Origin of the sequence: Streptomyces sodiiphilus (assembly GCF_039529215.1) — a bacterium.
Taxonomy (GTDB): domain Bacteria; phylum Actinomycetota; class Actinomycetes; order Streptomycetales; family Streptomycetaceae; genus Streptomyces; species Streptomyces sodiiphilus.
Genome location: NZ_BAAAMJ010000032.1, coordinates 1 through 54,917 on the forward strand (window position 1 = coordinate 1; position 54,917 = coordinate 54,917).

General features: G+C 71.3%; 55 protein-coding genes, 2 pseudogenes and 1 riboswitch (1 of these 58 running past the window's edge). Of the genes and pseudogenes, 26 read left to right on the forward strand and 31 right to left on the reverse strand.

The features are described from left to right. From cydC to ABD299_RS15995, 3 genes are all read left to right on the forward strand, one after another. On the forward strand, positions 1-1,801 hold a 1,801-nt coding region (gene cydC, locus ABD299_RS15985; protein WP_344262890.1), incomplete at its 5' end, for a thiol reductant ABC exporter subunit CydC. A 51-nt stretch (positions 1,802-1,852) separates the two neighbouring features. Continuing rightward, the gene (locus tag ABD299_RS15990) at positions 1,853-3,586 is read left to right on the forward strand and encodes a GAF domain-containing sensor histidine kinase (protein WP_344262892.1); all 1,734 of its coding nucleotides are present in this window, start codon (positions 1,853-1,855) and stop codon (positions 3,584-3,586) included. A gap of 17 nt (positions 3,587-3,603) precedes the next feature. Further along, positions 3,604-4,350, forward strand: coding sequence for an SDR family NAD(P)-dependent oxidoreductase (locus ABD299_RS15995; RefSeq protein ID WP_344262894.1), 747 nt, complete (start codon positions 3,604-3,606; stop codon positions 4,348-4,350). A 60-nt stretch (positions 4,351-4,410) separates the two neighbouring features. Here ABD299_RS15995 and ABD299_RS16000 read toward each other — a convergent pair whose 3' ends face one another. The 3 genes from ABD299_RS16000 to ABD299_RS16010 form a co-directional block, all read right to left on the reverse strand. Next, positions 4,411-5,214, reverse strand: a complete 804-nt coding sequence (locus tag ABD299_RS16000) for an SAM-dependent methyltransferase (protein ID WP_344262896.1) — start codon at positions 5,212-5,214, stop codon at positions 4,411-4,413. Positions 5,215-5,291: 77 nt separating this feature from the next. Further along, positions 5,292-5,837: a GNAT family N-acetyltransferase gene (locus ABD299_RS16005; RefSeq protein WP_344262898.1), complete on the reverse strand. Its 546-nt coding sequence runs from the start codon at positions 5,835-5,837 to the stop codon at positions 5,292-5,294. A 10-nt stretch (positions 5,838-5,847) separates the two neighbouring features. After that, entirely contained in the window at positions 5,848-6,141 is a 294-nt protein-coding gene (locus ABD299_RS16010) for an MTH1187 family thiamine-binding protein (protein ID WP_344262900.1), read from the reverse strand. A gap of 205 nt (positions 6,142-6,346) precedes the next feature. Between ABD299_RS16010 and ABD299_RS16015 the strand changes: the two genes are divergently transcribed. Next, the gene (locus ABD299_RS16015; protein WP_344262902.1) at positions 6,347-8,221 is read left to right on the forward strand and encodes a glycoside hydrolase family 3 protein; all 1,875 of its coding nucleotides are present in this window, start codon (positions 6,347-6,349) and stop codon (positions 8,219-8,221) included. 123 nt (positions 8,222-8,344) lie between these two features. Here ABD299_RS16015 and ABD299_RS16020 read toward each other — a convergent pair whose 3' ends face one another. Together ABD299_RS16020 and ABD299_RS16025 are read right to left on the reverse strand one after the other, a co-directional pair. Then, complete coding sequence (locus ABD299_RS16020; RefSeq protein ID WP_344262903.1) at positions 8,345-8,926, reverse strand: hypothetical protein; 582 nt, start codon at positions 8,924-8,926, stop codon at positions 8,345-8,347. Positions 8,927-8,929: 3 nt separating this feature from the next. Beyond that, complete coding sequence (locus tag ABD299_RS16025) at positions 8,930-9,298, reverse strand: hypothetical protein (protein ID WP_344262904.1); 369 nt, start codon at positions 9,296-9,298, stop codon at positions 8,930-8,932. Positions 9,299-9,560: 262 nt separating this feature from the next. Between ABD299_RS16025 and ABD299_RS16030 the strand changes: the two genes are divergently transcribed. Further along, on the forward strand, positions 9,561-10,121 hold the full coding sequence (locus ABD299_RS16030) for a dihydrofolate reductase family protein (protein ID WP_344262905.1): 561 nt from the start codon (positions 9,561-9,563) through the stop codon (positions 10,119-10,121). Between the two features lie 306 nt (positions 10,122-10,427). Continuing rightward, positions 10,428-11,018, forward strand: a pseudogene (locus ABD299_RS25160) (DUF4276 family protein); the annotation flags it as partial. A 157-nt stretch (positions 11,019-11,175) separates the two neighbouring features. Here the strand turns inward: ABD299_RS25160 and ABD299_RS16035 are convergent. Next, positions 11,176-11,331, reverse strand: a complete 156-nt coding sequence (locus tag ABD299_RS16035; RefSeq protein WP_344263286.1) for a hypothetical protein — start codon at positions 11,329-11,331, stop codon at positions 11,176-11,178. 112 nt (positions 11,332-11,443) lie between these two features. Here ABD299_RS16035 and ABD299_RS16040 point away from each other — a divergent pair, with 112 nt between their 5' ends. Continuing rightward, positions 11,444-12,949: a recombinase family protein gene (locus ABD299_RS16040; protein ID WP_344262907.1), complete on the forward strand. Its 1,506-nt coding sequence runs from the start codon at positions 11,444-11,446 to the stop codon at positions 12,947-12,949. A gap of 135 nt (positions 12,950-13,084) precedes the next feature. Here the strand turns inward: ABD299_RS16040 and ABD299_RS16045 are convergent, their stop codons facing one another. The 5 genes from ABD299_RS16045 to ABD299_RS16065 form a co-directional block, all read right to left on the reverse strand. Further along, entirely contained in the window at positions 13,085-14,548 is a 1,464-nt protein-coding gene (locus ABD299_RS16045) for a replication initiator (RefSeq protein ID WP_344262909.1), read from the reverse strand. Positions 14,549-14,680: 132 nt separating this feature from the next. Further along, positions 14,681-15,436 (reverse strand): DUF2637 domain-containing protein, encoded by a 756-nt coding sequence (locus ABD299_RS16050; protein WP_344262911.1) that lies wholly within the window; start codon positions 15,434-15,436, stop codon positions 14,681-14,683. Positions 15,437-15,491: 55 nt separating this feature from the next. Then, a complete protein-coding gene (locus tag ABD299_RS16055) occupies positions 15,492-16,904 on the reverse strand; it encodes an ATP-binding protein (RefSeq protein WP_344262912.1) in 1,413 nt (470 codons plus the stop codon). Beyond that, on the reverse strand, positions 16,901-17,113 hold the full coding sequence (locus ABD299_RS16060) for a hypothetical protein (protein WP_344262914.1): 213 nt from the start codon (positions 17,111-17,113) through the stop codon (positions 16,901-16,903). Before ABD299_RS16060 ends, ABD299_RS16055 begins: the two co-directional genes overlap by 4 nt. Next, a complete protein-coding gene (locus tag ABD299_RS16065) occupies positions 17,110-17,487 on the reverse strand; it encodes an SCO3933 family regulatory protein (RefSeq protein ID WP_344262916.1) in 378 nt (125 codons plus the stop codon). Before ABD299_RS16065 ends, ABD299_RS16060 begins: the two co-directional genes overlap by 4 nt. 182 nt (positions 17,488-17,669) lie before the next feature. Between ABD299_RS16065 and ABD299_RS16070 the strand changes: the two genes are divergently transcribed. After that, entirely contained in the window at positions 17,670-18,080 is a 411-nt protein-coding gene (locus ABD299_RS16070) for a GntR family transcriptional regulator (RefSeq protein WP_344262917.1), read from the forward strand. A 1,862-nt stretch (positions 18,081-19,942) separates the two neighbouring features. Here ABD299_RS16070 and ABD299_RS16075 read toward each other — a convergent pair. The 6 genes from ABD299_RS16075 to ABD299_RS16100 all read right to left on the reverse strand — a co-directional run bounded on the left by ABD299_RS16075 (position 19,943) and on the right by ABD299_RS16100 (position 23,103). Next, positions 19,943-20,812, reverse strand: coding sequence for a GNAT family N-acetyltransferase (locus ABD299_RS16075; protein WP_344262919.1), 870 nt, complete (start codon positions 20,810-20,812; stop codon positions 19,943-19,945). An 88-nt stretch (positions 20,813-20,900) separates the two neighbouring features. Beyond that, a complete protein-coding gene (locus ABD299_RS16080; protein WP_344262921.1) occupies positions 20,901-21,065 on the reverse strand; it encodes a hypothetical protein in 165 nt (54 codons plus the stop codon). Further along, positions 21,062-22,186 carry a radical SAM protein gene (locus ABD299_RS16085; protein ID WP_344262923.1) on the reverse strand — a complete coding sequence of 375 codons (1,125 nt, stop codon included), beginning with the start codon at positions 22,184-22,186 and terminating at the stop codon, positions 21,062-21,064. The genes ABD299_RS16080 and ABD299_RS16085 overlap by 4 nt, the downstream gene beginning before the upstream one ends. Next, positions 22,186-22,389 carry a hypothetical protein gene (locus tag ABD299_RS16090; RefSeq protein WP_344262925.1) on the reverse strand — a complete coding sequence of 68 codons (204 nt, stop codon included), beginning with the start codon at positions 22,387-22,389 and terminating at the stop codon, positions 22,186-22,188. The genes ABD299_RS16085 and ABD299_RS16090 overlap by 1 nt, the downstream gene beginning before the upstream one ends. Positions 22,390-22,416: 27 nt before the next feature. Continuing rightward, a complete protein-coding gene (locus ABD299_RS16095; RefSeq protein ID WP_344262926.1) occupies positions 22,417-22,674 on the reverse strand; it encodes a hypothetical protein in 258 nt (85 codons plus the stop codon). 186 nt (positions 22,675-22,860) lie between these two features. Further along, positions 22,861-23,103 carry a hypothetical protein gene (locus ABD299_RS16100; RefSeq protein ID WP_344263254.1) on the reverse strand — a complete coding sequence of 81 codons (243 nt, stop codon included), beginning with the start codon at positions 23,101-23,103 and terminating at the stop codon, positions 22,861-22,863. Positions 23,104-23,208: 105 nt separating this feature from the next. On the opposite strand from ABD299_RS16100, the gene ABD299_RS16105 reads away from it, so the two are divergent. The 3 genes from ABD299_RS16105 to ABD299_RS16115 all read left to right on the forward strand — a co-directional run bounded on the left by ABD299_RS16105 (position 23,209) and on the right by ABD299_RS16115 (position 25,476). Then, positions 23,209-23,955, forward strand: a complete 747-nt coding sequence (locus ABD299_RS16105) for a helix-turn-helix domain-containing protein (RefSeq protein WP_344262927.1) — start codon at positions 23,209-23,211, stop codon at positions 23,953-23,955. Between the two features lie 2 nt (positions 23,956-23,957). Continuing rightward, positions 23,958-24,428: an NUDIX domain-containing protein gene (locus ABD299_RS16110; RefSeq protein ID WP_344262928.1), complete on the forward strand. Its 471-nt coding sequence runs from the start codon at positions 23,958-23,960 to the stop codon at positions 24,426-24,428. Between the two features lie 400 nt (positions 24,429-24,828). After that, entirely contained in the window at positions 24,829-25,476 is a 648-nt protein-coding gene (locus ABD299_RS16115) for a hypothetical protein (RefSeq protein WP_344262929.1), read from the forward strand. A gap of 167 nt (positions 25,477-25,643) precedes the next feature. Here the strand turns inward: ABD299_RS16115 and thiC are convergent, their stop codons facing one another. Then, complete coding sequence (gene thiC, locus ABD299_RS16120; RefSeq protein WP_344262930.1) at positions 25,644-27,404, reverse strand: phosphomethylpyrimidine synthase ThiC; 1,761 nt, start codon at positions 27,402-27,404, stop codon at positions 25,644-25,646. Next, positions 27,397-27,506: riboswitch (TPP riboswitch) on the reverse strand. It overlaps the preceding gene by 8 nt. 72 nt (positions 27,507-27,578) lie before the next feature. Between thiC and ABD299_RS16125 the strand changes: the two genes are divergently transcribed. Continuing rightward, positions 27,579-28,880, forward strand: a complete 1,302-nt coding sequence (locus ABD299_RS16125) for a YibE/F family protein (protein WP_425581348.1) — start codon at positions 27,579-27,581, stop codon at positions 28,878-28,880. On the opposite strand, the gene ABD299_RS16130 is transcribed toward ABD299_RS16125, so the two are convergent. Further along, the gene (locus tag ABD299_RS16130; protein ID WP_344262932.1) at positions 28,846-29,058 is read right to left on the reverse strand and encodes a DUF5326 family protein; all 213 of its coding nucleotides are present in this window, start codon (positions 29,056-29,058) and stop codon (positions 28,846-28,848) included. The genes ABD299_RS16125 and ABD299_RS16130 overlap by 35 nt on opposite strands. Before the next feature lie 146 nt (positions 29,059-29,204). Then, positions 29,205-29,522: a cupin domain-containing protein gene (locus tag ABD299_RS16135; protein WP_344262933.1), complete on the reverse strand. Its 318-nt coding sequence runs from the start codon at positions 29,520-29,522 to the stop codon at positions 29,205-29,207. Positions 29,523-29,573: 51 nt separating this feature from the next. Here ABD299_RS16135 and ABD299_RS16140 point away from each other — a divergent pair, with 51 nt between their 5' ends. The 5 genes from ABD299_RS16140 (at position 29,574) to ABD299_RS16160 (ending at position 32,553) form a co-directional block, all read left to right on the forward strand. Further along, entirely contained in the window at positions 29,574-29,945 is a 372-nt protein-coding gene (locus ABD299_RS16140; protein ID WP_344262935.1) for a phage holin family protein, read from the forward strand. An 86-nt stretch (positions 29,946-30,031) separates the two neighbouring features. Continuing rightward, positions 30,032-30,523 carry a low molecular weight protein-tyrosine-phosphatase gene (locus ABD299_RS16145; RefSeq protein WP_344262936.1) on the forward strand — a complete coding sequence of 164 codons (492 nt, stop codon included), beginning with the start codon at positions 30,032-30,034 and terminating at the stop codon, positions 30,521-30,523. Continuing rightward, a complete protein-coding gene (locus ABD299_RS16150; protein ID WP_344262937.1) occupies positions 30,520-30,843 on the forward strand; it encodes a hypothetical protein in 324 nt (107 codons plus the stop codon). The genes ABD299_RS16145 and ABD299_RS16150 overlap by 4 nt, the downstream gene beginning before the upstream one ends. Further along, complete coding sequence (locus ABD299_RS16155) at positions 30,833-31,975, forward strand: cystathionine gamma-lyase (protein ID WP_344262939.1); 1,143 nt, start codon at positions 30,833-30,835, stop codon at positions 31,973-31,975. The genes ABD299_RS16150 and ABD299_RS16155 overlap by 11 nt, the downstream gene beginning before the upstream one ends. A gap of 56 nt (positions 31,976-32,031) precedes the next feature. Continuing rightward, complete coding sequence (locus ABD299_RS16160) at positions 32,032-32,553, forward strand: NUDIX domain-containing protein (protein WP_344262941.1); 522 nt, start codon at positions 32,032-32,034, stop codon at positions 32,551-32,553. Between the two features lie 34 nt (positions 32,554-32,587). Here ABD299_RS16160 and ABD299_RS16165 read toward each other — a convergent pair whose 3' ends face one another. Then, positions 32,588-33,460 carry a pyridoxamine 5'-phosphate oxidase family protein gene (locus ABD299_RS16165; protein WP_344262943.1) on the reverse strand — a complete coding sequence of 291 codons (873 nt, stop codon included), beginning with the start codon at positions 33,458-33,460 and terminating at the stop codon, positions 32,588-32,590. A gap of 4 nt (positions 33,461-33,464) precedes the next feature. Further along, positions 33,465-34,652 (reverse strand): globin domain-containing protein, encoded by a 1,188-nt coding sequence (locus ABD299_RS16170; protein ID WP_344262945.1) that lies wholly within the window; start codon positions 34,650-34,652, stop codon positions 33,465-33,467. 286 nt (positions 34,653-34,938) lie between these two features. Here ABD299_RS16170 and ABD299_RS16175 point away from each other — a divergent pair, with 286 nt between their 5' ends. Continuing rightward, entirely contained in the window at positions 34,939-36,600 is a 1,662-nt protein-coding gene (locus tag ABD299_RS16175; protein WP_344262947.1) for a serine/threonine-protein kinase, read from the forward strand. After that, positions 36,597-37,088, forward strand: coding sequence for a GNAT family N-acetyltransferase (locus ABD299_RS16180; protein ID WP_344262949.1), 492 nt, complete (start codon positions 36,597-36,599; stop codon positions 37,086-37,088). Before ABD299_RS16175 ends, ABD299_RS16180 begins: the two co-directional genes overlap by 4 nt. Here ABD299_RS16180 and ABD299_RS16185 read toward each other — a convergent pair. Together ABD299_RS16185 and ABD299_RS16190 are read right to left on the reverse strand one after the other, a co-directional pair. Beyond that, on the reverse strand, positions 37,072-38,511 hold the full coding sequence (locus ABD299_RS16185; protein ID WP_344262950.1) for a serine hydrolase domain-containing protein: 1,440 nt from the start codon (positions 38,509-38,511) through the stop codon (positions 37,072-37,074). The two genes, ABD299_RS16180 and ABD299_RS16185, sit on opposite strands and share 17 nt — an antisense overlap. A gap of 50 nt (positions 38,512-38,561) precedes the next feature. Then, positions 38,562-39,836 carry an MFS transporter gene (locus ABD299_RS16190; RefSeq protein WP_344262951.1) on the reverse strand — a complete coding sequence of 425 codons (1,275 nt, stop codon included), beginning with the start codon at positions 39,834-39,836 and terminating at the stop codon, positions 38,562-38,564. Positions 39,837-39,944: 108 nt separating this feature from the next. Here ABD299_RS16190 and ABD299_RS25165 point away from each other — a divergent pair. Continuing rightward, positions 39,945-40,076 (forward strand): annotated as a pseudogene (locus tag ABD299_RS25165) (IS5/IS1182 family transposase); the annotation flags it as partial. Positions 40,077-40,215: 139 nt separating this feature from the next. On the opposite strand, the gene ABD299_RS16195 reads toward ABD299_RS25165, so the two are convergent. Further along, positions 40,216-40,695 (reverse strand): GNAT family N-acetyltransferase, encoded by a 480-nt coding sequence (locus ABD299_RS16195; protein ID WP_344262953.1) that lies wholly within the window; start codon positions 40,693-40,695, stop codon positions 40,216-40,218. Positions 40,696-40,864: 169 nt separating this feature from the next. Between ABD299_RS16195 and ABD299_RS16200 the strand changes: the two genes are divergently transcribed. The 3 genes from ABD299_RS16200 to ABD299_RS16210 are packed head-to-tail and all read left to right on the forward strand — an operon-like array spanning position 40,865 to position 44,078. Next, entirely contained in the window at positions 40,865-41,860 is a 996-nt protein-coding gene (locus ABD299_RS16200; protein WP_344262955.1) for an NADPH:quinone reductase, read from the forward strand. A gap of 56 nt (positions 41,861-41,916) precedes the next feature. After that, positions 41,917-42,459: an SRPBCC family protein gene (locus tag ABD299_RS16205; protein ID WP_344262957.1), complete on the forward strand. Its 543-nt coding sequence runs from the start codon at positions 41,917-41,919 to the stop codon at positions 42,457-42,459. Between the two features lie 38 nt (positions 42,460-42,497). Further along, positions 42,498-44,078 (forward strand): class I adenylate-forming enzyme family protein, encoded by a 1,581-nt coding sequence (locus ABD299_RS16210; protein ID WP_344262959.1) that lies wholly within the window; start codon positions 42,498-42,500, stop codon positions 44,076-44,078. Positions 44,079-44,233: 155 nt separating this feature from the next. On the opposite strand, the gene ABD299_RS16215 is transcribed toward ABD299_RS16210, so the two are convergent. The 5 genes from ABD299_RS16215 to ABD299_RS16235 form a co-directional block, all read right to left on the reverse strand. Beyond that, positions 44,234-44,959: a DsbA family oxidoreductase gene (locus tag ABD299_RS16215; protein WP_344262961.1), complete on the reverse strand. Its 726-nt coding sequence runs from the start codon at positions 44,957-44,959 to the stop codon at positions 44,234-44,236. Further along, positions 44,956-46,842: an anthranilate synthase family protein gene (locus ABD299_RS16220; RefSeq protein WP_344262963.1), complete on the reverse strand. Its 1,887-nt coding sequence runs from the start codon at positions 46,840-46,842 to the stop codon at positions 44,956-44,958. The genes ABD299_RS16215 and ABD299_RS16220 overlap by 4 nt, the downstream gene beginning before the upstream one ends. Next, entirely contained in the window at positions 46,842-47,465 is a 624-nt protein-coding gene (locus ABD299_RS16225) for an isochorismatase family protein (protein WP_344262965.1), read from the reverse strand. The genes ABD299_RS16220 and ABD299_RS16225 overlap by 1 nt, the downstream gene beginning before the upstream one ends. Positions 47,466-47,533: 68 nt before the next feature. After that, positions 47,534-48,304 carry a 2,3-dihydro-2,3-dihydroxybenzoate dehydrogenase gene (locus tag ABD299_RS16230; protein ID WP_344262967.1) on the reverse strand — a complete coding sequence of 257 codons (771 nt, stop codon included), beginning with the start codon at positions 48,302-48,304 and terminating at the stop codon, positions 47,534-47,536. 82 nt (positions 48,305-48,386) lie between these two features. Next, entirely contained in the window at positions 48,387-49,565 is a 1,179-nt protein-coding gene (locus ABD299_RS16235; RefSeq protein ID WP_344262969.1) for a 3-deoxy-7-phosphoheptulonate synthase, read from the reverse strand. Positions 49,566-50,134: 569 nt separating this feature from the next. Between ABD299_RS16235 and ABD299_RS16240 the strand changes: the two genes are divergently transcribed. The 3 genes from ABD299_RS16240 (at position 50,135) to ABD299_RS16250 (ending at position 54,678) form a co-directional block, all read left to right on the forward strand. Beyond that, positions 50,135-51,817, forward strand: coding sequence for a carboxylesterase/lipase family protein (locus ABD299_RS16240; protein WP_344262971.1), 1,683 nt, complete (start codon positions 50,135-50,137; stop codon positions 51,815-51,817). A 66-nt stretch (positions 51,818-51,883) separates the two neighbouring features. Beyond that, entirely contained in the window at positions 51,884-53,740 is a 1,857-nt protein-coding gene (gene asnB, locus ABD299_RS16245) for an asparagine synthase (glutamine-hydrolyzing) (RefSeq protein WP_344262973.1), read from the forward strand. A 53-nt stretch (positions 53,741-53,793) separates the two neighbouring features. Beyond that, on the forward strand, positions 53,794-54,678 hold the full coding sequence (locus ABD299_RS16250; RefSeq protein ID WP_344262975.1) for an arylamine N-acetyltransferase family protein: 885 nt from the start codon (positions 53,794-53,796) through the stop codon (positions 54,676-54,678). A gap of 76 nt (positions 54,679-54,754) precedes the next feature. Here ABD299_RS16250 and ABD299_RS16255 read toward each other — a convergent pair whose 3' ends face one another. After that, positions 54,755-54,917, reverse strand: partial view of an MFS transporter gene (locus ABD299_RS16255; protein ID WP_344262977.1) — the 3' portion only. The gene runs 1,061 nt beyond the window's last position; 163 of the gene's 1,224 nt are visible here — the last part of the coding sequence; the start codon falls outside the window, past its right edge; its stop codon occupies positions 54,755-54,757.

Consider the following 54,917-nt stretch of genomic DNA (forward strand, 5'->3'; position numbering starts at 1 on the left):
CGCCGCGGCCCGCAGCGCGGCCCGCTCCGGAGCCGCCGCCCCGGCCGTCCGCCTCCCGACGCTGGCCAGGGTGCGGGCCGCCGGAGCCACCCGCACCGGACGGCTGGCCGCCGGCACCGCGCTGGGCGCCGCCGCGCTCGCCTCGGCCGTCGGCCTGATGGCCACCTCCGGCTGGCTGATCTCCCGTGCCTCCGAACAGCCCCCCGTGCTCTACCTGATGATCGCCGTCACCGCGACCCGAGCCTTCGGCATCGGCCGCGCCGTCTTCCGCTACGCCGAGCGCCTCGTCAGCCACGACGCGGTGCTGCGGATCCTGGCCGAACTGCGGGTCACCACCTACCGGCGGCTGGAGCGGCTGGCCCCGGCCGGACTGCGGCACACCCGCCGCGGCGACCTGCTCTCCCGGGTCGTCACCGATGTCGACGCCCTGCAGGACTACTTCCTGCGCTGGCTGCTGCCCGCCGCGGTGGCCGCCACCGTGGGAACCGCCGCCGTGCTGTTCACCGGCTGGCTGCTGCCGGCCGCCGGCGCGGCGCTGGCCGCCGGGCTGCTGCTGGCCGGGGTGGCCGTGCCCGCGCTGACCGGGGCGGTCGCCCGGCGCACCGAGCGCCGGCTGGCCGCCGCCGCGGCCGGGCTGTCCACCCGCACCGTCGATCTGCTGACCGGCACCGCCGAGTTCACCGTGGCCGGCGCGCTGCCCGCCCGGCGCCGCGCGGTGCGCGCCGCCGACGCCGAGCTCACCTCGCTGGCCGCCCGCTCGGCCGCCGCCACCGCGCTCGCCGGCGGCGTGCTGGCCCTGATCACCGGGCTGACGGTGACCGCGGCGGCCTGGGCCGGCGTGCAGGCCGTCCACGACGGACGGCTGGCGGGCGTCTGGCTGGCCACCGTGGTGCTGGTGCCGCTGGCCGCCTTCGAGGCCGTCCTCGGCCTGCCGCTCGCGGTGCAGCACCGGCAGCGGGTGCGCCGCTCCGCCGAACGGGTCCATGAGGTGCTGGACGCCCCGGACCCGGTCCGCGAGCCGGAACGGCCCGCCCCCGCGCCCGGCACGCCGTTCCCGCTGCGGGTGCGCGGGCTCACCGCCCGCTACCCCGGGGCGGCCCGCCCGGCGCTGGCGGGGGTCGACCTGGACCTGACGGCCGGGCGCCGGATCGCCGTCGTCGGCCCGTCCGGCTCCGGCAAGACCACCCTCGCCCAGTGCCTGCTGCGCTTCCTGGACAGCGAATCGGGCAGCTACACCCTGGCCGGGACCGAAGCGGCCGGGCTGGACGGGGACACCGTGCGCACCATGGTGGGCCTGTGCGCACAGGACGCCCACCTCTTCGACAGCACGCTGCGGGAGAACCTGCGGCTGGCCCGGCCCGCCGCGGGTGACGACGAGCTGCGCGAGGCCCTGGCCGCCGCCCGGCTGCTGGGGTGGGCCGAGACCCTGCCCGAGGGCCTGGACACCATGGTCGGCGAGCTGGGCGGGCGGCTCTCCGGTGGCCAGCGGCAGCGGCTGGCGCTGGCCCGCGCGCTGCTCGCCGGCTTCCCCGTGCTGATCCTGGACGAGCCCGCCGAGCACCTGGACCTGCCGACCGCCGACGAGCTCACCGCCGACCTGCTGGAGGCCACCGCCGGCCGCGCCACCGTGCTGATCACCCATCGGCTGGCGGGCCTGGCCGAGGTCGACGAGGTGCTGGTGCTGGACGGCGGCGAGGTGGTGCAGCGCGGCCCGTACGCGGCGCTGGCCGCCGCGGACGGCCCGTTCCGCCGGATGCTGGAGCGCGAACGGGAGACGGAGGCGCCCGTCGCGGCACGCTGAACGCCCCCTCCAAGCCGACATTCCGGGCACAATACTCATTAGGCTCGCCCCATGACGGCGACCGCGGAACCCTCCGACACCCCGCCCTTCCCCGAGTGGAACGAGACCGGCCGGGGCGCGGCCCGGCAGGCCGCCCGCAGCCTGCGCGGGCTCACCCCGGAGATCGCCGAGCGGCTGCCGCAGCTGCTGGAGGCGATGGTCTCCATCGGCAGCGACATCGAACTGCGCTCCATGCTCAGCCGGGTCGTGGAGACCGCCGCCGAGCTCGCCGACGCCCGCTACGCCGCGCTCGGCGTCCTCAACGACGAGGGCACCGGCCTGGGCCAGTTCCTCACCTACGGCGTGGACGAGAAGACCCACCGCGCCGTCGGCCGGCTGCCCGGCCGCCACGGCCTGATCCGCGCCCTGCTGGAGGGCGAGGGCCCGCTGCTGCTGGACGACCTGACCAGCGATCCGCGGTTCTCCGGTTTCCCGCCCGGCCACCCCCCGATGCGCACCATGATCGGCGTCTCGCTGCGGGTGCACGGCGCCGGATTCGGCGCGCTCTACCTCACCGACAAGCGCGACGACCTCCCCTTCACCGAGAACGACCTGCAGATGCTGCAGATCCTCGCCACCGAGGCGGGCATCGCGGTGGGCAACGCCCGCGTCTACGAGGCCGTCCGGCAGCAGGCCCGCTGGATGGACGGCAGCGCCGAACTGACCACCTCTCTGCTCTCCGGCGACCTGGACAACGCGCTGTCCGTCGTCGCCGAACAGGCCCGGCGGCTCGCCGGCGCCGACGCGGCGGTCGTCCTGGAGCCGTCCGGGGCCGGCGGACTGGAGATCGTCGCCGCCAGTGCCGCCAGCCCCGCCGGGCTCATCGGCACCCCGCTCCCGGCCGGCAGCGAGGTCGTCCGCCGGCTGCTGGCCGCCGAACCCGTCTTCACCGAGGACATGGCCGCCGAGGGGTGGCTGACCGCCGTGGTCTCCCGCCGCTTCGGCCCCGCCATGCTGCTGCCACTGGCCAGCGGAGAACAGGTGAAGGGCGCCCTGGCCGTGCTGCGCGCGCCGCGCGCCGCGCAGTTCACCCTGCCCGAACGGGCGATGGCCACCCAGTTCGCCCAGCAGGCCGCCCTCGCCCTGGTGCTCGCCGAGGCCCAGCGCGACCGCGAGCAGCTCGCCGTCTACGAGGACCGCGACCGCATCGCCCGCGACCTCCACGACCTGGTCATCCAGCGGCTGTTCGCCACCGGCATGATGCTGGACAGCGCCCAGCGCAGCGCCGGACGCCCCGAACTCGAGGAGCGCATCGGCAAGGCGGCCGACGAACTCGACGCCACCATCCAGGAGATCCGCACCGCCATCTTCGCCCTCCAGCAGGACCCGGTGGAGGCACCGGCCGGCGTGCGCACCCGGGTGCTGCGGGAGTCCCGCACCGCCTCGCTCACCCTCGGCTTCCAGCCCTCGGTCGCCTTCCACGGCGCGGTGGACTCCAAGGTGGCCGAGCCGGTCACCGGCAACCTGCTGGCCGCGCTGCGCGAAACCCTGTCCAACGCCGCCCGGCACGCGCGGGCCACCCGCGTCGAGGTGGTGGTGGACGCGTCGGCCCGGATGCCGGACGGACGCGACGCGGTACGGCTGGCCGTCACCGACGACGGCATCGGCCTGCCCGAGGACCGCGGCGGCCGGGAGAGCGGGCTGCGCAACATCCGGCAGCGGGCCGAGGACCTCGGCGGCGGCACGGAGTTCGGGCCGGGCCCCGACGGCACCGGCACCACGGTGTCCTGGCAGGTGCCGCTGTGAGCGGGTACCGTCCGCCCATGGCTCGCACAGTGGTGATCAGTGGCGGCGGTTCCGGCATCGGCCTGGCGACCGCCCGGTGTTTCGCGGCGGACGGCGACCGTACGGTGCTGGTCGGCCGGCGCGAGGAGGTGCTGCGGGAGGCCGCCGGGCAGATCGAGGGGGCGGCGTACGTCGCGGCCGACCTGTCGGGGCCGGAGGGCGCGGCGAAGGTGGCCCGCTTCGTCGCCGAGGAGTACGGCGCGGTGGACGTGCTGGTGAACAACGCCGGCGGCAACGGCCTTCTGGAGCCTGCGGCGGACACCGAGGACCCGCTGGCCCGGGCGGCCCACGCCTGGACGGTGAACTTCCGCATCAACACCCTGACGGCGGTGCTGCTCACCGAGGCGCTCAAGGACCGGATGGCCTCGCCCGGCGGGCGGGTGCTGTTCCTCAGCTCGATCGCCGCCTACCGGGGCTCGGGCTCCGGCTCGTACGCGGGCAGCAAGGCCGCACTGCACCCCTACGCCTTCGACCTGGCCGCCCAGCTCGGCCCGCGCGGGGTGACGGTCAACGTCGTCGCGCCCGGCCTGATCGACGACACCGAGTTCTTCGGCGGCCGGATGCCGGCCGAACGGCGGCAGGCCCGCGTCGACGAGACCCTCAACGGCCGGGCCGGCACCCCCGGCGACGTCGCTCTCACTCTGCACTGGCTGGCCTCCCCGGCCGCCGGCCACATCACCGCCCAGACCGTCCAGGTCAACGGCGGCGCCGAACGAGGCCGCTGACGGTCCGCCCGGCGCACGGGCGGGCTCGCGGGCCGCATCGGCCCCCGGCGGGGCGTACGGTCAGGGCTTGACGGCGAGGGCGGCGACGATCATGCGCTCCCAGACGGTCAGTTCGCGATGCCCGTCGTGGTCCGGCATCCACTCGGTGGTGGGGACCAGGCCGGGCTCGACGATCTCCAGGCCCTCGAACAGGGCGCGGATCTCGTCGTCGTCCCGCCACCGGCCACGGCCGAAGGACTGCTGGAGAATGCCCTCGATCTCGGCCGTCTCCGGGTTGTGCTCGGTGCGGAAGTGGGAGATGTAGAAGAAGCTGCCCGAGGGGACCTGGTCGATCCAGTAGCGGACCACGGCCGCCGGGTCCTCGTCGTCGTTGAGGTGGTGCAGGATCGCGCACAGCACGACGCCGACCGGCCGGTCGAAGTCGATCAGCTTCCGCACCGCGGCGTCGTCGCGGATCCGCTGCGGTTCCCGCAGATCGGCCTGCACGACGGTGGTGCGGTCGTTCTCCTCCAGCAGCGCGCGGCCGTGTGCGAGGACCACCGGGTCGTTGTCGACGTAGACGACGCGGGTCCCGGGGGCGTGCCGCTGGGCGACCTGGTGCACGTTGTCGGCCGTCGGCAGGCCGCTGCCGATGTCGAGGAACTGCCGCATGCCCCGGCCGGCCGTCATCTCCCGGACGGCCCGCACCAGCGCCTTGCGGTTCTCCACCGCGATGGCCTGGGCGCCGGGCAGGTTCTGCTTGATCTGGTCCCCGACCTCACGGTCCACCGCGTAGTTGTCCTTGCCACCGAGCATGTAGTCGTAGGCACGGGCGATGCTGGGCCTGGTGAGGTCCATGCCCGGGATGGCGCCGCCGTCGGTCATGTCGATCGCCTTTCGCGGAAAGCTTGTTGACTGCGTGTCAATCTACGCGACAAAGGCAGTCCGGGTGGCGCGGGCCGTCAGGCGGGCGCAGCCGGGGAGGCCGGTGGGAGCAGTCGCTTGTGGAAGAACGTCGTGGAGCGCGGTTCCCCTGCCGGGTCGGCGGCGTAGCCGGGCACCACGCCGACGGGCGTCCATCCCTTCCCCCGGTAGAGGCTCTCGGCCGCGCTGCCCGTCTGCGTGTCCAGGATCAGCAGCGACATTCCCGCCCGGGCCGCCTCCCGCTCGGCGGCGGCGAGCAGCGCTCCGCCCAGCCCCCGCCCACGGGCGGAGCGGTGCACGATCAGCTTGGCGATCTCCCCGCGGTGCCGTCCGTTGGCCGCCGCGGTCCGGTGGAGCTGAACGGTCCCGGTCAGCCGTCCCGCCCGGCGCGCGGCCCACACCGTCACCCGGCCCCCGTCGACTGCCGGGGCCAGGTCCCGCCACCAGCCGGCCGCGTCGGCGGCGGGCAGCGGCGCGAGAAACCCGACCGACGCGCCGTCGTCGACGGCGTCCACCAGCAGGCCGGCGAGCTCCGGCGCGGCGTCGCGCACCCGGTCGCCGGAGAGCACCGTTATCTCGTCCATGGAGGTGAGACTACTGCTGGAGCAGCCGCTCCACGGTCTCGACCTTGCTGGTCAGGCCGTCGGTCATGCCGTCGCGGATGTCGGCCTTCAGCACCAGGCTGACCCGGCCGGCGTGGGCGTGCACGGCCTCGGTTGCCCGCTTGACGACATCCATCACCTCGTCCCACTCGCCCTCGATGCTGGTGAACATCGCGTCGGTCCGGTTGGGCAGCCCGCTCTCGCGCACCACCCGGACGGCATCCGCCACCGCCTGTCCGACGTCCTCCCCCGCACCGACGGGCGACACCGAGAACGCAACGATCATGATCAGTCTCCTTCGGGTCTTCCTGCGGTCCCACCCGGCCCGGTCACGGCCGGATCGCCTCCCAGCATGCGACACTGGGAGCGCTCCCATGCACCATGGCCCGGCCCGGCGTTTCCGCGCGACACGCCGCGGCGCGCGTTCCGGCGGACCACGGGAGCGGGAAAGCTGCACGTCGCCCTGTCCCCCCACACCCAAGGACGGCATCGTGACGAGACGAAGCAGACTGCGCGGGTTCACCGCGGCCCTGGCCGTGGCGCTCATGGCCGGGGCCACCCTCGCCGGCGCCCCGGCCGCCGCCGGGGAACCCCTCTACCGGGACACGAGCGCCACCGTGGCCGACCGCGTCGAGGACCTGCTGGAGCGGATGACGCTCGACGACAAGGTCGGCCAGATGACCCAGGCCGAACGGGCCGCGGTGCGGTCGCCCGCCGACCTGACGCGGTACCGGCTCGGTTCCGTGCTCTCCGGAGGCGGCTCCAGCCCCACCCCCAACACGCCCGGGGCATGGGCGGACATGCACGACACCTACCAGCGCGCCGCCCTGGCCACCCCGCTCGGCATCCCGATGCTCTACGGGACGGACTCCGTCCACGGCCACAACAACCTCCACGGCGCGACGATCTTCCCCCACAACATCGGGCTGGGGGCCGCCGCCGATCCCGCCCTGATGAAGGAGATCGGCGAGATCACCGCGCGGGAGACCACCGCCACCGGCCCGCGCTGGAACTTCGCGCCCTGCCTGTGCGTGGCGCGCAACGACCGCTGGGGCCGCACCTACGAGTCCTTCGGCGAGACCCCGGAACTGGCCTCCGCCATGACCACCGTGATCGACGGCCTGCAGGGCCCCTCGCTCGACGCGCCCGGCTCGATGCTCGCCACCGCAAAGCACTGGATCGGGGACGGCGGCACCACCGGCGGCGTCGACCAGGGGGACACCGAGATCAGCGAGGAGGAGCTGCGCGCCGTCCACCTGCCGCCGTTCCGTGAGGCGATCGCCCGGGACGTCGGCTCGGTGATGATCTCCTACAACAGCTGGAACGGCGTCAAGCTGCACGGCCACGACTACCTGATCAACGACGTCCTCAAGAAGGAGCTCGGCTTCGAGGGCTTCGTGGTCTCCGACTGGGCGGGCATCGACCAGATCGACGGCGAGGAGGGCTTCACCGCCGAGGAGGTCCGCATCGCCGTCAACGCGGGCATCGACATGGTGATGGTCCCCTACGACTACCCCCGGTTCGTGGAACTGCTGCGCGCCGAGGCCGAGTCCGGCCGGGTGCCCATGGAGCGGATCGACGACGCCAACCGCCGCATCCTCACCAAGAAGTTCGAACTCGGCCTGTTCGAGCGGCCCTTCACGGACCGTTCGCAGGCCGGAACCATCGGCTCGCGCGAACACCGCGACGTGGCACGGCAGGCGGTGCGCGAGTCGCAGGTGCTGCTGAAGAACGAGGGCGGCGTCCTGCCGCTGGACGCGTCCGCCCGGGTCTTCGTCGCCGGGAAGAACGCCCACGACATCGGCAACCAGAGCGGCGGCTGGACCATCACCTGGCAGGGCGCGAGCGGCGCCATCACCCCCGGCACCACCATTCTGGAGGGCATGCGCGCCGCCGCCGGCGACCCGTCCCGTGTGACGTACGACCGGCGGGGACGCGGCATCAACCGTTCCTACGACGTGGCGGTCGCCGTCATCGGCGAGACGCCCTACGCGGAGTACACCGGCGACCGGCCCGGCTCCATGGGCCTGGACGCGGAGGACCGAACCACCCTGGACCGGCTGTCCGCCGCCGGCGTGCCCGTCGTCGTGGTGCTGGTCTCCGGCCGCCCGCTGGACATCGCCGGCCGGCTCGGCGACTGGGACGCGCTGGTCGCCGCCTGGCTGCCGGGCACCGAGGGCGACGGCGTCGCCGACGTCCTCTACGGCGGCCACGCCCCCGGCGGAACACTTCCGGTGACCTGGATGCGCTCCGCCGACCAGCTGCCGGTCAACGACGGCGACGGCCAGGACCCGCTCTTCCCGCTGGGCCACGGCCTGACCTACGACAACCCCGCCGGCCCCACCGGCTCCGCCCGGCAGGACTGACGCCACCCGCGGGGTCCGGTGCCCGCGAGGCCACGGCCCGGGGAGGGGCGGCTCGCGATCCCTCCCCGGGGCCGGGCCCGTGCGTGCGCGGCGCCCGGCCCGAGGCGGGGTGGGGCGGGGCGATCAGCGCACGGCGTGCTGCTCCGGTGCGGTCCAGGAGTCGGCCCACAACAGGGCCACCCTGAGCGACCCGGTCTCCGGCTCCACAGCGGTGCGCCCGGCCGGGCCGCCGGGCCCACTCGCCCGCCGGTCGCCCCGCGCCGCGCCGGACAGCTTCTCCATGGCGCGCTCCAGGCGTCGCAACCGCACGCGGAGCCGCAGGTCGAGCGGATTGGCGCTCTCCCTGACACCGGCCACGGCGTCACGCAGGGACGTCTCCACGTGGCACAGGAGTTCCTCCAGGGACTGCTCGACCCGGTCACGTGCCTCGCGCCGCGCCTCCGGATCCCCGGCCCTTCCCAGCGCCTCGTACGCGCCCTTGAGGTAGTAGGCCTTCTCCACCACTTCGAGCACCGCGTAGCCAAGACGCTCCGTGCTCCTGCGGGCGGCCTCCTTGACCTCGGCCCGCTCCGGCGCCGACGGCAGGTCGTAACCGGGCCCGTTGTGCGTCAGGGCATCGACGAAGCGGCCTCGCCCCCGCGTGGGGTGCGGCGACTCGTACCCGGGGCCGCGGTGGGTCAACGCGTCGAGGAAGCGCCCATTCATGATTCACGCACCGCTTTCTTCGGCCACCGGCGTGCGGTCCGGCGCCCCGGGCGACACACGCCGCCAGCTGTCGATGATCGCAGGAGCACCCGCTCCGACGATGATCGCCGCGAGCGGGCCGAGTTCGTCGGTCGAGGCCAGGCCCCACGCGGCTCCGCTGCCCAGCAGGACGCGGGCCGCCTCACCGGCGAGGTAGACGCGGACGGTGGGGCCGCCCTCCGCCTTCCACGGCCAGTCGTGCCTGGTGTTGACCAAGGTGAAGAAGACGGCCAGGGAAACGAGCGCGCCTCCGAAGGCCCCGTACACCGCCAGCGCTCCATGGGCCATCCGGACTCCCCCGTACTCCGCCGACTCCTCCATCAGCTTACCCACCCGGACGACCTTCTGTCACCACCCCGTCACGGAAAGCATCGAACAGGCGCCCGGTCGTTCGCAGGCACCCAGAGGTCCGGGCCCCGGAACGCCGAGGGGGCCGCGCTTTCCGGGCCCGGTCACCCCGGCCCGCCGGGGCGGAACATCACGCGCCGTCCGCGCGCTTGCCGGTTCCTGTCGGTGCGGGCGGTTAGCGTCGTTCGAGTGCGGCGGACGTCCCTGTGCGGGCCGCGGCACCGCTGCCGGACCGGAGGAGTGCCTCATGCGCCGAGTGATCTATTCGATGATGGTGTCGCTCGACGGGTTCGTCGAGACGGTGGACCACCGGATCGACTGGTCCGTCCCGGACGCCGAACTGCACCAGTTCTTCAACGACCACGAGTCCCGGCTCGGCGCGCACCTCTACGGGCGCCGCCTGTACGAGCTGATGGCCCAGTACTGGCCGACGGCCGATCAGAACCCGTCCGCCCCTCCGTACGTCGCGCAGTACGCCCGGCTGTGGCGCGAGATGCCGAAGGTGGTCTTCTCCACCACCCTGGAGCACGTCGGGTGGAACAGCAGGCTGGTCCGGGGGGACATCGCCGGGGAGGTGGGCCGGCTGAAGGAGGAGCCGGGCAAGGACCTGAGCGTCGGCGGCGCCTCGCTGGCCGCCGGGCTGATGCGGTACGGGCTCATCGACGAGTACATGCTCGCCGTCCATCCGGTGGCCCTGGGCGGCGGCACCCCGTACTGGCCCGAGGGCTTCGGCCCCACCCGGCTGCGGCTCGTCGAGGCCCGCCCCTTCACCTCGGGTGTCGTCCTGCTCCGCTACCACCACCCCTGACCGACGCCCGCCGTCCGCACTCGTCTCAGCCGGCGCGGCGCGTAGCGAACACGGCCTGCCGCTCGTGCTGCCAGGTCCAGGAAGCGGGGCGGGAGAACGGCAGCTCGCGGACGGGTTGAGAACTGCTCGGACGGCTCACGCCGGCCCTTGTCACAGGTGGAGCATCGGCCCCGGCTGTCCTCCCACGTCGCCCGGCAGGGGCTTCGGTCGCACGTAGACTCCGGGGCCCTGCTCGGAGATCTTTGGATGGAAGGATACTTCAATCACGGAGACCCGCTTAAGCCTGAAGGGCCCCGGTGAAGACCTGTGCTGGAAATCTTCCTTGAGGAGCCAAGCACCGAAGTCCTCATCCATGAACTGGCATCGGCAATTGCACCGACTGCACAAATGGAAAGGGACTTCACCACCCGAGCATTTCAAGGAAAGGATGACCTAATGCGCAAACTTCCTCAGCGGCTCGCCGGGTACGGAAGCTGGGCCGCATCGAGCGACATCCGATTCCTTGCCGTCGCAGATCGCGATGACGATGACTGCTCGACTCTGAAGAAGCGTTTGGTAGAGGTAGTCAAGGATGCCAAAGGTCTAGAATACTTGACGGGCACAGGAGCCGCGTCAGGAGGCCACGCAAAGGTGACTGTAGCCTGCGAAGAGATCGAAGCGTGGATGCTTGGCGACCCCGGCGCGCTACGCACAGCCTATCCCAAACCCCCAAAAGCTTTCGAAAAGAGATCGACATATCGATATCCTGATGCCATCAAAGGCGGCACATGGGAAAGACTCGAGAAACTACTCCAAGATCATGGATACTTTCCTGGCGGCCTGCGGAAAATGGACCTGGCCCGCACTGCAGGTCCTCTCATGGACCCAGGAGTCAACACGTCGCCCAGTTTCGGCCATTTCTGCCAAGCCTTCAAAACGCTGCTCTGGACGGAAACACGCCTGAATCGGCAAACAACCGCATCAGCGATCCAAGCAATCTTGTGGAAGCGGGGCAGCCCGCGCCCCGCCCGGGTAAGGGCCGCGGGCGGGGCTGTGGTGACCGAGAGCGAAAGGGTCAGTCGGCGATGGGGAGGTAGACGCGGTTGCCGGACTCCGCGAACTCCCTGGACTTCTCCGCCATACCCGCCTCGATGTCGGCCAGTTCGCCACCGTGCTCGCGGCGGATGTCCTGGGAGATCTTCATCGAACAGAGCATCAGCAGAGTATCCATATGGTCTAGGGTCGTGGACAGACAGCCACATGAGACCCGAGGGGGGCCGCCGATGGAGAAGCGCGAAGAGCTCGTCAGCAGGTTGCGCGGGGTGCCCGAAGGCACGCCGACCGTGGACGAGGTTCGAGCGATGGTCGCCGCGGACCCGACGCTCAAGTGCGTCGTCTGCTACGCGCGCATCTCGTTCGACGGACGGGTCAAGGACGCCCACGGCATCGAGGACCAGCACCGCGAGATGGGCGACCACGCCCGCGCGTTCAACTGGCTGGTGGTCTACCGGTACACCGACAACGACAAGAGCGCGAGCAAGGAGAGCGTCGTTCGCGACGACTTCGAGCAGCTCATCACCGACCTGAAGGCCGGCCACACGCCCGAGGGCTACCCCATCCATGGCGTCATGGCGGTGAACGATGACCGCCTCTACCGCCGGCCGAGCGACTGGGAGCGGTACCTGAAGGCGTTCACCGCGCACGAAGGCCGCGTCTACCACGACTCGAACGGCATCCAGGACCTTTACGCCGAGGGGTTCGAGATCAAGGGCCTCGTGGGCGTGGCCATGTCGCTCAGCGAGACGAGGAAGAAGCAGCGCCGCTCGCGCAACAGCCACCGCAACCGCGCGATTCGCGGTCTGGCCGTCTCTGCGTGGCGCCCGTTCGGCTGGGAGGACGACAAGGTCACGCTCCGCCCGAAGGAGGCCGACGCGATCCGCCAGGCCGTCAAGGACGTGATCGCGGGGGCATCCATCTCCGAGATCACCCGGCAGTGGAAGGAGGCCGAGTTCATCACGAGCCGGGGCAACCCCTTCCAGTACCAGACTGTCAAGCAGGTACTGATGAACCCGCGACTCTGCGGCTACCGGGAGATCAAGGGCGAGCTCGTCCGCGACGGGGACGACAAGCCGGTGGTCGGCGAGTGGGAGGCGATCGTCACTCCCAAGGACTGGTACGCCGTGACCAACACGATCCGCGAGCGGGGACGAGGGTCCGGCGTGCCGACGGGCGGTCTGGTCCACAAGTACCTGCTGACGGGCATCCTCAGGTGCGGCAACGTCCTGGAGGACGGGACCGTCTGCAACAACAAGATGATCGGCATCAAGGCGAACGACTGGCTGAAGTACAAGCACGCCTACATGTGCAAAAAGGCCGTCGATGGGGGGTGCAACAAGACGTACAAGCGGGGCGACGAGACCGACAGGTTCGTGGTGGACGTGGTCATCGCCAAGCTGGAGAAGGACGCCGCCAGCAAGTCCCGCGACGTGCCCGACTGGGACAAGGCCGAAGCCCTCGAACGTGCCATCCGCAGCCGCAAGGAGCTGGAGCGCCGGTGGCACGACGACGAAGACACCGACATCGACGACGAGGCGTTCTTCCGGAACCTTCCCGTGATCGAGCGACGCATCAAGGAGCTGCGCGCCGACCAGGCGAAGAACGAGGCGTTGAAGGCGGAGGCCGAGTCCGCCGAGGCCGACATCGCCGCGTCGTTCAAGGGCAAGACGCTGACGCAGAAGCGCAAGGCCATAAAGGATGCGCTCGTAGCCGTTGTGGCCGTCCCCGGCGGCAAGGGGAACAAGGCGTTCGACTACGAGCTACTCAAGCCTGTGTGGCGCACTTCCGAGTGAGGCGGATGCCCAGCACCGTGCCGATGCTCTTGAGCTGGGCGTCACTCAGCGGCGGGGCCTCATCCACGCACCTCCGGATCCAACGTTCCCTGGCCTCGTCTGCCAGGGAACGAACCGGCTTCTCCGCGACCATGATCACTGCCAGGGGTTCCCTTCTGTCTTGAGGCGTTCGGTGTGGGCGAGGTCGTGGCGCACCTGTTTGGCGAGGAGTTCCTCACCGGGGCGGTAGCCGGAGGCGAGGTAGGCCCAGGAGGACTCTGTGACGAGCGTGGTGTTCTCGTCGGGGGCCGGGTGGCCGGCGCGGGCGCGGGCTGTCTCGGCCTGGGCGGTGCGCCAGGCGCGGCGTACGTCACGGAGCGCGCCGAGGGTCGTGGAGTAGGCGCGGGACTTGGTGGAGAAGTGGCCCCGGAAGCCGAGCATGTGGGCCCACTTCCAGAGCTTGAGGTCCGCGAACTCCGGCAGGTGGCCGAGCGCCCAGGCGGTGCGGATCATCTGCCGTACGTGCTGCTGCACCTGGAGATCGCGCAGAGGTTTGGCCTGTCCGGTGCCGTCGCAGTCGGCGCACAAGTCGCGGAAGCCGTCCGGGCCGCTGGTGTATCCGCGTCCTGAGCAGGCGCGGCAGACAAGGGTGCGGTCAACCGTGCCGGAGCCCTCGGCGCTCTTGGTGGCGTACTTGGCGACGTAGGCGGCCACCTTTTGATCGGTGAGTTCGCCGTCCCCCAGGGCCTTGATCTCCCGCACGTCGATGCGGTCGCCCCAGGCGATGACGCGTTCTCCCACGGCATCGGACTCGATCGTGAGCTGAGCGCGGCGGGCAGCGGCGCGTACGGCGTGATCCAGGGCGTCGAGGGTGGCCCAGGGCGGAGGCGGGGTGATGTGTCCGTTGGGGCCGTCGAGGCGGATCACGGCGTGGAAGTGGACCAGGCCGCGCTTCTGGTACTCGGCGACCTTGGCGAAGGAGACGCGCAGAGCTGCCTTCAACGCCTTCTGCGTTATGCCCAGTTGGGCAGCGATCTCGCGCCGGAGGTAGATGGTGAAGCGTGCCCAGAGCGCCCCGGCATGGGCGTTCCAGAGCACGGCGCCGGTGTAGTCGTACGACGCCGGGGCGAGCGGAGTGCCAAGGGCAGGGTCGTCCTCGGCGTGGTGCCGGCCGCAGCGGCAGTCCAGGGGCTTGCCCGACGGAGTGGTGGGGCGGTTGTGGACCGGCCCGAAGGAAGGCGCGGTGAGCGTGGCGAACACGCGGGGGTGGGTGCGGACGTCTTCCGCGACGGTCTTGCCGCCGGAGAGTCCCGCCTTGATCAGGTGGTAGGTGTCGGCAGCGTAGACGCGGGAGCAGGCCGGGCAGCGGGAGGCGCGGCGGTTGCCGCAGGTGGTGAGGAGTCGGCCGGTGGGTTCGTCGGCAGTGGAGTAGGCACGGACCACGGTGCGGGTGGTGGCGTCGAGGGTGGCGGTGTGGCCGACGAGGTTGACCGGGCGGGTGCAGCCGCGGACGTTGCGAACCTGCTCCGTCACGCGGTCGAAGTCTTCGAGGTGGGCCAGCTCGATCAGGTCCCGCAGGGCTGGGCTGACGACGTGCCGCAGGTCCAGGGGGCGCTTCATGGGGCGGGTTCTCCCTTCGTGCTGGGCTGGGGCCCCGAGCAGGCCGACGGATGCGCGGGCTGCTCGGGGCATGGCGGACCGAGCCCCTTGGAGGCCAGGTGCGGGAGGGAAGCCGGAAGGCCGGCGAGAAGGTCAGGCCGTCAGGGCCGAGTGCAGGGCGGTGGCCATGGGCAGGCCGACGCCGAGCCGCGCCTTGAGCTGAGCGGTGGTGATGGGCTCGCCGTGCTGGACGCGGTGGGCGTCCGCGATCGAGCGCGCTTCGTTCAGCAGCGGCTCGGGCACCTTGACCGCAGGCACCAGGGCCGGGGCGGGCACGGGCGGGGCCGTCACGGGTGCGGGCTCGGGCACGGGGGCCGGATCGGCAGGGGCCGGGGTGGCGGGCACCGGGATAGCGGCAGGCTCGTCTTCCTCAGCCGGGACGACCGGCGCGGGAACGGGCCGGGGTTCCGGTCTCGGCTCCGTGACGACGGGGACGGGCGCGGGGGTGCCGATGGTGTGGAAGGCCCGGAGGAGCTGGGGGCCGACGGCTCCCCAACCGAGGAGGAGCAGCGGGGCCACGGCGTCCACGGCAGCGCGGCCGTAGTGGCCGGCGGCCAGGGGCTCGGCGATGTTGAGGGCCAGGGTCAGCAGGCCGGAGAAGTGCATTAGCCGGGTAGCGGCCTTCATCTGCTCTGGCGGGACACCGCGCAGCGAGAGATAGCGCAGCGCCACCAGGAGGCCGACCACGGACAGGTCCACCATCGGAGCGATCAGCGGCGCGATGGGCTCGGGGATGCCGAGCCGCAGGGCGAGGGCCCAGACGTTGCCGAAGGAGAAGACGAAGGCCAGGGCGGCAATGACGCCCATGACCACGGTCACGGTGCGCTGAGTGATCCGGTCCTCAGACATAGGGGGTTCACCTCCTCTCAACAGTGCGCAGGAATAGGCGGATTGGCCATCTGGGCTATGCGGCGAGCGGCGCCTCACCCTCGTCGTAGCCGTCGTACTTGGTCAGGTCGATGCCGGCAGGGAGCTGGGCAGCGAGCAGGGCAGCGGGGTCGGTCGTGAGGTGGGCGGTCTCGGCCGCAATGCGGGCCGCGTCCTCTTCTTCGACGTACGGGGTACGCAGGCGGGTGAAGCCCGCCTTGCCAGGGCTGTTCATGACCGCGACGCCGACATAGGCGGGGTCCTGCAACGTCGTCGGATTGGCGTCAGGCCACTGGCGGATGTCGTCCCCGAGGGCGGCCACGGCCGCTTCAGCGGTCTTCTGTGCGAAGGACATGCCGACCGGGCACACGTCACGGATGGACGTGGGGATGGCATCGCCCGTGGGCTTCTGCGTGATGAGGATGACCAGGATGCCGACGCTGCGGCCCTTCCTGACCAGCTCTTCCACAAGCCTCGTGTTCTCGGCCGCCAGGGCAGCGAGGCGCTTGGACTCCTTGTCCGAGCCCTTGTGGTCGCGGAAGTACGTGTGCGCCTCGTCAATGATCAACACCGTCCACGGCCAGGCGGCAGACGGGCCGACATGCCACATGTCCTTGCGTCCGAGCACGGTCTTGATCGCGGCGGACCGGTCCCGGCGGAGCTTGACGAGCCGCTTGAACAGCGCATTGGCGTCGTCCAGGTCGTCACCGACGAAGGCGAACAACCGGCTGACCAGGTCGGCGTAGTCGCCTTCATACGCGGCCGACACCTTGCCATCGGCTACCGCGATCTGCACGGCGGGTGAGGGTGCGCAGTCGCAGATGAAGCGGTTGACCGTCGAGGTCTTGCCGAAGCCGGGCAGGCCGGCCATGGTCACCCCGGGCACCTCAGCCAGGTTCACAGCCACCGGCTGGGCGTACTCGTCCAGGCCGAGTTCCCACCGCACCAACTCTTCCGGGGCCAGCCCGGAGGGGAGGTGCGTGGTCGGTGTCAGCAGCGGATCGACTCGAACACCACGGATCAGCACCTGTCCGGGCTTGTCCTGGACCACCGACACCCGCGTGCACCGCCAGGCGTCCGCCAGATATGGGGCCGCCTTCTGGAACTCCTCCAGACTCACCTTCGGCAGGCAGTTCGCCCGGACGACGACGCCGAAGCGGTCCGGTGTCACCTTCAACGCGGGGATGAGAACCCGCGGCCTGGGTGGCTTGCTGTCGGTGTTCGTCAGCGAGGTCAGCGCGGGCGGGGTCTTGTCCGTGACCGACAGTCCCGCCATCGGCGCGAGCCGCTTCCAGGTCCGACGAACCCGTATCGCCTGCCGGATGCTGGCCCGTGTCTCCGTGTCCGCCATCGCGTAGCGGACGAGCCAGACGACCGCCCACACGGCGATGAGGACGAGGCCGGCCCCGACCACGAGCGGGGCGTAGCCCGTCACCTCCCCCAAAGTCACGTCGTGTCCTTCCTTTCGTAGAGATAGCCTGCGAGGGCTGATTCGAGGCCCGCCCAGTCCTCCAGGGACTCGAAGGGCGGGTAGCCGTAGCCGACGAGAACGGCGGCCACGGAGTTGATCAGGGACTCGGAGAACCGGGGGTCCGGTCCGGCGTGAGCGAGCGGATAGCTGCGCTCAGCGCCGAACCGGAACCCGACAGCGCCCGTCACGCGGCGATCTCGGTCGGCTCGTCCGCGACCTGCGGCGCGGGCATGGCCAGCACCTCCAGGCCCGAGGCCCGGTAGGCGATGCCGTCCTGAAGCTGACCGTTGAAGACCCGCGCCCACGGGGTGGCGAACAGGTCCAGCGGCCGCACGAACGCACCGACGTTCAGCCCGTTCGGCAGACCGCTCTTCGGGATCGTGACCTTGATCGCCTCAGCGGCCCCGTCCTCCATCACGAAGACGGTGACCGTGTACAGCGGCTCACCGGTCTCGCGGTCGGTGGCGAGCTGGGTCTTCTCCATGTCGGTGAACTTCGGGGTGGGCAGGACGCCGAGCATGTGACGGGTGGTGCTGGTGAAGCCAACGCGGATGCGCGCCATGGGGAACTTCCTTTCGTTCGGTGCCGCTCGGTGCGGCGTGATCACTACAGTGCACTACGTCCAACACCCCCGTCAAGCACCTAGCGCACCTGGTGCAGGGATCTAGCTAGCTCAGCGAGCGCAGGAGCCCGCATTTCGGCGTCCTAGTGCGATTGGTGTGCTAGGCGGGCTACCCTCGACACATGACTTTGCCGAGGGACTCCCACACCCCGCCCTACCAGCTGGTTGCCGACGAGATCCGCAAGCAGATCCGGTCCGGCCGCATCAAGCCGGGCGAGCGCGTCCCGTCATCCCGCGACCTCGAAGCCGAGTACGAGATTGCGAACATGACGGCTCGATCGGCCCTCCGCGTTCTGCGCGACGAGGGCCTGATCTACTCCAGGCCGGGTGTGGGCAACTTCGTCGTCGACACCCTGCCGGCCAGCACCAGCCCGAAGGCCGATGCCAGCGAGCAGGGATCAGAACGCCACATGCCCACACCCGAATACGTCGAGCTGTCCGAGCGCCTGAACGCGATCGACGCCAGATTGGACAGCCTCTTGAGCATCTTTCAGCAGCTCGCAGGAGTCAGCGAGAAACCGAAAAAGTCGTAGTGCCCAACCGCTGACCTGCCCGACGCGCCAGTTCCTCCAGTCGGGCCACTTTCTGTTCCATCTTCGCCAGGCGAGCCGCAATCTCCGCCGCCTCGTGCTTCTTCATTCCCGCCCCGTTCATGTCGTGCCGTTCCTTGCTGACGTTCCGATCAAACTCACCGAGGCTTGCCCGAAAGCTTGCCCACGGCTTGCCCACCCACCTCTGAGGGCTTGCCCATCCCAGCAGCCAGAGCGGACACCACCCCGGACAAGCCCGCCGGCCGAAGAGGTCCCGATCCCCAGGTCTAGCCGCTCTCGCCGCCCCAGCACGCTGACACCGCTAAGCGTTGTCCCGTAACTCCGGGCATAGGCCAGTGGGACACGGAAGGTAGATCGGCTTGTCCGGTTGCGCCCGGACTTGCGGCCTCAAAGGGATCCCGGCCAAGCAGGTCGAACCGGACACCGGCAAGCGGTCTCCAGAGTTACGGGACAACCCTTAGCGCGAGTCATCGGACGGGAAACGACTGTCGAGGCCGTTCCGCACGACGGACCACGCAGGCGAATGCAGGGTTTCCCGACGCCACGGCTACACCTTGGCCACACCTCCGGGAAAAAGTCACACGTGTCGCCGAGCTGCATCACGACTCCCGACCTCCTTTCGCTTCCGGACCTCCATGTTCCGGAGAATCCCCGGTTTGGCTAACCGGCGATCGTCGGCTATGTTTCGCCGTTTTGCCTCCCAGAAGGCAGCCCTGGCGTTGTCCGTCTCTCACGTGCTCAACCTCCGCACCTCGTCCTGGGGCGCTGCGCCCTACACCTGCTACAGGTGCGAAAAACGGGTCCCGTGTGACACCTGCGGCCAACGAATCCACCTCAGCAGCCCCCACTCACCACCGCGCTTGCCCAAAGCGCCTCCCACAGGGCACGAGACGATCACGACCAGGCCGTGGTGAGTCCGAGCCCTCTTACCAAGGCCACCCTGCAATCCCGAGCCTGTGGATAAATTCCGCCGACCCGAAGAACAAATAGGCATGAATCGGCATTACCGGGACATGCGGGGTTGAGGTGGGCCAGGAATGCGGAGATTGCGCCGGCTTGTTTCGCCAGGACGCGGCCAAGCCCGCCCGGCCACAGGGCTGTTAAGAGTTTCTTTACTGGATCAAGGCGGCCCGCCACGGCGGGCCGCGCGGCGCGGCGGCCCCAGGCCGCCGACGCTCCTTGTCTCCGCCACCGCTCCGGCGGCCGGTCCACTCGCGCCGCAAAAGCCCGAAGGCGAACCGGATGAGTCAGGAAGCAACCCAACCGCCCGCAGTCGCACCGCCAGACAGCGCCCCGCGAAGCACCCGGCGGATGTCCACCTACTGGCACATCGACACGCCAGCCCCGACGAGCCGATCCCTCCGACGTTCACAGAAGCGTGGTACGCCGAGGCCCTGTGGCTGGGGCGACCGGCTTCCACGGCTTTACCCACCTCCCCGGTCCGGGTCCCGCGTCGGGCAAGTCCAGGGGGCCACTCGTTCAAATTCCGGGCAGGGGCAAAGCCTGCCCGAGTTGCCGGGCCAGCGTACGGCCCCCTGAACATGCCCGACCCCAGACCGGGCAGGCCACCGGCCAAAGCCGCTCCAGCCGGACGCGATGTCACGTGCACCACCCATCAACTCACCAGGACAACGAAGCCGGCCGAACCGCACGCCGCGCGCTCCTCTCCAACTCGGCAATTCGAAAGCGGGGTTGGGATCAGCCCGTCTCTGGGCACGACGACCACCCCGGTACCATCGGCACCGGGGTCCTGATCAGGGCTTCCGCGACCGGACCACCCCGGATGCTGTCCAGGCCGAGGGGTGGTCCGGTCTTTCGATGTCGTCGGTCAGGCCGCGATCCCGCTACGCCCGTGTGGTGTGGCTGAAGCCTAGGGAGGTCAGCCCTTCGGACTGACACAGCCTGTCGGAGGGGCCGCCGACCTCGGTCTGTAGGAGCTGGTAAGCGGCGCCATGGGACTGACCCCAGTGCATCGCGGCCCGCCACAGAACGCGCCCGAGGCCCTGCCCACGGGCCTCGGGCAAGACAGCGAAGTACTGGGGCATGAGCTGAGGGCAGCCGATCGCGTCGGGGCGTACTTCCATCGGGCCGATCGCCCCCACGATGCGACCGTCCACGGCGGCAGCGAGGACCGGACCGCACCGGCCGGCCTGCATCTGCCCATGAAGGAAGGCCAAGCCATCGGCCGCCATAGCCGAGGCGAACGGGGCGAAGGTCCCTTGCACAGTGGCCGGCCAGTCGGTGACGGGCCGGACCGGGCCGCCGGGGTCAAGGCAGGGGCGGGCGGTGAAGTCCTGAAGCTGAATGCGGGTGCCACGCGGGAAAGGGTTTTCAGGACCGAGCGGGCGCACGACCCTCGCGTTGACCACGTCATGCACGACGGCGAGCTTCGCGGACAGTTCGGCCGCATCGTCCACGACGCTGTCACGGTGCCCGTAGGCGAAGACCTTGACGGTGCCACGTCCGCGTCGGGTCAGCGTGGGGATGAGGGTGTGATCGGACTGGTGTACCACGTCGCCACGAAGAACCGTCTCGTCCTTCTCGCTGCTCCAACGCCGATCCTTGTCGTAGTGCAGGAAGGAACGGTCAGCGACGGCCGCCCGCAGCGTGTCCTCGAAGAGATCCACGGTGAGGACGTGGGGGTGGACGGGGCCGAGAGTCGGCACGATCGGCGCGGTCAACACGGGCCGGAGCCAGTCCCAGCGGAAGAACATGAGCGGCACCTTAATGGTCGGTCGGCCAGGGCTCAGGCCCCGACGCGAAGACGCCAGGGCCTGAACGGAACCGACCGGATTCTGTCGGTCAGTGGGGGTTGTCGTCACCGGCGTCGCAGGAGCACTCCGCGCTCTCCACGACCACGTCCAGGTCCAGGACGGCGGTGACCGCCGAAGCGGCGACGGGCGGGGCCGCGCGGCGCGCTGAGGCCGGCGGGCTGGAAAGGATGGTTACCGGTAGGGGCGGGGTCATGAAGCGTTCTCCTTGTCTCCGTGCTGGCAGTAGCTGTGCAGCGGCGCCTTGGCCTCCTGGTAGTGCTTGGCCAGGGGGCGGCAGACCCGGCAGGTGCCGGACAGGGCGCAGCCCTCGCACCCACCGGTGCGAAGCATGAGCCGGTCGGCGATGGCGCCGAGCCGGGTGAGGCCATCGATGCCTTCGGCCATGAGGTCGATCTGGTCATCGCGGCCGACCTTGCAGATCGAGACCTTGGCGTGCGGGTCGGCGTGGAAGAAGGTGTGTCCCGCGTTGCAGCCGGCGAACGGCTTGCGCTGCCGCAGATGCGCGGCGGACTGAGCAAGGAGCGGTTCGCCGCCGCCGTAGATCGTGGGCGTCATATTCGTGTAGGCGTGGTTCTCGACGTTCCACTCATTGGCGAGGGCGGCCATCTCGTCCGCCTCGGAGGCGTTGTCCTCCGTCACCACGACGTTGATACGCAGGGGCAAGCCCGCCTCGCGTGCGGCATCCATGCCGCGCCGGAACGCCTTCCACGCACCACGGCGCTGGGTGAGCGCGTCGAAGGACTCCTCGCTCGCCCCGTACATGCTGACCACCAGGCGATACGGCGGAGAGTCCTGGAAGAGCTTGAGGAGGTCCGGCCGCCAGAGCAGCGAGCCGTTCGTGGAGATGGTGAGCATCATCCCGGCCTGCCAGGCGTACCGGTAGGCACCCTGGAAGTCCGGATCCATGGTGGGCTCACCGCCCGTGATCTGGAGCCAGAGGACACCGGCCTCGCGCATGATGTCCAACAGCCGCACCTTCTCCTCCCAGGCGAGGCCGGAGAACGGCCGCTCGCCGAGGTAGCAGTGCTTGCAGCCGAAGTTGCAGCCGAGATTGATCTCCCACGAGGCCCGGCAGTAGCCGTACGGGGACGGCTCGCGCACCAGCACCGTGCCCTGCGCGGGCCGGCCGCTCAGGTCGATGCCCCACACGTCGGACGCGGTCTGCACCGCCCAGGTGGGAAGCGACTCACCGTCGGCAGCGGCCTGCCGCAGGCCCTCGTAGTGCTCGGCAGGGATGCGAGCCCCGGCCCTGGCACCGGGCTTGAGGAGCAGGTGCCCGTCAAGGAACGGGGAGGCGATCAGAGCGTGGGCCATCAGTGGTAGTCCTTCCGGATCGAGAAGCGCGACGACACGCGTACGCCCTGGCGCTCGGCGACACGGCAGTAGATCTCGCCGAGCCCGTTGCAGGTACCGCAGCTCTTGCCGGACGAGTCGGCACCGCTGCCGCCGCAGTCCCCGCAGCTCTCGTTGCGAGGAGGGAGAGGGCACCGGGTCAGGGTGGATGGTGCAGTTGCCACGCAGGGAACCTCCGTGCAGAAGAAGGATCAGGACAGGGCCACGCGGGCAAGTCCGTCTCGTCCGGCCACGAGCCGCACCCTCGTCCGCGACGTCCGCATGACCTCGATGGGGAGCGAGGGGCCCAGCACGTAGACGTTGCCGTCGGCGAACTCCAGGACCTTTCGCCCGCCCGCGACCCGTCGCACGTTCGTCACGGTGTGCGGGTTTCCGCCGATCGTGATCACGTCTCCGAGACGGACGCCATCACCGACCGTCGTGACGATCTGACTCGTCGAACCGCTCATTGCACCTCCAGGCGTACGTCTTCGCCCCCTGCCGCGACCTTCACGGACGGGTAGCCGCGGATTCGGCAGCCGTCCAGGGCGAACCGGTCTAGGTACCGGTACTGAGGGCGACCCCGATCACGAATCCGCACGAAGCGCTGATGCAGATCACGAGGAGGACGCCGGCATACCGGCCGATGACGCGCATCACAGGCCGACCCGGCTGTTGTTGTTCTTCACGGCCAGGCGCGCGCTCAGTTCCTCCCGCGCCTTGGGTGCCACGACGTCATCGGGCATGGCGTCCCACTCGATGCCACCGTTCATCGGTCGCATCTGAACGCGTCCACCGATCTCGCCCATGACGAGGCCGATGCGTCCGGTCTTCTGGTCCTTGGCCAGTTCGCCGATTCCGGGTCTGGCCTGCTGATTGCTCGCCATAGGCACGAGCATGCTGCCGTTCACAAGGACGCCGGAACCTCCACCAAACCCCACTTCGGGACGTCCCGCGTCATGTAGAACGTCCCTAGTGCCGTCCCGAGGATCAGGGGGAGACTCATGCCGAACGAGAGGCTTCGTGCCGTCATGGCGGACGGAGGCTGGACGTACGCCACCCTCGCGCAAAAGGTCGACGTAGACCCCAAGTCCGTTGAGCGATGGGTCAATCTCGGCCGTACGCCACGCCGCGTCACAGCCATGCGGGCGGCAGAGACCCTAGGAGAAGACGTGCACGCACTCTGGCCGGCACTCCGGCAGGCGCGCGCGGCGCGAGCAATCAGCCCGGAGCTCGTGGCGCTCTACGACCAGCGGGCGGACATCCCCGTATCTGCCTTTGTGGACATGCTGACACAGGCCCGCAAGCACATCGATGTGTTGGTGTACGCCGCCGTCTTCCTCCATGAGGCGTATCCCCGACTGAACGAGCTCTTGCGAGAGCGGGCCTCAGAAGGCTGCGCGATCCGGATCGCGGTGGGCGACGCCGAGAGCGAGAACGTTCGGGCGCGCGGCGAGGAGGAGAAGTTCGGCCACGGCATCGAGTCCCGCTGCCGACTGGCACTCATGCACTACCGGCCCCTGATCGGCGTGCCCGGCATCGACATCCGGACCCACGGGACGACGCTCTACAACTCGCTCTACCGCGCCGATGATCAGTTGCTGGTCAATGCCCACGTCTGGGGCGTCAACGCTTACGGGGCCCCGGTGTGGCATCTTCGGCGAAGCGGGGAAGGCGGAATGTTCGACATGTACGCCGAGAGCTTCGACGCGGTGTGGTCCACGGCGACGCCCGTACAGCACAAGGGGTGACCATGGCACGAACCGAGTACTACGACGACCCGAACGCGCCCAAGCCCAACAGCATGGTTGTCGCGGCTTCGGCCGTCGTCACCGACGAGCAGGGGCGCATCCTGCTCCAGCGCCGACGCGACAACGATCTGTGGGCCCTCCCCGGCGGGGGTATGGACCTCACCGACTCGCTCCCCGGCACGGCCGTCCGCGAGGTCAAGGAAGAGACCGGCTTGGATGTGGAGGTCACGGGACTGGTCGGCACGTACACCGACCCTAGGCACGTCATCGCCTACACGGACGGCGAGGTGCGCCGGCAGTTCAACGTCTGCTTCACCGCGCGGATCGTTGGCGGAGAACTGGCGATCTCCGACGAGTCGACGGAGCTGCGGTTCGTCTCTCCAGACGAGCTGGACCAACTTCCGATGCACCACACGCAGCGACTCAGGCTCAGCCACTTCATGGAGCACCGCGAGCAGCCCTACCTCGGCTGACCCCATCTGCATGTCTTGGTGAACCCTCCGAAGCCCAGAAGATCAGCCATCAATAGAACCACTGAGTGGCCGACGGCGCCGGTGCGAGAGCCGCAGATCTTCGACCGGCCGCCATGAGCAGTCTGGGTGCACACTGGACAGGTGGGCAGGTAGAGGCGCGCATTCAGCCTGGGAGATCAAATGGCGGCCGTTGAAGATGACCCCAACATCGTCCCCATCGCACGCGAGGAGATCGTCGACCGCCTCACTTGGGCCGCCAAGAGTCGCTGCGGCATGACGGTAGAGGAAGTTCTCAGACAGCACCGTTCGGGGAAGTTGGACGACCCAGGCGCCCTCACGGACGTCTTGATCTTGCTCCATCTCCTTCCGTCCGATGACCCGTTGCTTGCTGGACAGTCCGATGAACGAAGTCGAGAACAACTGCGCTGAGGTGCGGATGCTGTCTGCCAAGGTCCACCAAGGCGGCAAGCAGTCCGCGACGGCTTTCCGCACACTCGCGCAGAAGCTGCTGGCGATCACAGTGATGGAACAGGGGCAGCGCTTGGTCCTGAGGCCACACACAAGGGGTGACACTGTCTGGGTTCTGGAAGGGGGGCACAACGCCCCTCACACTTCCGACGCCGGGCTGGTCAAGCTTCTGGATGGCCACTGGCTGAAGATCGGCTACCTGCTGTCACTCACAGGGAACAATCGCTTGGCCGTGACCAGCTCCAAGATTCAGTACCAGTGGACAGACACCGACCGATCCGAAGTCTTCCGTTACGACTACGCCTACGAAGCTGAGGGCCGGCATCCGGCAGCCCACCTCAATCTTCATGCGTTGCTGCCCGAGCCTGATGGTCCAGGAGGCCCGGGACGGCCACTTGAGCGAGTCCACTTCCCCACCGGCAGAACGTCTCTCGAACAGGTGCTCCGCCTGCTAGCTCAAGGCTTCCACGTGCGCACCGCGAGGCCACCCGAGATCTGGGAGCCTGTCCTAGCAGAGGCGGAACGAATGTTCTACGAGGTTGCTCACCAACCGAGTTTCACGTCCGCAGACGCTGCCTGATGCGCTTCATAGCTGAACCCATGCAACCTGAGGCGCATGTACCCAGACTGCCTCGCATGGTCAGTCGGCCGGGGAAACGGCTGCGGAATGCCCAGCGCCCTGACACAAGCGAACGACCGGCCGACGACGCCCCCCGTAGCCGTCGGCCGGTCGCCTGTCATCCCAAATCAGTCCGCCAGCGGTAGGTACACCCGGTTGCCCGAGGCCGCGAACTCCTTCGACTTCTCCAGCATTCCGGCCTCGATCTCCTCCGGCGTAGCGTCCGCGTCACCGCCGAACTGCTCTGTGATGCTTCTGCTGATCTTCATCGAGCAGAACTTCGGGCCGCACATCGAGCAGAAGTGGGCCGTCTTGGCGGGCTCGGCCGGGAGGGTCGCGTCGTGGTACTCACGGGCGGTGTCCGGGTCGAGCGAGAGGTTGAACTGGTCCTCCCAGCGGAACTCGAAGCGGGCGTCGGACAGGGCGTCGTCCCAGGCCTGGGCGCCCGGGTGGCCCTTGGCGAGGTCCGCCGCGTGGGCGGCGATCTTGTAGGTGATGACGCCGGTCTTCACGTCGTCGCGGTCAGGCAGGCCCAGGTGCTCCTTGGGGGTGACGTAGCAGAGCATCGCGGTGCCCCACCAGGCGATCATCGCCGCGCCGATGCCCGAGGTGATGTGGTCGTAGGCGGGAGCGATGTCGGTGGTGAGCGGGCCGAGGGTGTAGAACGGCGCCTCCTCGCAGATCTCCTGCTGGAGGTCGACGTTCTCCTTGATCTTGTGCATGGGGACGTGCCCCGGGCCCTCGATCATCGTCTGCACGTCATGCGACTTGGCGATCCGGTTGAGCTCGCCCAGGGTGCGCAGCTCGGCGAACTGGGCCTCGTCGTTGGCGTCCGCGATGGAGCCGGGGCGCAGGCCGTCGCCGAGGGAGTAGGTGATGTCGTAGGCCCGCAGGATCTCGCAGAGCTCCTCGAAGTGCGTGTAGAGGAAGCTCTCCTTGTGGTGCGCCAGACACCAGGCGGCCATGATCGAGCCACCGCGGGAGACGATGCCGGTCTTGCGGCGGGCCGTGAGCGGCACGTACCGCAGCAGCACGCCGGCGTGCACGGTCATGTAGTCCACGCCCTGCTCGGCCTGCTCGATGACCGTGTCGCGGTAGACGTCCCAGCTCAGCTCCTCGGCCTTGCCGTCCACCTTCTCCAGCGCCTGGTAGAGCGGCACGGTGCCGATCGGCACCGGGGAGTTACGCAGGATCCACTCCCGGGTGGTGTGGATGTTGCGGCCGGTGGAGAGGTCCATGACCGTGTCGGCTCCCCAGCGGGTCGCCCAGGTCATTTTCTCCACCTCCTCCTCGATGGATGAGGTCACCGCGGAGTTGCCGATGTTGGCGTTGACCTTCACCAGGAAGTTCTTGCCGATGATCATCGGCTCGGTCTCGGGGTGGTTGGTGTTGGCCGGGAGGACGGCCCGGCCGGCCGCGATCTCGTCGCGGACGAACTCGGGGGCGACGTTCTCCCGGATGGCGACGTACTCCATCTCCGGGGTGATCTCGCCCCGCCGGGCGTACGCGAGCTGGGTGACGGCCTGTCCGTCCCGGCCGCGGCGCGGCCTGCGCGGGCGGCCGGGGAAGACCGCGTCCAGGTTGCGCAGGCCGCCGCCGCGCGGCGCGGTGTGCTTGAGGCCGTCGTCCTCGGGGCGCGGCTCCCGCCCGGCGTACTCCTCGGTGTCTCCCCGCTCCAGAATCCAGTTCTGCCGCAGCGGTGCCAGTCCGCGGCGGACGTCGGTGTCGATGTTCGGGTCGGTGTACGGGCCCGACGTGTCGTAGAGCGTCACGTCGTTCCCGTCGGTGAGGTGCACCCTCCGCACCGGGACCCGCAGGTCCGGGCGGGATCCGCCGATATATCCCTTGTGCGAGCCGATGGCGGACGTGCGTGCATCCTGCGTGGTCATGAGACCCACTCCCTACGCCGGCATTACCCGGTAACAGGTTCGGCGGTCGGCGCAGCCCAGCGCCCTCTCAGCCCCGTGCTCGGAGCTCCCGCGATGGCAAATGTGCGCCCTCACGCTAGCGGCACACCGGGCGCGCTGAACAGGGGGCCCGGATTCTCTTGCGATGATCCCTCCGTGACCCAGCCGCATTCAGATGACATGTACGACCGTGACGCGCACCCGCACGGCCACACCCACCAGCACGGACCGGCAGCCCCGGTCTCCGCGCAGCTGCGCCGGGTCATCGGGGCCGTGCTGGTCCCGTTCGCCGTGCTGGTGCTCACCGGGCTGGTGGTGCTGTGGCCCGGCGGGGCGCCCGACGAGGAGGACGGGCGCACGGGTGTCGGTTTCGACCGGCAGCACGAGCAGGCCCAGGTCACCGAGGTGACCGAGGTGCCGTGCGAGGACATCGGTGTGCAGGTCCGGGAGGGGGCGGAGGGGCCCTGCGAGCACGCCACCGTGGAGGTGACGTCGGGCCCGCACACCGGCCGGACGTTCCAGGAGGTGGTGACGCCGGACGCCACGCAGCGGTACAGCCCCGGCCAGGACGTGGTCGTCGCCTACGCGCCGGACGCGCCCGAGGAGCTTCAGTACAGCGTCACGGACGTGAAGCGGACGGTGCCGATCGTGCTGCTGGCGATCGTGTTCGCGCTGGCGGTGGTGGCGGTGGGGCGGATGCGCGGGCTGCTGGCGCTGGTCGGGCTGGTGTCGAGCTTCGCGATCCTGACGATGTTCATCCTGCCGGCCATCCTGCACGGCTCGAATCCGCTGCTGGTGGCGGTCATCGGGGGCAGCGCCATCATGCTGGTGACGCTGTATCTGTGCCACGGGTTCACCGCCCGGACCTCGGTGGCGGTGCTGGGGACGCTGATCTCGCTGGTGCTGATCGGGCTGCTGGGGTCGTGGTTCATCGACTGGGCGCATCTGACGGGCAACACCAACGACCAGACGGGTCTGGTGCACGGCCTGTACCCGGGGATCGAGATCCGCGGTCTGCTGCTGGCCGGGATTCTGATCGGTTCGCTGGGTGTGCTGGACGATGTGACGGTCACCCAGACGTCGGCGGTGTGGGAGCTGAAGCAGGCGGACCCGCGGGCGAGCTGGCTGACGATCTACCGGTCGGGCATGCGGATCGGCCGTGACCACATCGCCTCGGTGGTCAACACGCTGGTGCTGGCGTACGCCGGTGCGGCGCTCCCGCTGCTGCTGTTGTTCACCATCGCGCAGAGCGATGTGGGCACGGTGGCCTTCAGCGAGCTGGTGGCGGAGGAGATCGTGCGGACTCTGGTGGGGTCGATCGGGCTGGTGGCGTCGGTGCCGGTGACCACCCTGCTGGCGGCGCTGGTGGTCAGCGCCGACCGGCGGCCGGACGCGCTGGAGGCGGGGTCGCGCCGGGCGGGTGCTACCAGCCGCCGCGGGAGGAGGAGGAAGAGGTGAACTTGCGCACCACGTAGATCAGCAGGGCGACCAGCACGGCGAAGACCAGGATCTTGAACACCAGCTCGACGACCCAGGCGATCACCGCCATGATCATCCCGCCGAAGACGGCCAGCGCCAGGACCGGAATCGCGATCCAGCGCACCCACCACGGCAGTGACAGGAATGCTTCCTTCATTTCTCCACGGCTCCTGTGGTCACGTACGGCCCGGCAGGCACCGGACCGCTGTGTCTTCGATGCTAGGCGGGCGGGAAGGCAGGCGGGAGGCTCACCGGCCCCGGTCCTCCCCTGAACGTTCCCTGAGCCGACCCTGAGACGGCGGCTCAGCTCTCGGGGGGAGAGAACACCACCAGCACCCGCAGGTCCTCGGTGATGTGGTGGAACTTGTGCGGCACGCCGGCCGGCACGTAGACGACGCTGCCCCGGCCGACGGTCGTGGTCTCCTCGCCCACGGTGACCGACGCCCGGCCGCTCATCACCAGGTACACCTCGTCCTGCCGGTGCGGCTGCTGCGGGTCGAGCTGCCCGGCGTCCAGCGCGTAGAGCCCGACGGACATGTTGCGCTCGCGCAGGAACTGCAGGTACGCGCCCTGGTTTGCGACACGCTCCGCCTCCAGCCGGTCCAGCCGGAACGCCTTCATCGACGCACACCCCCTGCCCCGCGGGGGGCTTCATCTGGAACGATCTGCTGCATGACGAGCATCCTTTTCCGCCTCATCGCCAACGCGGTGGCCCTGGCCGCCGCGGTCTGGCTGCTGGACGACATTACCCTCGGCACCGAGGGCGCGGGCACCAGCAGCCAGGCGGTCACCCTTCTCATCGTCGCGCTGATCTTCGGCGTGGTGAACCTCATCGTCAAGCCGATCGTGAAGCTCTTCTCGCTGCCCCTGCTGATCCTCACGCTCGGGCTGTTCGCCCTGGTGATCAACGCGCTGATGCTGATGCTGACCAGCTGGATCGCCGGTGACGCCTTCCAGGTCGACGGCTTCTGGACCGCGCTCCTGGGCGGCCTGATCGTCGCCATCGTCTCCTGGGCGGTGGAGATGGTGGTGGACCGGGACTGACCGCCTTCCCCGGAGCGGCCACGGCTGCCGGAGCGGCGAGCCGGGCGCCCTGTCGGGGGAACGCCACCCGCTCTAGGCTGGGCGGCATGGCCTCCACCGCCTACCGCGTCTGCTTCGTCTGCACCGGCAACATCTGCCGCTCCCCGATGGGCGAGGCCGTCCTCCGCGCCCGGCTGGCGGAGGACGGCCTCGGTGCTGTGGTGGCGGTGGACAGCGCGGGAACCGGCGGCTGGCACGCCGGCGAGGACGCCGACCCGCGCACCCTCACGGCGCTCTCCGCAGCCGGTTATCGCCTGGACCACACCGCCCGGCAGTTCCGGCCCGGCTGGTTCGCCCGCTACGACCTGGTCGTGGCGCTGGACCGGGGGCACCATCGGGAGCTGCGCGCGATGGCGCGGCGGCCGGAGGACGCGGCGAAGGTGCGGCTGCTGCGCTCCTTCGATCCGGACGCCGACGGCGTGGACGTCCCGGACCCGTACTACGGGGGTGCGGACGGCTTCACCGCGTGCCTGGCGCTGGTGGAGGCGGCGGCCGACGGGCTGCTGGCCACCGTGCGGGAGGCGGTGGCGGACCGATGACCGCCCGCACCGCGGACGCCGCGGGCGGCGGGGGCATCGGCGCCCGGGTCGCTGCGCTGGCCGGCGCCCGGTCCGGGCGCGCCTCGGCGGTGGGCGGCGGCGCCATCTGCGCGGCGCACCGGGTGGAACTCGACGACGGACGCACCGTCTTCGCCAAGACGCCGGCCGGGGCGCCCGGGGACTTCTTCCCCGCCGGGGCTGCGGGCCTGGAGCGGCTATGGTCCGCAGAGCGGAGCGGCCGCCCGGGCCGCCCTTGGCGGATGACCGGCGCCGCGACCGGCGGCCCGCGAACGAGAGGCGGAAGACACGATGACCGGTGACGGAACCCGCGCGGTGCGGGCCGGGCTGCCCCCGGCCAAGGACTACGAACCCGCCCTTCCGGGACCGGCGTTCGCCGCTCACTTCCACCTCCCCGGGGACCCCGCGGTGGCCCCCTACCGCTACGGCAGGGACGGCAACCCCACCTGGACTGCGCTGGAGGAGGCGCTGGCCGCCCTGGAGTCCCCGGGGGAGGCGGCCGAGGCGGTCGTCTTCGCCTCCGGCATGGGCGCCACCGCGAGTGTGCTGTTCACGCAGGTGCGGGCCGGGGACACGGTGGTGGTGCCGTCCGACGGCTACCACGGGACCTCGGGGCTGGCCCGCCGTCTTGAGGGCTTCGGCGTGACGGTGCGCCCGGTGGCCACCGGCTCCCCGGAGCAGGCCGCCGCCCTGGACGGCGCCCGGCTGCTGTGGATCGAGTCGCCGTCCAACCCGGGTCTTGACGTGTGCGACATCCGCGACCTGGCCGAGCGGGCCCGCGCGAGGGGCGTGCTGGTCGCGGTGGACAACACCCTGGCCACTCCGCTGGGCCAGCGGCCCCTGGAGCTGGGCGCGGACTTCTCGGTGGCCAGCGGCACCAAGGCGCTCAGCGGCCACGGTGACGTGCTGCTGGGCTACGTGGTGTGCCGGGACGCGGAGCGGGCGGAGGAGGTGCGCGGCTGGCGGCAGTCGGTGGGCGCGATCCTCGGCCCGATGGAGGCCTGGCTGGCGCACCGCAGCCTGGCCACCCTGCAGGTGCGGGTCGACCGGCAGGCGGCCACGGCCCTCGCCGTCGCGGAGGCGCTGGCCCGGCGCCCGGAGGTCACCGGGGTCCGGCACCCCGGGCTGCCCGGCGACCCGGCGCACGTCCTGGCGGCCCGGCAGATGCGGCGCTTCGGCTGCGTGGTGTCGTTCACGCTGCCGGACCGGGACTTCGCGGAACGGTTCCTGTGCGCGCTGCGGCTGGTGGACGACGCGACCAGCTTCGGCGGTGTGCGCTCCACCGCCGAGCGGCGTGCCCGGTGGGGCGGGGACGCGGTGTCCGAGGGTTTCATCCGGATGTCGGTCGGCCTGGAGGACGCGGAGGACCTGATCGCGGACCTGGAGCGGGCCCTGGACGGCGCGCGGGAGGCCGGGGAGAACGCGCGGGGATGACGGACCGGTCACGTCCGGGAGGTTTCGCCCCCCGGCCGGCGGGCCACAACCCCTCCATGAACGACGACCGCGCCGTGGTCAAACGCACCGCCCGCGCCATCCTGCTGGAGCCCGTACCGGCCGGCACCCCCGGCGGTCATTCCTTCGAGCTGATCGTCATCAAGCGCACCAAGCCGGGCCGCCCCCCGTACTGGATCACGCCGGGGGGCGGCGTCGAACCGGGGGACGCCACCGTGCTCGCCGCGCTGCACCGCGAGGTCCTGGAGGAACTCGGCGCCAAGGTCACCGATGTCGTGCCCGCGTTCGTGGACACCGTGCCGGTGAGCCCGGAGCGCGGCGAGACCTGCGGGCCCGGCCTGAAGGTGCAGCACTTCTTCCTGTGCCGGCCGGTCTCCCTGGACCCGGAGCTGCGGCACGGGCCCGAGGTGGACGATCCTTGCGGGACCTACGAGATCGTCCGCCTGCCGTTCACCCGGGCCGGTCTGGCCGCGGTGGACCTGGTGCCGCACACCCTGGCCGCGTATCTGCGGCAGAACATCGAGGGTCTTCCCGGCCTGCTCGCCCCGGACTTCTGCTGACGGGCCGCGGCCGGAGCCCGCCCGGCCGCGCCGGTCAGCCGAACCAGCCGCCCGGGCCGCCGGTGCGGGCAGCCGCGGCGGCCCGACGCCGCGCCTCGGCCAGTGCCCGTTCCGCCTCCGCGCGCCACTCCTCCACGTCCGGCACCGGGACGTCCGGCACGGGAACCGGGATCCGGGCCGGCTCGGGCGCGTCCGCCGGAGCCGGGGAGCGGCCGCCGCGCTCGAGCTGCCGCCGCTGCTGCGCGGCACGGGCCACCCCGAAGAAGTCCCCGCCCTTGCGCCGGTGGTCGTCCGTGCCCCAGTCCCGTGGGGCCCCCTTGGGCGCCTTGACCAGGTGCGGGATGTGCTTGGCGCAGTGGATGTACGCCTCCTCCACCTCGATGCGCACCCACAGCTGAGCACGGCGCCCGGGCACCGGGTCCTCGGGCAGATCCGGGCGGAGCGCCCGCATGTCGGCGTCGGGCACCACATGGGCCCGGCCGTTGATGTGCAGCCCGATCCGGGCCCGTTCGAAGTCCATCAGCAGCAGACCGGCGTGCGGGTTCTCCGACATGTTGCCGATGCTGGCGTGCACGCCGTTGCCCCGGTACTCGGGGTAGACCAGCGTGCGGTCGTCCAGCACCCGCAGGAAGCCGGGCGGGCCCGCGCGGAAGGTGCTGTCGCACTCGCCGTGCCGGTCGGCGGTGGACAGGAAGAACATCTCCTGCCGCGCGACGAACTCCCGCATCCGCTCGTTGAGATGGTCCAGCATCTGGTCCCGGTAGAACCGGTCCGCCCGCTCCCTGGTGCCCAGCCGGTGCTGGACGGCGTGCTCGCCGTCGCTGCCCGGCCGCCCGGCCGCCGGTCCCCCGAATTCCTCCGGCAGCGGCGGGTGGTTGCCGCCGCCGGTTCCGTTCGCTCCCGCCATAGTGCTAGCTCTCCGCTGCGACCCGATTGCCGATGAAGTCATGTCGTATCCGCTCGGCCGGGATGCCGGCCGAGACCAGGGCGTCCACGCCCTTGCGGACCATCTGCGGCGGGCCCGACAGGTACCCGTCGAACTCCCGCCACGGCCCCGCCTGGATCACCGCGTCCGGGAGTTCGCCTCCCAGGGCGTGCGCCGGACTGTCCGAGACCACCGGGCGCACCGACAGCCACTGATGCCGCTTCTCCAACTGGAGGAACGCGTCGAGGTCGTAGAGTTCCGCCTCCCGCCGCGCGCCGAAGAACACCTCCATCAGCCGCCGCCGGCCGTGCCGTGCCACGTCCTCCACCATCGCCTTGATCGGTGCGATGCCGGTGCTGCCGCCCACGCACAGCAGACCGGAGTTGGAGTCGTGGTCCACGGTCATGGACCCGGCCGGCGGGCCGAGCCGGATCACGTCACCCGGACGCGCCCGGTTCACCAGCGCCGTCGACACCCAGCCCGTCGGCACGGCCTTGACGTGGAAGGACAGCAGCCCGTCCGGGCGGGGGCAGGAGGCGAAGGAGTAGTGCCGCCACACCCGGGGCCACCAGGGCGTCTCGACGGTCGTGTACTGGCCGGCCCGGTAGGGGTAGGGCTGGTCGGGGCGGACGGTGATCACCGCGACGTTGCCGGCGCGGCGCTCGTGCCCGACCACCTCCGCCTTCCACCAGGCGGGCGAGCGCAGTTCGTCCTCCGCCGCGGCGTCGATCATGGTCTGGGAGATCGCCGTGTAGGCCCGCACCCAGGCCGCCTCGGCCTCGGGGCCCCAGCTGTTCACGGCGTAACGTTCCAGCGCCGTCATCAGGGCCTCGCCGACCGCCGGATAGTGCTCGGGACGGGTGCCGTACTTGCGGTGGCCCCGGCCCAGGCCGTCCAGGTACTCGGTCAGTGCCAGCGTGTCGTCGAGCGCGTCGGCGGCCGTCAGCAGGGCCTGGAACAGCCGGTCCCGCTGGGCGTCCATCGCCGCCGGGAACATGTCGCGCATCCCCGGGTTCTGCACGAACAGCATGGCGTAGAAGTAGGACGTCACCTGGCCGGAGATCGGCTCGATCTCCTCCAGCGTGCGGCGGATCAGCTGGGCATCGCCCGACGGACCGGGCCGTCCGGTGCCGATGGGCCCCCTCCTGCTGTCGCCGCCCGTACTCGCGGTCATGAACCTGCCTCGCCTCGGTCATCTTCCGGTCGCACAGCGTGTCAGTGCGCTCACCCGGAACGGGTGGAAAACCGGAAACCCGGCCATCGAGCTTGCCGCATCGCATAGGCTGAGCGACTATGCCGCAATCGGCCGGATGCGGAACCGACCATACCGTTATGTGGCTGAGACTCAAGCCCCGTCCGGGGGCCGCCTGGTCGCCGCGGCAGCTGTCCGGGCCATGTCCCCCGGGCCCCGCTCTCCCGTACGCTCGGCTCGGACGCATCACCACACACGGGGGAACGGCGTGGACGCGCTGCGATCGGACGACCCTGCCCGGATGGGCGGATATCCGCTGCTCGCACGGCTGGGAGCGGGCGGCATGGGAAGGGTCTACCTGACCCGCACGCCGGGCGGGCGGGCACTGGCCCTGAAGACCATCCTCGCCGAGCACACCCGGGACCCGGGTTTCCGCCGGCGGTTCGAGCGGGAGATCCGCAACGCCGACCGGGTCCGCAGCCCGTGGACCGTGCCGGTCGTGGACTGGAGCCGCGGCGCGGACGGTGACCAGTGGCTGGCCACGGAATACGTCCCGGCGCCCTCACTGCAGGAGTGGGTCGACCGCGCCGGACCGCTGCCCCCGCCGCTGCTGCGGGAGCTGACCACCGAACTCCTCCGGGCGCTGGCCGCCGTGCACGGCGAGGGGCTCGTGCACCGCGACCTCAAGCCGTCCAACGTGCTGCTCGGGCCGCACCGCCCGCTGCTCATCGACTTCGGCATCGCCCGGGCGGTCGACGACTCCCGCCTCACCGGCACCGGAAACGTGGTCGGCTCCCCCGGCTACCTCGCGCCCGAACAGATCAGCGGCCGGGCGGAAATCGGCCCGGCCACCGACCTGTTCGCCCTGGGAGCACTGCTGGTCTTCGCCGCGACGGGCCGGGGGCCGTTCACCGCGCCCGACGAGACACCCGGCACACCGGTGCTGCTCTACCGCGCGGTCCACGACGCACCGCGGCTGGACGGCGTCCCGGAGGACCTGCGGCCCTTCCTGACCGCTCTGCTGTCCAAGGACCCCGCCGGCCGGCCCACCGCCGCGAGGCCGGCCGCGGAACGGAAGAGCGCGCCCGGTGGCTGGGCGGCGGCGCTGCCCGCGTCCCTGTCCGAGGAACTGCGGCAGCGGGCCGCCCGGGCCGACGGCCTCTCCGCGCCCACCGCGGCACCGCCTCCGCTGCCCGCCGGGCCGCCGACCGTCACCGCCCCGGGGACACCGCCCCCTCCCGGCCACTCACCCTCACCCGGACCCCGGGCCGCCGCTCCTCCCGCCCCCGCTCACCCGGGCCCTCCGGCGGCGCCGCCCGGACGGACCCGGCTCGCGTCCCCGGTGGCCGCCGCCGTGCTGACCGTCGTGGCACTGCTGGCCGGTGGCTTTCTGCTGCTGGACCGGGACGGAAGGACCGGAGAGGGAGGGGGCGGTGCCGGCACCGCCCCCTCCTCCCCCTCTCCCGGCGAAGCGGACCGGACGGACAGCGCCGGCGACGGCGACGGCGACGGCGACGGCGACGGCGAAGAGGGCGACGGACGCTCCCTGGCCGGGTACTGGGTCGGCAAGTGGGAGGGGGTCGGCCCCGGGCAGCAGGGCTATACCAGTCAGTACAGGGTCAACCTGGAACTGTCCCCGGGCGAGGTGGGCGACGTCGTCGGCCATCAGGTGAGCAGCGTCACCGACAACATGACCGGGCTGGAGCTCGGCTGCACCGAGACACTCAAGCTCATCGCCGTCCGGAGCGGCGAACTGGTGCTGCAGGCCAGCAGTGGCAAGAGCACGGCCGGAGCCGCGTGGATCGACTCCAGCTGCGACAAGAACCCCGTCTACACACTCACCCCGGACACCGAGGACGTGATGCACGTGGAACACCCACTCGATCCGGAGGTCGGCGCCCCCGACTCGCTGCGAAGGGTGGCGCGATGACCGGCACCGAAACACACCCGGCCGCTGCTCCGGCGCCCGGCAGGCCGGTGATCCGTCCGGCCACCGCCGAGGACGTGCCCGCGATCGTCGCGATGCTCGCCGACGACCCGCTGGGCGCGCGGCGCGAGAGCCCAGGTGAACTCGGCGTTTACCGGGCGGCGTTCGCGCGGATCGCCGCCGACCCCGGCCAGCGGCTGGTGGTGGCGGCGCGGGACGCCCGCCCGGTCGGCACGCTCCAGCTCACCGTCATCCCCGGGCTGTCCCGCCGCGGCGCCTCCCGTGCCCTGATCGAGGCCGTCAGGGTGCACGCCTCCGAACGCGGCAACGGACTGGGCGGCGAACTGATCCGGTGGGCCGTCGCCGAGGCACGGCGGGAGGGCTGCGCCGTGATCCAGCTGACCTCCGACGCGACCCGGACCGACGCCCACCGCTTCTACACCCGCCTCGGCTTCACCGCCTCGCACGTGGGCTTCAAGATGGCCCTGTGAGCCCGCGCCCCGGTGAGCCGCTCCGCCGCCGCGCCCCCGGCCGGTCCGGCACGCCGCGCCAGCCGCGGGGGTCGGTACCGCCGGGCACCGGCGCGTCGGGGTCGTAGGGGTGGCGGGTGAAGACGAAGGTGCCCGCGTCGAGATGGCTCACGGTGCCGTCGGGGCGGCGCACCGCGCGCAGGGTCTCGCCCGCGAAGTAGCCGTCCAGGCCGGTCCAGGTGCCGTCGGGGCGGGGGGCGAAGCGCGCGCCGCGGCCGCCGCCCGCCACCGGCCCCAGTTCCACGGCCCCGCCCGCCCTCACCCGCAGCACGTGCGGCTGTGTGCCCCAGTACCAGACGCCGGCCGGCTTCACGAGCCCCGCCTCGGCGTCGGGCATGGGGCGCCAGGTCTCGGGGATCACCGGTTCCCGCTCGGCGACGATGTCCAGCAGGCCGGCGGCCAGTGTGGCGGCGGGCAGCCCCGAGGTGGCATTGGCCGCGGCGACGGCGGCCAGCCGCTCCTCGGGACACGTCCACAGCCCGGCGACGAAGCCCGGCATGGAGCCGGAGTGGCCCGCCAGCAGCCTCCCCCGGCGGCGGATCAGCTGCATGCCCAGCCCGTAGGCGCTGTCCCAGTCCCGTGCCTCGGGGGCGACGGCGGGCCGGCGCATCTCCTGAAGGCTGTCCGCGCCGAGCACCCGCTCGTCCCCGGCCGTGAGGAAGGCCGCGAACCGGCACAGGTCGGCGGCGGTGGACCACAGCTGCCCCGCCGGTGCCATCCGCCCGGTGTCCACGGCCGGTTCGGGCTGCACCACGTCGGCGTACGGGTGGACCGCCCAGCCCTGGGCGTGCGGGGACCTGGGCAGCGTCGTGGTGGCGGTCATGCCCAGCGGCCGCAGCACCTCCTCCTCCAGCACCCGGTGCCAGGGCCGGCCGCGCACCTCCTCCACCAGCGCGCCGAGCAGCGCGTAACCGGGGTTCGAGTAGTGGTGCCGGCGCCCGGGCGGGTGCTTGACCGGGTCCTCGCCGAGGATGTCGGCCAGCTCCGGCCGCAGCGTGCCCTCCGTCCGCTCCCACCAGGGGCCGCGGGCCTCGGCCGCCAGACCGCCGGAGTGCGCCAGCAGCTGGGCGATCGTCGCCTCCCCGCCCTCGGGGGCGGCCAGGTGGCGGTCCAGCCGGTCGCCGAGCGCGATCAGTCCCTCGTCCCGCAGCCGCATCACCAGCACCGCGACGAACGTCTTGGTGATCGACCCGATCCGGTACTGCACCTCGGGGCCGGGCACCGTCCCGGCGACCTCCCCGCGCCCCTCGCTCCACACCGGCAGCCCGTCCCGCACCACGGCGGCGACCACCGACGGTGCCCTGCCTTCCGCCTGGGCCACCGCCAGCCGGTGGTACAGGGCGCGGGAGGTCGAGGACAGCAGGGCGTCATGAGGTTCCGTCATGACGCCACCCATACCGCCGATGCCGCCGCCCGCGCCACCTCTTTCCCTCCCTACTGCCCCGGACGGGTGGGTCCCGCCCGGCCGTGGACCGGACGCGCGCCGCGCAGCGTACCGGTGAGCAGCGCGGCTACCGCCGTCGCCGTCACCACCGCCGCGCACAGCGTCAGGACGGCGGCCGGGGAGGTGCGTTCGGCGAGCAGGCCCAGGGCCGCGTTGGTGGCCAGCAGCGCGCCGCTCTGCACCACCGTGACGAGGGACTGGACCCGGGACAGGTGGGTGTCCGGGGTGGTGCCCAGCACGAGCGGCGCGATGTTCGCCCCGAACGTCCCCGAGCCCGCGCCGATCAGCAGCGACCCGGCGACGGCCGGCACCGGGGACCAGGACACGGCCAGCAGCCCGGTGCCCGCTCCCGCCGCCAGCAGTCCGGCTGCCGCCGCCAGGCCCGGGCGGGCGGCGCCGCTGCGGCGCACCACGGTCAGCGCCGCCGCCACGATGCCCAGCGACTGGGCTCCCACGATCAACCCGGCGGTCTGCGGCCCCCACTCCTGGGCCCGGGCCAGCAGCGGGCCCAGCAGTGTCACCACCGGCAGCAGGAATCCGGCCGCGGCGGCGGTCAGCATCAGCGCCGCGCGCAGCACCGGTTCGCCCCACGCGATCCGCAGCCCGTCGCCGATGTCGGACAGCAGGCCGGGGCCGCCGTCCCGCGGCCGGGGCGGCGGTTCGGTGATCCGGCCGCGCAGCCACAGCAGCACGGACAGCATCGCCGCGAACGTGACGGCATTGGCAAGGGCCGCGCCGCCCAGCCCGGCGGCCGCGACCAGCACCCCGCCCAGCGCGCCGCCGGTGAACATCATCAGCTGCTGGCCCGTCTGGCGCAGGGCGAGCGCCCGGGGAAGCTGCCCGGTGCCCACCAGCCGGCGCGGCATGGAGCCGGAGGCCGGCAGGTAGAAGGCGTCCACCACCCCGATCAGCAGCCCGGCCGAGAGCAGCAGCCACACCGGGGTGCCGAGCCCGGCCACCGCGGCGGCCAGCAGCATGGTGACGGCGATCATCGCGGCGTCCCCGGCGATCATCACCCGGCGGGCCCCGAAGCGGTCCCCGACCGCTCCGCCCACCAGCAGCAGGACCGCCCGGGGCAGGTTGACGGCCGTCAGCGCCAGCCCGGCCACCGTCCCGCCGTGCGCGGACGCGGCCCAGCCGAGCGCGAAGTACATCATCCCGGTGCCGAGCATCGACACCAGCGCGCCCGCCAGCCACACCAGGAACGCGCGCGGCAGCGGGGACCGGACCTCTTCCACGGCCGGGGCCGTGCCGGTGGACACCATGCCGCAGGACACTAGGCCCGGGCACTGACAGGCACCGGGCGTCAGAAGCGGAAGCCGAAGAGGCGGCTGTCCTCGGCGGCGTCCGGTCAGGTCGCAGCCGAGCCGTTCCTGCCGACCGGCGAGTACGGCCCGCACCCTGAGCGGCCGCGGCAGCGGTTCGAGGGTGTGATCCGGCGGTTCAGTACGGGCGGGCAGTGGCGGCAGATGCCGACGGGGTTCGGCGCCTGGCCGACCATTCACAACCGCTTCCTGCAGGCCAAGGGAATCGCCGCGTGCTGCGAGCTGCGAGCTGCGTCCGGTGCGGGAGGTGAGCCAGGCGGTCTCGAAGACCCCGGCGTCTGCGCAGCACCGAGTACGACCGTCGGCGGGGCCAGAAGAATCACCGGTCCGCGCCCGCGCCCCGACCCGCGGGGAGGTCCCGGCCGAAGTGGAACGCGCCTATCGTCAGGCGATGCGCGTGGTAGAAGCGGTGTGCGTCCACATTGGTGGTACCCGAGTCCAGCTCCAGGCGGGTGCACTCTTCCGCCCGGCCTCGCCGCTCCAGTTCGGCCATCAGGTGGGCGCCGATCCCCCGGCCCCGGGAGCCGGGAGCCGTCACCAGGTCGTCGACGAACAGCAGCCGGCCCCGGCTGGTCGCCAGCACACGGTGGGTGGCCGCCCCCAGGGCCCGGCCGGTGGCCATGTCGTACGCGACGGTGAAGCGGAGCCCCTGGGTGTACGCCTCCTCGGCAAAGGCGGTGAAGGCGGTGGCCGTCAACCGGGGGCGCAACGCGCGGATCAGCGGTGCCACGTCGGCGGTCATCCGGGGGTCGTCGGGCGCGAGGTCGGTGAGTACGAGGTCGGTGAGTGTCAGGTCCACAACCCTCATGCTAGGAGCGCGCCGGGTGGTGGCGGAGGTGTCCGTCACGCCCGCCGGGGCGCCCGCGCGCAGGTCACGCACGGTCCGCGCGGCTGGGGACCAACCGACCTGACAGAGAGTCCTTCCCGATGGTGACGGGGCATGTCCGCCGCTGCCAGACTCCGGCACCATGTTCGCCGCTTACATCGAACAGCTCGGCTCCCCCGACACCATCCGGTACGGCGAGCTCCCCCAGCCCGTGGCACGGGCGGGCGAGGTCCTGGTCGACGTGAGTGTCGCCTCCGTCAACCACGTCGACACCTTCGTCCGCTCCGGGGCCTGGCGTACGCCCGTGACCTTTCCCTTCGTCATCGGCCGCGATCTGGCCGGCACCGTCGCCGCCACCGCGCCCGGCACCGGCTTCGAGGCCGGTGAACGCGTCTGGTGCAACAGCATGGGGCACGCCGGCCGGCAGGGTGCCGCCGCCGAGCGCGTGGCCGTCCCCGCCGACCGGCTCTACCGGCTGCCCGACGGGGTCGACCCCGAGGACGCCGTCGCCCTGGCCCACCCCGCCGCCACCGCCTACCTCGCCCTGCACCCGCACGGCCGGGTGCGGGCCGGTGAGACCGTCGTCGTCCTGGGCGGCGGCGGCAACGTGGGCAGCGCTCTCGTCGTCCTCGCCGTGCACGCCGGGGCGCGGGTCGTCGCCACCGCTTCGGCCCGGGACATCGAACGGCTCCGGGGCCTGGGGGCCGACGAGGTCATCGACTACCGCGAACCGGACGTGGTCGGACGGCTCAGAGCCGCCTGCCCCCAGGGGGTCGACGTGTGGATCGACACCTCGGCCCGCAACGACCTGGAGACGGCGGTGGACCTGCTCGCCCGGCGCGGGCGGGTGGTGGTGCTCGCCGGGCTCACCACCCGGCCGGTGCTGCCCGCCGGACCGCTCTATCTGAAGGACTGCTCCGTCGTCGGCTTCGCCATCTCGCAGGCGACCACCGCCGAACTCGCCGCCGCGGCGGAGACCATCGGCACCTTGCTGGCCGCCGGGAAGCTGCGGCCCCCGGCGACGGTGCCGATGCCGCTCAGCGCCGCCGCCGACGCCCACGGCCGCCTCGAACGCGGCGAGGTACGCGGAAAGATCCTGCTCAGGGTCGGCCCGGAAGGCACACCGAACAGAACTTGACGGACCATCGCGGGACGTGTTGACCCCACGTTCGGCCTGCTACCAGAGTTCTCCTCATGAGCGAATCAGTCATTGACAGTTCTCCACTGTTCGAACTGCGTGCGGACATTGCTGTTTCCGCAACCCCGAAAGAGGTCTACGCAGTCGTCAGCAATTTGCCGCGCAGCGCCGAATGGAGCCCCGAATGCCGGGGCGGTGAATGGATCGGCGGAGAGCCCGCGGCGGTGGGCACTGTCTTCCGCGGCGAGAACCTCCGCAGCGAGGAGGTCGTGGCCTGGGCCCCGCTCGTGCGCGGCACCTGGTACACCGAGGCCCGCGTCACGGCGGCCGAGCCGGGCGTGACCTTCCGCTGGATGATGCTCTCGCACGCCCAGGAGGACCAGGAATCCGTCTGGGGCTTCGACATCGAACCGCTCGCCGAAGGCAGCAGGCTGGTCCACCATTTCCGCATGGGAAAGGCGACCGCCGGCATTCACAAGATTGTCTCCGAGCTCGACGAGGATGCTCGAAAGCGATTCGTCGCGGACTGGACCGCCAAGCTGGAACGGGACCTCGACGACACCCTCAAGCGCATCAAGGACGTCATCGAATCCGCATGACGGGTTCCTTCCCGCGTACGTGAAACGGAGTGGGCGAGATGTTTCTGCAAAGAATAAGGAACAAGGGCATCCGGCTCGGGACTCTCTTCGACCGGGCGGCCGCCCGGCACCCCGGCAACATGGTGGTCCTGGACCACGACCTGGACGTCGCGCCCGAGCTGGGCCGGCGCCTGGCCCTGCCCGAGGTGGCCGAGCTGGTCGCCGAGCTGGCGTCGCGGCTGTGGGCCGCGGGGGTCCGCACCGGTGAGCGGATCGTCGTCCACAAGACCGACGGCTTCGACATTTCGCTGATGGCCTGCGCCGCGGCACGGATCGGCGCCGTCCCGGTGCTGCTCTCCCCCAAGCTGGACGGCGAGACCGTCGTCGAGCTGGTGCGCCGGGCCCAGCAGCCCTACCTGGTCACCGACGAGGACAAGCTCACCAACAGCCTTCCGGCCGACGTCTTCGAGGCCGCCAAGAAGGTCCTGCTCACCTCCGGTACCTTCGAGGGCGCCACCCCGCTGGCCTCGTACGCCGGTGCCGCACGGGTCGATCCGATCACCATGCCGCCGGACCACCCCACCCTGATCACCCACACCTCGGGCACCACGGGCACCCCGAAGCTGGCCGTTCACACCGGTCACACCTTCCAGGCCCGCTACCGTCCCCAGGCCACCGTGGTCTCGGTCGTCCGCAGCCGCGAACCGATCGCCATCCACGTCTCGTTCGTGCACTCGCGGATGTTCACCGCCATGCCGATCGCGATCCTCCAGGGCCACCCGCTGATCATCCTGAAGGACGACGAGCCGGAGTCGGTCGCCAAGCTCTTCTCCCAGGTCCCGCCGGGGCTGATCGAAGCGCACCCCAACACCTTCCTGCGCTGGGAGGTGCTGGCCAAGGACCCGCGTGGCCCGCTGAGCAACGTCAAGTACTTCAGCTCCACCTTCGACGCCATCCACCCGCGCACCGTCCACACCCTGCTGGGCGCCTCGCGCCGGCGGCTGCCGCTCTTCGCCCAGGCGTACGGGCAGAGCGAGGTCGGCCCGATCGCGGCGCGCACGTACACCCGCAAGCGCGGCGCCGAGGCGGACGGCCGGTGCGTCGGCTCGCCGTTCCACGGTATGACCAACGTCCGGGTGGTCAGCCGCGACGGCCGCCCGCCGTCGAAGTCCTCGCCGGGCTTCATCGAGGTCCGCAGCGACGGCCGGATCGTCACCTACCTCGGTGAGCACGAACGGTGGGAGAAACAGGTCAACGACGGCTGGTGGCGGATGGGTGACGTCGGCTACCGCACCAAGTGGGGCTGTCTGCACCTGCTGGACCGCGAGGTCGACGAGATCCCCGGCGTGGAGTCCACCCTGGAGATCGAGGACAAGCTCTTCGCCCGGATCGAGGACCTGATCGAGGTCATCATCATCTCCGGCCCCGACGGCCGCCCCGTCCCCGTGGTCTCCACCCGCGACGACAAGCCGCTGGACGAGCGCGTGTGGCAGGACGCCGTGGTCGGTCTGCCCCCGATGGCGGACCCGGTCCGGTGGAAGCTGGAGGATCTGCCGCAGACCGCCACCACCAAGATCAAGCGACTCGAACTGGCCCGGCTGCTGGCGGCCGGCTCCAACGGGAACGGCGACATGTCCTGACCACCGCCCGATCCGGACGTACGCGTGCGCGGGTGGCCTCCCGGAAGGGACGCCACCCGCGCACGCACCCGCTCAGCCCTTGCCGGGCGACCGCGTGGGTGTGCGGCGCCGGCCCTCAACCGCCGCCGCACGCCCAGGCGTTGAGCCCGCGCCGCTCAGCCTTCGCCGTGCAGCCGCCGCAGCAGCTCAGCCGCCCAGGCCTCGTCGTACGCCTCGAAGAGCGGGAAGCCCCCGTTGTCCGGGGAGTCCGTCCAGCGGCACCGCACTCCCGGGTTGTGGACGGCGTACCCGCCCGGTGCGAACAGGTGCGGGCTGCCCTGCACATGCGGCCCCTGGGCGATGTCCCACTGGCCGTACACCTCGGCCCGTCCCTCGCCCGCCCGCAGCGCCTTCGCCAGCGCGTCCGCGTCCAGGTGCTCGCACCCCTTGGCCAGCTCCAGGATCACCGCGTGCACGCCCACTGACCGGCTCTCGGTGTAGAAGGCGCGGCGCAGCGCGATGTCCAGCTCGTCCGAGGCTCGCAGCCCGCCCACCGCGGGGGACTTGGCGGCCTGGACGGCCTCCAGGGCGGGCAGCATGCTGGAGGGGTAGGTCCACTCGGGGGCCGACCAGCGCCGCCAGCCCACCTCGGGGCGGCGGGCGGCTATGGCCGTCAGCTCCACGTCCACAATGAACTTCGGTGTGGGCTCCCGGTTGAACAGTTCCAGCGGGAAGGCCCGGTGGTCGATGAGGACCGGCAGCTCCAGCCGGGCGGAGGTGGCCCGCAGGGTGTGCAGGGCCAGCGCCGCCCAGGGGCAGCCGATGTCCGACCAGACCGTGACGACCGGCCGGCCTTCGTCGGCGCGCTCGGTGTTGACCAGTGCGGAATCGTCGCTCGTCATCCGACCGCTCCCTCGGTGCGTCGCAGCAGTTCCGTCAGCAGGTTACGGGTGATGTGCACCCCGTCGCGGGTGAGTACGGACTCCGCGTGGAACTGGGTGGAGGCGAACCAGGGGCCGCGCAGCCCGTGCACCTCCCCGGTCTCGGCGGACCGGCTCACCTCGACGGGGCCGATCCCCGGGCAGTCCGTCTTGGTCTCCTCGGAGACGGCGGCGAAGGTGTTGTAGAAGCCCACCCTCTCGCGCCGGCCGAAGAGGTCGATCTCGCGCTGCACCCCCTGGTTGGGCACCTCGCGGCGGATCAGCGGCAGCCCCAGCCGCCGGCTCAGCACCTGGTGGCTGAGGCAGACCGCGAGGAACGGGGTGCGGCTCTCCAGCAACCGGCCCACCGCCGCGTCGAGATGGGCGATCTTCGGGTCGGTGAGGTCGCGCGGATCGCCGGGCCCCGGGCCCATGACGGTCAGGTCGTGGTCGGCCGGGTCGTACGGCTCGTCGAACCGGCGCACCGTCACGGTCAGTCCTATCGCGCTGAGTTGCTGAGCGATCATCGACGTGAAGGTGTCCTCGGCGTCCACCACCAGTACCCGCCGCCCGGCGAGGTCCGGATCCGGGGCGTGCCGCTCCCCGGCGTGGGTGAGCCAGAAGTCCGCCAGCGAGGAGTTCCGTTCGGCCAGTGCGGCCCGGACCTCGGGGTTGGCGGAGAGCCGGCTCTGCCCGCCGGACTCCAGGGCGGCCAGCAGACCGGCCGCCTTGGCGCGGGTCTCGGCCGCCTCGGACATCGGGTCGGAGTGGCGTACGAGGGTGGCGCCGACGCCGATCCGCAGCCGCCCGCAGGCCGCGATGTCGGCGGTACGGATGAGGATGGAGGAGTCCAGGGCGTGGCCGCCCTCCCGGTCGCGGCCGAGGAGGGCCACGACCCCGCTGTAGTAGCCGCGCCCCTCGGGCTCGTACTGGTTGATCACCCGGCAGGCGCTCTCCAGCGGGCTGCCGGTGACGGTCGGCGCGAACATCGTCTCGCGCAGGATGTCGCGCGGGTCGCGGTCGCTGTGCCCCTCGATGAAGTACTCGGTGTGGGCGAGCCGGGCCATCTCCTTGAGGAACGGTCCGATGACCCGCCCGCCCTCCGGGCAGATCCGGGACATCATCTTCAGCTCCTCGTCGACGACCATGTACAGCTCGTCGATCTCCTTGCGGTCCGCGAGGAACTCCATCATGGCGGGCAGGCTCGGGCCGGAGGGCGCGTACCGGTAGGTGCCGCTGATGGGGTTCATCACGGCCAGGCCGCCGGTGAGGCTGACATGGCGCTCGGGGGTGGCACCGACGAGGGTGCGCTCCCCGGTGTGGACGACGAACGTCCAGTAGGCGCCGGACTCCCGCTCCAGAAGCCGCCGGAAGAAGGTGAGCGCGGCCCCGGGGGTGTAGCCGGTGATGTCGGCCGAGTAGGAGCGTTTGATGACGAAGTTGGCGCCCTTGCCGGTGCCGATCTCATCGGTCACGACCCGGCGCACGGTCTCGGCGTACGCCTCGTCGTCGATGTCGAAGCCGCCGTCGGTGAGCGTCATCGGGGTGTCCGGGATGCGGCGCAGTGTCTCGGCGACGGTCCGGACCTCCTGGCCGGTGACGGTCATCGCGAGCAACGGGGAGCCGTCCTCGGCACCGACGAAGCCGCGCTCGGCGATCTGCCGGTACGGGACCAGGACCAGGGCGTCATGCCGGGCCTCGCCATCGGCGGCGCCCGCGGGGAGCGGGATGCCGGCCAGGGTGTCGTACGCGCGCACGTCCCCGGTCAGCACGTCGAGCGTGCCCCCGCCGGTGGACTCGGGGCGGTGGAGCAGGGCGAAGGGCGGCGGGTCGGGGGCGAGTATCCGCCCGAGCAGATCCGTCATCAGCCGACCGCCTCCTTGGTCGTGAGCACGACGGCGCAGCGCTGCGCGGCGTACTCCGTGGTCATCCGGTGCCGCTCCAGGGAGAAGTCCGCGACGGCGTCCGCGATCAGGAAGGTCTCGATGTCGTGGGTGAAGGACTCGACGGCGGTCGTCAGGATGCCGACGTGCCCGTAGACACCGCAGATCACGAGCTGGTCCCGGCCGGCCGCGCGCATCCGCTCCAGCAGGTCGGTGCGGAAGAAGGCGCTGTAGCGCCATTTGGTCAGCATCCAGGAGCCGGGCGCGGGCTTCAGCTCGTCGACCACCTCGCGGTCGGCGGGCTCGGCGCGCATGCCCGGCCCCCAGAAGTCCTTGAGCAGCCCGCGCTGCTCGGGCGTCATGCTGCCGGGCTGGGCGGTGTACGCCACCGGCATCCCGGTCGCGAGCGCGTGGGCCCGCAGCCGGGCGGCGTTGGCCAGCAGCGGTTCGCGCAGCTCCGGGGCGAACGGCTGGAGGAAGTAGCGCTGCATGTCGTGGACGAGCAGGACGGCCCGGTCGGGGTCGATGCTCCACCGGGCGGTGTTGTCGGGCAGGTCGCCTCGCTCGGGAAGCGGGTACGGCGGGATGGGGGCGATGCCGGCCATGGGTGTGCCTGTTCCTTTCGTGAGTGGTCCGTTCCGGTCGCCGGACACCGCCGAGGGTGCCCGGGGGGTCAGGCCCCCAGGGAGGCGCCGCCGTCCACGGTCAGGTCGTGCAGGGTGATCTGGGCGGCCCGGTCGGAGAGCAGGAACGCCACTGCCTCCGCGACGTCGTCGGGCCGGCCGATGCGGCGCAGCGGGATGCCGACGCGGTACGCGGAGGGCGAGCCGTCCAGGGTGTGCTGCTCGGCCTCCCGGTCGTGCCACATGGAACGGAGCATCGGGGTGTCGGTGGAGCCGGGGGCCACGGTGTTGCAGCGGATGCCGTACTGGGCGACTTCCAGGCCGAGCGACTTGACGAGCTGGGTCGCGGCGGCCTTGGAGGCGGCGTAGGCGGCCATCCCCGCCCGGGGGGTGACGGCCGCGTTGGAGGTGACGGTGACGAGCGCGCCCCGGGCGCGCGGGATCATCCGGTTGACGACCGCGCGCGTCACGTTCAGCACCCCGGTGACGTTGACGTCGAGCATGGCCCGCCAGTCCTGGTCGGTGATGTCGCTGACCGGGCCCAGGCGCAGCACCCCGGCGGCGTTGACCAGCTGGCCGACGGGCCCCACCTGCTCCTCGACGGCCGCCACCATGGCCTCCACCGCCGCGCTGTCGGACACGTCGACCGGGAAGTCCACCACCTGGAGGGACTCCGCGCGGAGCTTGGCGACCTCCTCGGCCAGCCGCACGGCGTCGCGGTCGACCGCGACCACCGTCGTGCCCTGCTCGGCGAGCAGCCGGACCACGGCCGCCCCGATGCCGCCGGCGGCCCCGGTGACCAGTGCTGTCTGCTCTTCCACCTGAACTCTCCTTCGTACGAGGGTGGTACGGGTGTGTTCTCGGGGTGCTGCTCCGGACGCGTGTCTCGCGCGTTCCGGCGGTTCAGCCGCGCCAGGCGGCGATGACCGAGACCGCCTGGGAGGCGGTGAGCCGGGGGTCGCAGAAGCTCGTGTACTTCTCCCCGACCTGGTGGGCCCGGGTTTCGTTGCGCACACACTCGGTCACGTCGTCGGGGGTGGTCTCCAGGTGGACGCCGCCGGCGATGCCGTCGGCCGAGCGGACGGCGGTGAGGAAGCCGCGCACTTCGCGCTCGACGTGGTCGAGGTAGCGCGTCTTGAGCCCTTCGGCGGTGGTCACGGTGTTTCCGTGCATCGGGTCGCAGAGCCAGCTCACCGGGTGTCCGGCCTCCCGTACGGCCGCCACCAGCGCGGGCAGCCGCTCCCTGACGGTGTCCGCGCCCATCCGGGAGATGAGGGTGAGGCGGCCGGGCGAGCGGGAGGGGTCCAGCCGCTCGCACAGGGCGAGCAGCTCCGGGACGGTCATCGAGGGGCCGACCTTGCAGGCCACCGGGTTGGCGATGGCGGCGAACAGCTCCACATGTGCCCCGTCCAGCGCCCGGGTGCGCTCGCCGATCCACGGCAGGTGGGTGGAGGCCAGCCACAGGGCGCCCGATCCGTCCCGGCGGAGCATCGGCAGCTCGTAGTCGAGCAGCAGCCCCTCGTGGCTCGTCCACACCAGCGGGTCGATGGGCCGGGCCCGCTCGCGCGGGACGCCGCCCCAGCCGAGGTGGCCCATCACCTCGCCCGCCGCGTCGTAGCCGGTCAGCAGCCGGGCCGGGTCGGGGACACGGCCCTCGGGGGCGGGTTCGGGGCTGTTGACCATGTGGCCCCGGTAGACAGGCAGTTCGACCCCGCTGACCTGCTCCGTCGGCTTGGAACGGGGCTTGGCGAACTGGCCCGCGATGCGGCCGATCCGGACGACGGGCCGGTGCGAGGCCATCTTCATGGCCCCGGCCATCAGGTCGAGGACGGCTGCCTTCCGGGCGACGTATCCCGCGCTGGACTCCATGGGGTCCTCGGCGCAGTCGCCCGCCTGGACCACCTGGGCCTCGCCCCGGGCCACCTGGGCAAGGACCGACCGTAAGGCCTGGACGTCCTCGAACCGGACGAGGGCCCGGCGGCCGGCCAGCTCTCTGCTCACGTCTTCCAGGTGTTCGGCATCCGGCCACTCCGGCTGCTGGAGTGCGGGCCTGAGCCGGATCTCGGACACGACGTTGTCCACTGGTGCCTCCACGGTCGCATGGCGCGAGCGGGGAACGCTCGCTGTCGGGGGTGAGTCGGTGCGGCGTCGGCGAACCCGTCGCGGGCGTCGTCGGAGACGAGGCGGCGTCCGGGACGTCCCGCGCCACTCGGTTCCGGTATGACCCGAGCCCGCGGGTCGGAAGGGGACGGCCGTCCCGCCCTGGTCCGGCTGCCGATCCTGGGCCGGATCGGGTCGAGTGCCAACCAACGGGCCAGCAGTTCGTCAGGTGACGCGGATTCCATCAGGTCTACCCGCGTCCAGCGGCCCGGACCTGACGGACTACCCGGGCCGAACTGGGCCGGCCAAGCGGAAACGTTGCACCATGAGCCCGCTCCCGACCCCTGCTCTGCGCCCGATCCGGGGCGAGGGAGTGCCTTGCCGGTCAGTGCCGGACGGGCCTGCGCACCCGGTGCGGTGCGTCGCGGGGCCCGGCCGCCGTCCACGTCGCGGAACCGGCGCGGACGTCCGGCCCCACCGCGAGGCTCAGGGCGCCCTGGAACCCGGCCCCGATCGGCACGACACCTCTAGGCCCCTGGAGATCTCTCATCATGACATCGCGCAACAACTCCGGCCTTCCCCGCCGTACGTTCGTCACCGTCGCAGCCGCGGCCGCCGCGGCGACCGCCGGATCGGTGGTGCCGGCGGCCGCCGCCACCGCCTCCCACCGGCCCCCCGGTCCCCGCGGCGGATCGGTGGTGGTCCGCACGACCGCGGGCCGTATCGCCGGGCAGCGGCTCGACGACGTCACCGTCTTCCGCGGCGTCCCCTACGCGGCCCCGCCCGTGGGACCTCTCCGCTTCGCCTCCCCCCGGCCGCCCGAGCCGTGGAACGGGGTGCGGGACGCCACCGCCTTCGGCGCGCCCGCGCTCCAGACCGACTACCTGCCGGACAGCAGCGAGGACTGTCTGTACGCCAACATCTGGACCCCGAGCACCACCGGCCGCCGGCCGGTGGTCGTCTACATCCACGGCGGCGGCTGGTTCCTGGGGGCGGGCAGCGAACCCGACTACGACGGCGCCAAGCCGGCCGTGCACGGCGACATGGTCGTCATCAACTTCAACTACCGCCTGGGGTTGCTCGGCTGGGGCCTCCACGAGGAGTTCACCGACCCCAGCACCCGGTCCTTCGCCAACTGGGGGCTCCAGGACCAGGCGGCGCTGCTGCGCTGGGCCCAGGCCAACGCTGCGGCCTTCGGCGGCGACCCGGGCAACATCACGCTGGCCGGCACGTCGGCCGGCGGGTCCAGCACCTGGCAGCTGAGTCTGCTGCCACAGCTGCGCGGGGTGATCAGACGGGCGGTGCCCATCAGCGTCAAGCACGTCTGGAACCCGGCCAGTTCGACCACCCCCCAGGAGTCGCGCGAGGTCTACGCGCTGCTCGCGTCCCGGCTCGGCACGACGGTCGCCGGCCTGCGCACCGTACCGGGGCACGACCTCAAGGCCGCCTGGGAGGAGCTGTACTCCGGCGACCCCGCCGACCGGCCGGTGACCGGCTGGCGCGAGTACCGGGGTCCGGTGCCCGACGGGCAGTGGATGCGCGGCTTCGACCACGAGCTGCCCACCCCGCAGATACCGATCATGCCGATCTACGCCCGTACCGAGGGCTCGTTCTTCACCGGCGGACCCGGCTACCCCTACCCCGGCTCCCACCCCACGAACGACGCCGAGCTGCGCGAGGCGGTCTTCATGGTGCTGCGCAAGGGCAGTACCCGGGTCGGCTACCGCGATGTGGACGAGGCCATCGCCTTCTACCGCAGGGCGGCCGTGCGGGGCGGGCTGCCGCAGGACCCGATGTCGATCTGGACGGAGATCTGGGGTGACGGCCTCTTCCGCTACCAGATCATCCGGCTGGCCGAGCGGCACGCCCGCGAGGGCCGCTCCCCGCAGTACCTCATGGAGTTCGCCCACCCGGTGCGCGCCCCCTACTCCGGCACCCCGCACGAGGCGACGTCGAAGTTCCTCTTCGGCTCGCACGCGCTGCCCGCAAACGAGCCCGCCTACGGCAACGGCCCGCTGGAGCGCCAGGTCTCCGACACCCTGATCGATCTGATCGCCTCCTTCGCCCGCGACGGCCGCCCGGTCTCACCGAATGCCCCCGCGTGGCCGGTGTTCGCCCCGCTGCGGCCCACGACGATGGTGGTCGGTGGCCAGGACGTCGCCCGCGTCTCCACGACCTTCAAGACGGACCAGCTCCGCTACTGGGACCGGGCCGGCTGGGTGCCCCGTACCTGATTCGCTCGGCCCGACTTCCGTACAGCGCTGTTGACACGGGAACACGAGGAAAGGAACCGAGGCACTATGTGTGGACTCGCAGGCTGGGTCGGCTACGACCGCGATCTCTCCCGACTGGGCGCCACCGCGCAGGCCATGACCGCCACGATGGCATGCCGGGGCCCGGACGACGAGGGGGTGTGGACCGCCCCGCACGTGGCTCTCGGCCACTGCAGGCTCTCGGTCATCGACCTGGAGGGCGGCCGTCAGCCGATGCACGTGTCCGCGCCCGATGACGGACTGCCGACCGTCGTCTATACCGGTGAGGTCTACAACTTCCTGGAGCTCAAGGAGGAGTTGAGCGGTCTCGGCCACGAGTTCCGCACCTCCAGCGACACCGAGGTCGTGCTCCACGCCTACCTCCAGTGGGGCGAGAACTTCGCGGAGCGGCTCAACGGGATGTACGCGCTGGCCATCTGGGACCCGCGCACCGAGGAACTGCTCCTGGTGCGGGACCGGATGGGCGTCAAGCCGCTCTTCTACTACCCGACCCGCGACGGGGTCCTCTTCGGCTCCGAGGCCAAGGCGATCCTCGCCCACCCCGAGGCCGAGGCGGTCGTCGACCGTGAGGGGCTGGCCGAGATCTTCGCCATCATCAACACTCCCGGCCACGCCGTCTTCAAGGGCATGCACGAGGTGGTCCCCGGCACGATCGTCCGCTTCACCAGGGAGGGCCGCTCGGCCCGCACCTACTGGGAGCTGACGGCCCGCCCGCACGGCGACGACCTCGACACCACCATCGCCCGCGTCCGCGAGCTCCTGGACGACATCGTCCGGCGCCAGCTCATCGCGGACGTCCCCGTGGGCACTCTGCTCTCCGGCGGGCTCGACTCCAGCGCGCTGACCGCTTTGGCCGCCAAGGCCTTCCGGGACCAGGGGCGCGCCGAGCGGGTCAAGGCGTTCTCGATCGACTTCAAGGGCAACGACGAATCCTTCGCCGGCAACGGCATCTGGCAGGACCCCGACACCCCGTACGCCGTCGAGGTCGCCGAGAAGTGCGGCGCCGAGCACATCATCGTCGAGCTGGAGAACGCCGACGTCCTGGACGAGTCCATCCGGGCCCGGGTGCTGCGCTGCCAGGACCTGCCCATCTCCACCGGCGACATGGAGCACTCGCTGCTCCACCTGTGCACCGCGCTGAAGCGGCAGGTGACCGTCGCGCTGTCCGGGGAGACCGCAGACGAACTCTTCGGCGGCTACAACTGGTTCTTCGACAAGGAGGCCGTCGAGGGCGACACCTTCCCGTGGTACGACGCCTGGCGCCGGCTCGGCGGGCTCGACACCATGAAGGAGATCGGTCTCTGGGACCGGCTCGGTCTGGAGGAGTACGTCAAGACGCGCTACGCCGAGGCTCTGGCGGAGGTCCCCCGGCTGGAGGGCGAGTCCGGCCGCGAGGAGCGGATGCGGGAGCTGCTCTACCTCAACATCTCCCGCTGGGAGAACTTCCTGCTCGACCGCAAGGACCGGATCAGCATGGCCGCCAGCCTGGAGGTCCGGGTCCCCTTCACCGACCACCGGCTCGTGGAGTACGTCTTCAACGTGCCGTGGGAGATGAAGACCTTCGACGGCCGCGAGAAGAGCCTGCTGCGCGCGGCAACCGCCGACGTACTCCCGGAGTCGGTGCTCACCCGCAAGAAGAGCCCCTATCCCTCCACCCAGGACCACGAGTACGTGCGGGCGCTGCGGGACAAGGTCGCCGCCCTGCTCCACGAGGGCTCGCCGGTGCTGGACCTGGTGCCGGCCGAGGGCATCCAGCGGCTGCTGGACAAGCCGCTGGAGTCGTACGCCGGGCTCGGCGGGCTGTGGGGGACGCGGGCGGTGATGGAGCGGCTCGTCGAGTTCAACTCCTGGGTCACCGAGTACAGGGTCCGGGTCGAGGCGTGACAGCGACCGGCACCCCGCAGACGTCTGTGATCCCACGACGGAGGGATGAGTTGATGTACACCACCGTGCCGCCTTTCGACGTCGACCACTCGTCCGAGTGGGGTGCGGACCGGCTGGATCTCGACGCCTATCTGCTGCGGCTCGGATACGAGGGGGCCCGGGACAACTCGCTGAAGACCCTTCAGCAGCTGCACCGGGCCCATATGAGCACCATCTGTTTCGAGAACATCGACATCGCGGTGGGCCGCACGGTCTCGCTCGACATGGCGGACCTGGAGCGCAAGCTGGTCCGCTCCGGCCGCGGCGGCTACTGCTACGAGAACAACCTGCTGTTCGCCGCCGCACTCGACCGCCTCGGTTTCCCGGTGCTCCGGATGCTCTCGCGCATCCGGGAGGGCGACTCCCGGCGGCGCTTCCGCTCGCACACCTCCCTGCTGGTGCGGGCGGTGGACGAGCCGGAGACGGTGTGGCTGGCCGACCCCGGTTACGGTTACGCCGGGCTGATCGAGCCGGTCCCGCTCCGTGACGGCGTCCGCTCGACCGTGGCGAGCTGGAGCTGGGAGCTGGGGGTGGACGACGGCCACTGGGTGCTGCGGTCCAGGGACGGGGAGGGCCGCTGGAGCGACGTCTACGCCTTCCGGCCCGAGCGCCAGTACGAGGTCGACTACCGGGCGGCGCACTATGTCAGCTCCACCCGGCCGGGCTCCCCGTTCGTCAACCGGTTGGTGGCGCAGCGGGGTTCGGAGACCGTACGGTACCGGCTGCGCAATGACGTCCTGGTCACCGACCACCCCGACGGGCGCACCGAGCGCGCCGTGCTCGCCCCGGACGAGGTGGTGGCCGCCCTGCGGGAGAAGTTCGGTCTCACCCTGACCGACGAGGACGTCTCGCTGCTCCTGGGGTTCCTGCACCGGGGGGAGAGCGCCGCCGCCTCCTGACGGACCCTCGCACACGAGGAGAGCCCCGGCACCCGGTGCCGGGGCTCTGGCCCTGCGTACGTCTTGGCGGAAGCTTCTACAGGAGCGAGACGATCGCCGGCCCGAAGGCCGCGCCGAGCAGATAGCAGAGATTGAACAGACCGATGGCGGCGGGTCGTTCCTCGTCGGGGACCGCCTTGGTGGAGTGCACCGCGAAGACGCCCTGGCCGGAGGCGGCCGCGATCGAGGCGAGGGCCTGC

Bases quoted from the DNA above. Each gene is read 5' to 3' on its own strand.
- ABD299_RS15990 (WP_344262892.1), top strand. From the start codon at position 1,853: ATGACGGCGACCGCGGAACCCTCCGACACCCCGCCCTTCCCCGAGTGG.
- ABD299_RS15995 (WP_344262894.1), top strand. From the start codon at position 3,604: ATGGCTCGCACAGTGGTGATCAGTGGCGGCGGTTCCGGCATCGGCCTG.
- ABD299_RS16000 (WP_344262896.1), bottom strand. From the start codon at position 5,214: ATGACCGACGGCGGCGCCATCCCGGGCATGGACCTCACCAGGCCCAGC.
- ABD299_RS16005 (WP_344262898.1), bottom strand. From the start codon at position 5,837: ATGGACGAGATAACGGTGCTCTCCGGCGACCGGGTGCGCGACGCCGCG.
- ABD299_RS16010 (WP_344262900.1), bottom strand. From the start codon at position 6,141: ATGATCGTTGCGTTCTCGGTGTCGCCCGTCGGTGCGGGGGAGGACGTC.
- ABD299_RS16020 (WP_344262903.1), bottom strand. From the start codon at position 8,926: ATGAATGGGCGCTTCCTCGACGCGTTGACCCACCGCGGCCCCGGGTAC.
- ABD299_RS16030 (WP_344262905.1), top strand. From the start codon at position 9,561: ATGCGCCGAGTGATCTATTCGATGATGGTGTCGCTCGACGGGTTCGTC.
- ABD299_RS16035 (WP_344263286.1), bottom strand. From the start codon at position 11,331: ATGGATACTCTGCTGATGCTCTGTTCGATGAAGATCTCCCAGGACATC.
- ABD299_RS16045 (WP_344262909.1), bottom strand. From the start codon at position 14,548: ATGAAGCGCCCCCTGGACCTGCGGCACGTCGTCAGCCCAGCCCTGCGG.
- ABD299_RS16050 (WP_344262911.1), bottom strand. From the start codon at position 15,436: ATGTCTGAGGACCGGATCACTCAGCGCACCGTGACCGTGGTCATGGGC.
- ABD299_RS16065 (WP_344262916.1), bottom strand. From the start codon at position 17,487: ATGGCGCGCATCCGCGTTGGCTTCACCAGCACCACCCGTCACATGCTC.
- ABD299_RS16070 (WP_344262917.1), top strand. From the start codon at position 17,670: ATGACTTTGCCGAGGGACTCCCACACCCCGCCCTACCAGCTGGTTGCC.
- ABD299_RS16075 (WP_344262919.1), bottom strand. From the start codon at position 20,812: ATGTTCTTCCGCTGGGACTGGCTCCGGCCCGTGTTGACCGCGCCGATC.
- ABD299_RS16080 (WP_344262921.1), bottom strand. From the start codon at position 21,065: ATGACCCCGCCCCTACCGGTAACCATCCTTTCCAGCCCGCCGGCCTCA.
- ABD299_RS16085 (WP_344262923.1), bottom strand. From the start codon at position 22,186: ATGGCCCACGCTCTGATCGCCTCCCCGTTCCTTGACGGGCACCTGCTC.
- ABD299_RS16095 (WP_344262926.1), bottom strand. From the start codon at position 22,674: ATGAGCGGTTCGACGAGTCAGATCGTCACGACGGTCGGTGATGGCGTC.
- ABD299_RS16100 (WP_344263254.1), bottom strand. From the start codon at position 23,103: ATGCTCGTGCCTATGGCGAGCAATCAGCAGGCCAGACCCGGAATCGGC.
- ABD299_RS16105 (WP_344262927.1), top strand. From the start codon at position 23,209: ATGCCGAACGAGAGGCTTCGTGCCGTCATGGCGGACGGAGGCTGGACG.
- ABD299_RS16110 (WP_344262928.1), top strand. From the start codon at position 23,958: ATGGCACGAACCGAGTACTACGACGACCCGAACGCGCCCAAGCCCAAC.
- ABD299_RS16115 (WP_344262929.1), top strand. From the start codon at position 24,829: ATGAACGAAGTCGAGAACAACTGCGCTGAGGTGCGGATGCTGTCTGCC.
- thiC (WP_344262930.1), bottom strand. From the start codon at position 27,404: ATGACCACGCAGGATGCACGCACGTCCGCCATCGGCTCGCACAAGGGA.
- ABD299_RS16130 (WP_344262932.1), bottom strand. From the start codon at position 29,058: ATGAAGGAAGCATTCCTGTCACTGCCGTGGTGGGTGCGCTGGATCGCG.
- ABD299_RS16135 (WP_344262933.1), bottom strand. From the start codon at position 29,522: ATGAAGGCGTTCCGGCTGGACCGGCTGGAGGCGGAGCGTGTCGCAAAC.
- ABD299_RS16140 (WP_344262935.1), top strand. From the start codon at position 29,574: ATGACGAGCATCCTTTTCCGCCTCATCGCCAACGCGGTGGCCCTGGCC.
- ABD299_RS16145 (WP_344262936.1), top strand. From the start codon at position 30,032: ATGGCCTCCACCGCCTACCGCGTCTGCTTCGTCTGCACCGGCAACATC.
- ABD299_RS16150 (WP_344262937.1), top strand. From the start codon at position 30,520: ATGACCGCCCGCACCGCGGACGCCGCGGGCGGCGGGGGCATCGGCGCC.
- ABD299_RS16155 (WP_344262939.1), top strand. From the start codon at position 30,833: ATGACCGGTGACGGAACCCGCGCGGTGCGGGCCGGGCTGCCCCCGGCC.
- ABD299_RS16160 (WP_344262941.1), top strand. From the start codon at position 32,032: ATGAACGACGACCGCGCCGTGGTCAAACGCACCGCCCGCGCCATCCTG.
- ABD299_RS16165 (WP_344262943.1), bottom strand. From the start codon at position 33,460: ATGGCGGGAGCGAACGGAACCGGCGGCGGCAACCACCCGCCGCTGCCG.
- ABD299_RS16170 (WP_344262945.1), bottom strand. From the start codon at position 34,652: ATGACCGCGAGTACGGGCGGCGACAGCAGGAGGGGGCCCATCGGCACC.
- ABD299_RS16180 (WP_344262949.1), top strand. From the start codon at position 36,597: ATGACCGGCACCGAAACACACCCGGCCGCTGCTCCGGCGCCCGGCAGG.
- ABD299_RS16185 (WP_344262950.1), bottom strand. From the start codon at position 38,511: ATGACGGAACCTCATGACGCCCTGCTGTCCTCGACCTCCCGCGCCCTG.
- ABD299_RS16190 (WP_344262951.1), bottom strand. From the start codon at position 39,836: ATGGTGTCCACCGGCACGGCCCCGGCCGTGGAAGAGGTCCGGTCCCCG.
- ABD299_RS16200 (WP_344262955.1), top strand. From the start codon at position 40,865: ATGTTCGCCGCTTACATCGAACAGCTCGGCTCCCCCGACACCATCCGG.
- ABD299_RS16205 (WP_344262957.1), top strand. From the start codon at position 41,917: ATGAGCGAATCAGTCATTGACAGTTCTCCACTGTTCGAACTGCGTGCG.
- ABD299_RS16210 (WP_344262959.1), top strand. From the start codon at position 42,498: ATGTTTCTGCAAAGAATAAGGAACAAGGGCATCCGGCTCGGGACTCTC.
- ABD299_RS16215 (WP_344262961.1), bottom strand. From the start codon at position 44,959: ATGACGAGCGACGATTCCGCACTGGTCAACACCGAGCGCGCCGACGAA.
- ABD299_RS16220 (WP_344262963.1), bottom strand. From the start codon at position 46,842: ATGACGGATCTGCTCGGGCGGATACTCGCCCCCGACCCGCCGCCCTTC.
- ABD299_RS16225 (WP_344262965.1), bottom strand. From the start codon at position 47,465: ATGGCCGGCATCGCCCCCATCCCGCCGTACCCGCTTCCCGAGCGAGGC.
- ABD299_RS16240 (WP_344262971.1), top strand. From the start codon at position 50,135: ATGACATCGCGCAACAACTCCGGCCTTCCCCGCCGTACGTTCGTCACC.
- asnB (WP_344262973.1), top strand. From the start codon at position 51,884: ATGTGTGGACTCGCAGGCTGGGTCGGCTACGACCGCGATCTCTCCCGA.
- ABD299_RS16250 (WP_344262975.1), top strand. From the start codon at position 53,794: ATGTACACCACCGTGCCGCCTTTCGACGTCGACCACTCGTCCGAGTGG.